62 protein-coding genes (1 of these 62 only partly in view) are annotated in these 57514 nt (G+C 38.8%); 9 read left to right on the top strand and 53 right to left on the bottom strand.

Annotated elements, in window-relative coordinates:
* Positions 1 to 225: 225 nt before the first annotated feature.
* Positions 226 to 987: a class I SAM-dependent methyltransferase gene (locus tag MM214_RS11345; protein WP_241295511.1), complete on the top strand. Its 762-nt coding sequence runs from the start codon at positions 226 to 228 to the stop codon at positions 985 to 987.
* Between the two features lies 1 nt (position 988).
* Here MM214_RS11345 and MM214_RS11340 read toward each other — a convergent pair whose 3' ends face one another.
* The 7 genes from MM214_RS11340 to MM214_RS11310 form a co-directional block, all read right to left on the bottom strand.
* Complete coding sequence (locus MM214_RS11340) at positions 989 to 1957, bottom strand: glycosyltransferase (RefSeq protein WP_241295509.1); 969 nt, start codon at positions 1955 to 1957, stop codon at positions 989 to 991.
* Positions 1957 to 2919, bottom strand: coding sequence for a glycosyltransferase family 2 protein (locus MM214_RS11335; protein ID WP_241295507.1), 963 nt, complete (start codon positions 2917 to 2919; stop codon positions 1957 to 1959). Before MM214_RS11335 ends, MM214_RS11340 begins: the two co-directional genes overlap by 1 nt.
* A gap of 9 nt (positions 2920 to 2928) precedes the next feature.
* Positions 2929 to 3474: a DUF4199 domain-containing protein gene (locus MM214_RS11330; RefSeq protein WP_241295506.1), complete on the bottom strand. Its 546-nt coding sequence runs from the start codon at positions 3472 to 3474 to the stop codon at positions 2929 to 2931.
* Positions 3475 to 3482: 8 nt separating this feature from the next.
* Positions 3483 to 3998: a DUF4199 domain-containing protein gene (locus tag MM214_RS11325; protein WP_241295505.1), complete on the bottom strand. Its 516-nt coding sequence runs from the start codon at positions 3996 to 3998 to the stop codon at positions 3483 to 3485.
* Positions 3998 to 5239: a dihydroorotase gene (locus MM214_RS11320; RefSeq protein WP_241295504.1), complete on the bottom strand. Its 1242-nt coding sequence runs from the start codon at positions 5237 to 5239 to the stop codon at positions 3998 to 4000. Before MM214_RS11320 ends, MM214_RS11325 begins: the two co-directional genes overlap by 1 nt.
* 570 nt (positions 5240 to 5809) lie before the next feature.
* Entirely contained in the window at positions 5810 to 6211 is a 402-nt protein-coding gene (locus tag MM214_RS11315; RefSeq protein ID WP_241295503.1) for a group III truncated hemoglobin, read from the bottom strand.
* Positions 6211 to 7464 carry an alkaline phosphatase family protein gene (locus MM214_RS11310; protein ID WP_241295501.1) on the bottom strand — a complete coding sequence of 418 codons (1254 nt, stop codon included), beginning with the start codon at positions 7462 to 7464 and terminating at the stop codon, positions 6211 to 6213. Before MM214_RS11310 ends, MM214_RS11315 begins: the two co-directional genes overlap by 1 nt.
* Before the next feature lie 157 nt (positions 7465 to 7621).
* On the opposite strand from MM214_RS11310, the gene MM214_RS11305 reads away from it, so the two are divergent.
* Complete coding sequence (locus MM214_RS11305; protein ID WP_241295499.1) at positions 7622 to 9757, top strand: M3 family metallopeptidase; 2136 nt, start codon at positions 7622 to 7624, stop codon at positions 9755 to 9757.
* A 294-nt stretch (positions 9758 to 10051) separates the two neighbouring features.
* Here the strand turns inward: MM214_RS11305 and MM214_RS11300 are convergent, their stop codons facing one another.
* The 6 genes from MM214_RS11300 to trxA form a co-directional block, all read right to left on the bottom strand.
* Positions 10052 to 11200 (bottom strand): MFS transporter, encoded by a 1149-nt coding sequence (locus MM214_RS11300; protein ID WP_241295497.1) that lies wholly within the window; start codon positions 11198 to 11200, stop codon positions 10052 to 10054.
* Positions 11201 to 11483: 283 nt separating this feature from the next.
* The gene (locus MM214_RS11295; RefSeq protein WP_241295495.1) at positions 11484 to 11966 is read right to left on the bottom strand and encodes a DUF6691 family protein; all 483 of its coding nucleotides are present in this window, start codon (positions 11964 to 11966) and stop codon (positions 11484 to 11486) included.
* 13 nt (positions 11967 to 11979) lie between these two features.
* Positions 11980 to 12561: a YeeE/YedE family protein gene (locus tag MM214_RS11290; protein ID WP_241295493.1), complete on the bottom strand. Its 582-nt coding sequence runs from the start codon at positions 12559 to 12561 to the stop codon at positions 11980 to 11982.
* A gap of 86 nt (positions 12562 to 12647) precedes the next feature.
* Positions 12648 to 14030, bottom strand: coding sequence for an OprD family outer membrane porin (locus MM214_RS11285; protein ID WP_241295492.1), 1383 nt, complete (start codon positions 14028 to 14030; stop codon positions 12648 to 12650).
* Positions 14031 to 14193: 163 nt separating this feature from the next.
* Positions 14194 to 15615, bottom strand: coding sequence for an MBL fold metallo-hydrolase (locus MM214_RS11280; protein ID WP_241295486.1), 1422 nt, complete (start codon positions 15613 to 15615; stop codon positions 14194 to 14196).
* An 81-nt stretch (positions 15616 to 15696) separates the two neighbouring features.
* Positions 15697 to 16017 (bottom strand): thioredoxin, encoded by a 321-nt coding sequence (trxA, locus tag MM214_RS11275; protein WP_241295485.1) that lies wholly within the window; start codon positions 16015 to 16017, stop codon positions 15697 to 15699.
* Positions 16018 to 16164: 147 nt separating this feature from the next.
* On the opposite strand from trxA, the gene MM214_RS11270 reads away from it, so the two are divergent.
* The 4 genes from MM214_RS11270 to MM214_RS11255 all read left to right on the top strand — a co-directional run bounded on the left by MM214_RS11270 (position 16165) and on the right by MM214_RS11255 (position 21640).
* Positions 16165 to 19149: a glycosyltransferase family 117 protein gene (locus MM214_RS11270; protein WP_241295484.1), complete on the top strand. Its 2985-nt coding sequence runs from the start codon at positions 16165 to 16167 to the stop codon at positions 19147 to 19149.
* Between the two features lie 140 nt (positions 19150 to 19289).
* Positions 19290 to 19715 (top strand): hypothetical protein, encoded by a 426-nt coding sequence (locus tag MM214_RS11265; protein WP_241295483.1) that lies wholly within the window; start codon positions 19290 to 19292, stop codon positions 19713 to 19715.
* 6 nt (positions 19716 to 19721) lie between these two features.
* A complete protein-coding gene (locus tag MM214_RS19100; RefSeq protein WP_241295482.1) occupies positions 19722 to 20984 on the top strand; it encodes a PQQ-binding-like beta-propeller repeat protein in 1263 nt (420 codons plus the stop codon).
* A gap of 26 nt (positions 20985 to 21010) precedes the next feature.
* Positions 21011 to 21640, top strand: coding sequence for an outer membrane beta-barrel protein (locus MM214_RS11255; RefSeq protein WP_241295481.1), 630 nt, complete (start codon positions 21011 to 21013; stop codon positions 21638 to 21640).
* Positions 21641 to 21821: 181 nt separating this feature from the next.
* Here the strand turns inward: MM214_RS11255 and MM214_RS11250 are convergent, their stop codons facing one another.
* A complete protein-coding gene (locus MM214_RS11250; RefSeq protein WP_241295480.1) occupies positions 21822 to 22601 on the bottom strand; it encodes a class I SAM-dependent methyltransferase in 780 nt (259 codons plus the stop codon).
* 48 nt (positions 22602 to 22649) lie between these two features.
* Between MM214_RS11250 and MM214_RS11245 the strand changes: the two genes are divergently transcribed.
* Entirely contained in the window at positions 22650 to 23897 is a 1248-nt protein-coding gene (locus tag MM214_RS11245; protein WP_241295479.1) for a GWxTD domain-containing protein, read from the top strand.
* The gene (gene rlmB / locus MM214_RS11240; protein ID WP_241295477.1) at positions 23870 to 24643 is read left to right on the top strand and encodes a 23S rRNA (guanosine(2251)-2'-O)-methyltransferase RlmB; all 774 of its coding nucleotides are present in this window, start codon (positions 23870 to 23872) and stop codon (positions 24641 to 24643) included. Before MM214_RS11245 ends, rlmB begins: the two co-directional genes overlap by 28 nt.
* Here rlmB and MM214_RS11235 read toward each other — a convergent pair whose 3' ends face one another.
* The gene (locus MM214_RS11235) at positions 24644 to 27133 is read right to left on the bottom strand and encodes a mechanosensitive ion channel family protein (protein ID WP_241295475.1); all 2490 of its coding nucleotides are present in this window, start codon (positions 27131 to 27133) and stop codon (positions 24644 to 24646) included.
* Positions 27134 to 27433: 300 nt separating this feature from the next.
* Between MM214_RS11235 and MM214_RS11230 the strand changes: the two genes are divergently transcribed.
* Positions 27434 to 28933: a trypsin-like peptidase domain-containing protein gene (locus MM214_RS11230; protein ID WP_241295474.1), complete on the top strand. Its 1500-nt coding sequence runs from the start codon at positions 27434 to 27436 to the stop codon at positions 28931 to 28933.
* Between the two features lie 209 nt (positions 28934 to 29142).
* Here the strand turns inward: MM214_RS11230 and eno are convergent, their stop codons facing one another.
* The 38 genes from eno to rpoB form a co-directional block, all read right to left on the bottom strand.
* Positions 29143 to 30420 (bottom strand): phosphopyruvate hydratase, encoded by a 1278-nt coding sequence (gene eno / locus MM214_RS11225; RefSeq protein ID WP_241295472.1) that lies wholly within the window; start codon positions 30418 to 30420, stop codon positions 29143 to 29145.
* A gap of 30 nt (positions 30421 to 30450) precedes the next feature.
* A complete protein-coding gene (gene carA / locus MM214_RS11220) occupies positions 30451 to 31542 on the bottom strand; it encodes a glutamine-hydrolyzing carbamoyl-phosphate synthase small subunit (protein WP_241295470.1) in 1092 nt (363 codons plus the stop codon).
* Between the two features lie 123 nt (positions 31543 to 31665).
* A complete protein-coding gene (gene rplQ / locus MM214_RS11215; RefSeq protein WP_241295468.1) occupies positions 31666 to 32184 on the bottom strand; it encodes a 50S ribosomal protein L17 in 519 nt (172 codons plus the stop codon).
* 5 nt (positions 32185 to 32189) lie between these two features.
* Entirely contained in the window at positions 32190 to 33179 is a 990-nt protein-coding gene (locus tag MM214_RS11210; protein WP_241295465.1) for a DNA-directed RNA polymerase subunit alpha, read from the bottom strand.
* A 31-nt stretch (positions 33180 to 33210) separates the two neighbouring features.
* Positions 33211 to 33816 carry a 30S ribosomal protein S4 gene (gene rpsD / locus MM214_RS11205; protein WP_241295463.1) on the bottom strand — a complete coding sequence of 202 codons (606 nt, stop codon included), beginning with the start codon at positions 33814 to 33816 and terminating at the stop codon, positions 33211 to 33213.
* Between the two features lie 20 nt (positions 33817 to 33836).
* Positions 33837 to 34235: a 30S ribosomal protein S11 gene (rpsK, locus tag MM214_RS11200; RefSeq protein ID WP_009034192.1), complete on the bottom strand. Its 399-nt coding sequence runs from the start codon at positions 34233 to 34235 to the stop codon at positions 33837 to 33839.
* 15 nt (positions 34236 to 34250) lie between these two features.
* Positions 34251 to 34628, bottom strand: a complete 378-nt coding sequence (rpsM, locus tag MM214_RS11195) for a 30S ribosomal protein S13 (protein WP_241295461.1) — start codon at positions 34626 to 34628, stop codon at positions 34251 to 34253.
* A gap of 5 nt (positions 34629 to 34633) precedes the next feature.
* The gene (gene rpmJ, locus MM214_RS11190; RefSeq protein WP_009034194.1) at positions 34634 to 34750 is read right to left on the bottom strand and encodes a 50S ribosomal protein L36; all 117 of its coding nucleotides are present in this window, start codon (positions 34748 to 34750) and stop codon (positions 34634 to 34636) included.
* Between the two features lie 6 nt (positions 34751 to 34756).
* The gene (gene infA / locus MM214_RS11185) at positions 34757 to 34975 is read right to left on the bottom strand and encodes a translation initiation factor IF-1 (RefSeq protein WP_040480068.1); all 219 of its coding nucleotides are present in this window, start codon (positions 34973 to 34975) and stop codon (positions 34757 to 34759) included.
* A 2-nt stretch (positions 34976 to 34977) separates the two neighbouring features.
* Positions 34978 to 35751 carry a type I methionyl aminopeptidase gene (gene map, locus MM214_RS11180; RefSeq protein WP_241295459.1) on the bottom strand — a complete coding sequence of 258 codons (774 nt, stop codon included), beginning with the start codon at positions 35749 to 35751 and terminating at the stop codon, positions 34978 to 34980.
* A complete protein-coding gene (gene secY, locus MM214_RS11175) occupies positions 35748 to 37070 on the bottom strand; it encodes a preprotein translocase subunit SecY (RefSeq protein WP_241295457.1) in 1323 nt (440 codons plus the stop codon). Before secY ends, map begins: the two co-directional genes overlap by 4 nt.
* Positions 37071 to 37073: 3 nt before the next feature.
* A complete protein-coding gene (gene rplO / locus MM214_RS11170) occupies positions 37074 to 37520 on the bottom strand; it encodes a 50S ribosomal protein L15 (protein WP_241295455.1) in 447 nt (148 codons plus the stop codon).
* A 2-nt stretch (positions 37521 to 37522) separates the two neighbouring features.
* Positions 37523 to 37702 (bottom strand): 50S ribosomal protein L30, encoded by a 180-nt coding sequence (rpmD, locus tag MM214_RS11165; RefSeq protein ID WP_241295453.1) that lies wholly within the window; start codon positions 37700 to 37702, stop codon positions 37523 to 37525.
* Positions 37703 to 37706: 4 nt separating this feature from the next.
* Positions 37707 to 38225 (bottom strand): 30S ribosomal protein S5, encoded by a 519-nt coding sequence (gene rpsE / locus MM214_RS11160; protein ID WP_241295451.1) that lies wholly within the window; start codon positions 38223 to 38225, stop codon positions 37707 to 37709.
* 8 nt (positions 38226 to 38233) lie between these two features.
* On the bottom strand, positions 38234 to 38581 hold the full coding sequence (gene rplR, locus MM214_RS11155; protein WP_262916624.1) for a 50S ribosomal protein L18: 348 nt from the start codon (positions 38579 to 38581) through the stop codon (positions 38234 to 38236).
* A 5-nt stretch (positions 38582 to 38586) separates the two neighbouring features.
* Complete coding sequence (rplF, locus tag MM214_RS11150; RefSeq protein WP_241295449.1) at positions 38587 to 39144, bottom strand: 50S ribosomal protein L6; 558 nt, start codon at positions 39142 to 39144, stop codon at positions 38587 to 38589.
* Between the two features lie 9 nt (positions 39145 to 39153).
* Positions 39154 to 39549 (bottom strand): 30S ribosomal protein S8, encoded by a 396-nt coding sequence (gene rpsH / locus MM214_RS11145; protein WP_241295447.1) that lies wholly within the window; start codon positions 39547 to 39549, stop codon positions 39154 to 39156.
* 83 nt (positions 39550 to 39632) lie between these two features.
* The gene (gene rpsN, locus MM214_RS11140; RefSeq protein WP_076501213.1) at positions 39633 to 39902 is read right to left on the bottom strand and encodes a 30S ribosomal protein S14; all 270 of its coding nucleotides are present in this window, start codon (positions 39900 to 39902) and stop codon (positions 39633 to 39635) included.
* Between the two features lie 2 nt (positions 39903 to 39904).
* Complete coding sequence (rplE, locus tag MM214_RS11135; RefSeq protein WP_241295445.1) at positions 39905 to 40465, bottom strand: 50S ribosomal protein L5; 561 nt, start codon at positions 40463 to 40465, stop codon at positions 39905 to 39907.
* A complete protein-coding gene (gene rplX / locus MM214_RS11130) occupies positions 40458 to 40802 on the bottom strand; it encodes a 50S ribosomal protein L24 (RefSeq protein WP_241295444.1) in 345 nt (114 codons plus the stop codon). The genes rplE and rplX overlap by 8 nt, the downstream gene beginning before the upstream one ends.
* A 2-nt stretch (positions 40803 to 40804) precedes the next feature.
* Positions 40805 to 41173 (bottom strand): 50S ribosomal protein L14, encoded by a 369-nt coding sequence (gene rplN / locus MM214_RS11125; RefSeq protein ID WP_076501217.1) that lies wholly within the window; start codon positions 41171 to 41173, stop codon positions 40805 to 40807.
* A gap of 1 nt (position 41174) precedes the next feature.
* Complete coding sequence (gene rpsQ / locus MM214_RS11120) at positions 41175 to 41438, bottom strand: 30S ribosomal protein S17 (protein WP_241295443.1); 264 nt, start codon at positions 41436 to 41438, stop codon at positions 41175 to 41177.
* Positions 41439 to 41446: 8 nt separating this feature from the next.
* Positions 41447 to 41641 (bottom strand): 50S ribosomal protein L29, encoded by a 195-nt coding sequence (gene rpmC / locus MM214_RS11115; protein ID WP_241295442.1) that lies wholly within the window; start codon positions 41639 to 41641, stop codon positions 41447 to 41449.
* A gap of 8 nt (positions 41642 to 41649) precedes the next feature.
* The gene (gene rplP, locus MM214_RS11110) at positions 41650 to 42069 is read right to left on the bottom strand and encodes a 50S ribosomal protein L16 (protein ID WP_241295440.1); all 420 of its coding nucleotides are present in this window, start codon (positions 42067 to 42069) and stop codon (positions 41650 to 41652) included.
* 23 nt (positions 42070 to 42092) lie between these two features.
* Positions 42093 to 42824 carry a 30S ribosomal protein S3 gene (gene rpsC / locus MM214_RS11105; protein WP_241295435.1) on the bottom strand — a complete coding sequence of 244 codons (732 nt, stop codon included), beginning with the start codon at positions 42822 to 42824 and terminating at the stop codon, positions 42093 to 42095.
* A 9-nt stretch (positions 42825 to 42833) separates the two neighbouring features.
* A complete protein-coding gene (gene rplV, locus MM214_RS11100) occupies positions 42834 to 43223 on the bottom strand; it encodes a 50S ribosomal protein L22 (RefSeq protein WP_241295432.1) in 390 nt (129 codons plus the stop codon).
* A 2-nt stretch (positions 43224 to 43225) separates the two neighbouring features.
* Positions 43226 to 43504, bottom strand: a complete 279-nt coding sequence (rpsS, locus tag MM214_RS11095) for a 30S ribosomal protein S19 (RefSeq protein WP_106566639.1) — start codon at positions 43502 to 43504, stop codon at positions 43226 to 43228.
* A gap of 2 nt (positions 43505 to 43506) precedes the next feature.
* A complete protein-coding gene (gene rplB / locus MM214_RS11090) occupies positions 43507 to 44331 on the bottom strand; it encodes a 50S ribosomal protein L2 (RefSeq protein WP_241295429.1) in 825 nt (274 codons plus the stop codon).
* A 13-nt stretch (positions 44332 to 44344) separates the two neighbouring features.
* Positions 44345 to 44632, bottom strand: coding sequence for a 50S ribosomal protein L23 (gene rplW, locus MM214_RS11085; protein WP_241295426.1), 288 nt, complete (start codon positions 44630 to 44632; stop codon positions 44345 to 44347).
* 4 nt (positions 44633 to 44636) lie between these two features.
* Complete coding sequence (gene rplD / locus MM214_RS11080; RefSeq protein ID WP_241295424.1) at positions 44637 to 45266, bottom strand: 50S ribosomal protein L4; 630 nt, start codon at positions 45264 to 45266, stop codon at positions 44637 to 44639.
* A 4-nt stretch (positions 45267 to 45270) separates the two neighbouring features.
* Positions 45271 to 45903 carry a 50S ribosomal protein L3 gene (gene rplC, locus MM214_RS11075; protein ID WP_089240535.1) on the bottom strand — a complete coding sequence of 211 codons (633 nt, stop codon included), beginning with the start codon at positions 45901 to 45903 and terminating at the stop codon, positions 45271 to 45273.
* 252 nt (positions 45904 to 46155) lie between these two features.
* Positions 46156 to 46461 (bottom strand): 30S ribosomal protein S10, encoded by a 306-nt coding sequence (gene rpsJ / locus MM214_RS11070; protein WP_009183381.1) that lies wholly within the window; start codon positions 46459 to 46461, stop codon positions 46156 to 46158.
* A 13-nt stretch (positions 46462 to 46474) separates the two neighbouring features.
* Positions 46475 to 48598: an elongation factor G gene (gene fusA / locus MM214_RS11065; protein WP_241295422.1), complete on the bottom strand. Its 2124-nt coding sequence runs from the start codon at positions 48596 to 48598 to the stop codon at positions 46475 to 46477.
* Between the two features lie 5 nt (positions 48599 to 48603).
* Positions 48604 to 49071 (bottom strand): 30S ribosomal protein S7, encoded by a 468-nt coding sequence (gene rpsG / locus MM214_RS11060; RefSeq protein ID WP_241295420.1) that lies wholly within the window; start codon positions 49069 to 49071, stop codon positions 48604 to 48606.
* Positions 49072 to 49093: 22 nt separating this feature from the next.
* Entirely contained in the window at positions 49094 to 49477 is a 384-nt protein-coding gene (rpsL, locus tag MM214_RS11055) for a 30S ribosomal protein S12 (protein ID WP_241295418.1), read from the bottom strand.
* Between the two features lie 100 nt (positions 49478 to 49577).
* On the bottom strand, positions 49578 to 49901 hold the full coding sequence (locus MM214_RS11050; RefSeq protein WP_241295415.1) for a DUF3467 domain-containing protein: 324 nt from the start codon (positions 49899 to 49901) through the stop codon (positions 49578 to 49580).
* 63 nt (positions 49902 to 49964) lie between these two features.
* The gene (gene rpoC, locus MM214_RS11045; protein WP_241295414.1) at positions 49965 to 54269 is read right to left on the bottom strand and encodes a DNA-directed RNA polymerase subunit beta'; all 4305 of its coding nucleotides are present in this window, start codon (positions 54267 to 54269) and stop codon (positions 49965 to 49967) included.
* 47 nt (positions 54270 to 54316) lie between these two features.
* Positions 54317 to 57514: the 3' portion of a DNA-directed RNA polymerase subunit beta gene (gene rpoB, locus MM214_RS11040; protein ID WP_241295413.1), read on the bottom strand. It continues 678 nt past the right edge of the window; only the last 3198 of its 3876 coding nucleotides appear in the window; its start codon lies beyond the right edge, outside the window; it ends in the stop codon at positions 54317 to 54319.

Raw genomic sequence — 57514 nt, 5'->3', positions numbered from 1 at the left:
AGGGTCAACCTCTATCAGATCAAAACTAAAACTCAATTCTTTGACCTTCCTCCACTCAAAACAGTTGATTATCAATAACTAATCACACAAAACAACATTAAATTTCGCAACTCAAAAAATGTGGATAGTCTCGAAATTCCCAATATCCACAAATTCTTTTCAACCATTGACACATCTTTGACTATCTTGCGAAAAATAAAAGTGAACAATATCAAAAATGTATAAATGAAGTCAATCATCAGCTTCGTCATCCGCTACATTCCTAGGAAGTACCTACAATTGGTATCCCACTTTTTTTTAAGAGTGCTAGCCATTTTTTATAAAGGCAATGCAGTCACCTGCAACGTGTGTGGAAGTCATTTTAGGAAATTCCTACCTTATGGAAGAAAAGTTAGAGAAAATGCCCTTTGTCCAAATTGCCTTGCTCTTGAGAGACACAGGTTAATGTGGCATTTTCTACAAAAAGAAACTCCATTTTTCAACAAGCCTCTCAAAGTGCTTCATATCGCGCCTGAGCTCTGCTTTATCGATAGGATGAACAAGTTACCGAATCTGGATTACATTACTGGAGACATCGAGTCGCCACTTGCAAAAGTAAAAATGGACGTTCATCAGATTCCTTTTGAAGCAAATACCTTTGATGTGGTATTCTGTAATCATGTCATGGAGCATGTAGAAGACGATATCTTAGCCTGTCAAGAAATCAATCGTGTACTCAAAGACACAGGCTGGGGAATCATCCAATCACCAGTGTATGATATCCCTTCAACGCAAGAAGACAAATTAATCACTGATCCAGCTATGCGCGAAAAACTTTTTGGGCAGAGAGATCATGTTCGCAAATATGGCAAAGATTACGCAAGCAGATTGAGCTTATCTGGACTAAAAGTGAGTGAGAATCACTTCGTAAAATCTCTAAGCAAGGAAGTTGTTTCCAAATATGCCTTACCAAAAGATGAGATAATCTTCTACTGCGAAAAAGGATAAATCAACCTTTCGTTTTTTTCACAAACCATTCGTATAGCAAACCTAATCCATAGGCACTTAGCTGACCGAAAGAGGTAATAACAGCCAAAAAACCAACGAATAAAGATTGATTAGCCACAGTAGCACTGATCAAAACCCCAATCAGCCAAAGTACCAAAATAAAGTTGGCGATATTCACTATCGAACCTGTAGGAAGCAGAATATTAAAAAGCAATGTAACACTCCAAAAAAGCAAAAATAACATTGGCAAAAGATGAACTAGCTTTACTGCGTCAGAGTGATATCGACTGATATTGATTCTATTCCTCCCAAATGAAAAACTTTGTCTGAAAAATGAAGTAAAGGTACTCTTTCTGTTGTGATATACATAAGCCTCTTCAACCAATTCAAGCCTATATCCCATTTTTTTAAGCCGTATACTCAATTCTATATCTTCCCCACTATTGGGGTCTACAAATCCGCCTGATGCTGTGAAGGCATTTTTGGACAAGCCCATATTGTATCCTCTTGCTTGGTATTTGCCAGGATTTTTTAATTTCCCTCTAATACCTCCAGTGGTCAAAAATGACGTCATACTGTAGTTCATAGCTTTTTGAAGTATCGAAAACTCACTCGAGGCTGCATCAGGACCACCAAATGCATCAAGTCCTCTACTTTCAATAGCAAGCGCTATAATATTGAAATAGCCCTTTGGTATAACACAATCTGAATCGAACATCACAAAAAAATCCCCTGTTGACTTTTCCATGCCAAAGTTTCTTGCAAAGCCCTGGCCACTATTCTCTATAAAAAAGTATTTTACGTTCAACCTATTCAAATAGGAATTCACGATTTGCTCACACCTTACCGAAGAACCATCTTCTACGACAATGACCTCATAAGGCAATGGATCTTGAGTCACCAAACTCCTTAGTAGAGCATCAATTTCTTCAGGTCTATTGTATACTGGTATGATTACAGTGAATTGCATCAATCTTCTAAGTTCACTTGATCACTGATATTGTAATCTGCTTTGCGTGAATTGTTGGAAGTCATCATCTCCGATATGAATCCAGTCAAAAACAACTGAACTCCTACGATCAATGCTACTAAGGCTAAGAAAAACAGCGGCTGATCTGTGATCTCCCTTACTTTACTTCCTTGATAGAGCCCATATACTTTTTGAAAAATAAGCCAAATAGTGATCAAAAAGCCGGTTAAAAATGATACTGTCCCAAGTGTCCCGAAGAAATGCATAGGTTTCTTCTTATAGCGATTTACAAATGATACAGAGATCAAATCTAAAAACCCGTTGAGAAACCTTTCAAGTCCAAACTTGGTCACCCCGTATTTGCGTGCTCTGTGTTCGACCACTTTCTCACCGATCTTAGTATATCCATTCCACTTGGCTATAAGTGGAATATAGCGATGCATTTCTCCATAGATATGGATGTTTTTGACCACTTTGAGCTTATAGGCTTTCAAACCACAGTTAAAGTCGTGCAATTTGATTCCAGATATCCACCTAGTCACTCCATTGAAAAACTTGGAAGGTATTGTTTTGGAGATTGGATCATAGCGCTTTTTCTTCCATCCTGACACCACATCATATCCTTCCTCCATGATCATGTGATATAGCCCAGGGATTTCATCTGGACTATCTTGGAGATCTGCATCCATAGTGATCACAACTTCACCTGAGGATTTGCTGAATGCCATATCCAGTGCTGCTGATTTACCATAATTCCGAGTGAAATTCACTCCTTTTATAGCTGGATTCAAAGAAGCTAGCCGCTGAATCTCCGCCCAAGAACCATCCGTACTTCCATCATTGACAAAGATTATTTCATAAGAAAAGCCGTGGTCATTGACGACCCGGCTGATCCAATTACTCAATTCTGGCAAAGACTCCTGTTCATTGAAAACAGGTACAACAATGGAAATTTGAGTCATTTTTTTTGGTTAATAATCTAATGATTTATCTCTTCTCTTTAAAATAGCTCCAATAATCAAAGCTATTATTGCATAGCCTATGAGCATAAATAGCTGACCTTTCAGCATACCCAAAGGCGTGAAGCCATCCGCAACAGACTTTCTCATTTCATCAATTTGATCACTAGTCATGGAATCTGCCACACCAAAACTTTCCATCATGCCCATAGTTTTCTCTAATGTAGCATCAGCCATCACTCCTGGCAAAGCTGGATCCACCACATAGTACAAAACCATCAAACCAGCTACGCTTATCAAAGCTCCCACCACCAAAGTGATAAAGGAAAAGTTAAACGCCGCACCGAATTCCATATATCCTCCAATGGACTTACGGTATTGAATCCCGAAATAAATTACCAAACCTAAAGTAACTACAAGGGAAACAACTTGAAACAAAGTACTTACCAATTGCTCGGCTCCTAGAAAATAAAATACAAAAGTTAAGATAATAGATACAATACCAAGGATCAACCCTGCATTGATTCCTGCTTTAAAAGGTGTTTGTTTTGGTTCCATATGATTTGTCAGTTTAAATTTCTTCTCAAAATAATGGAAATAATGATTGTAAAAAATAGTCCAAAGACAATTTTCCAAATAAAATCGTTCAAAGCTATATTCACAACAGTAAGTTCACTTATACTTTGATAAGTTCTATCGAATACTTCTTGACCATATTGCTGTATGGTGAAGTCCTTTTTATCTGCCGTAATCAGTAATTTATTCTCCTTGATGATCTCAAATAATGAAGGTGCCAAATACAAGCCTATAGTAATACCTACAAAAGACACCAGGGCATTTGTAAAATAAACCACGAAACCTACTGTCATTCCCTCTGCAAAGCTCAGATGATTGTCATTGAGCTTCCACCTGATAAAGTAAAGTGCTGCACCTACAAATAAGGGCACTGTCACAAAACTAAACAACTGACTCGACAAAGTAGGGTCTTGACCAAGAATAAGACCAATACCAAAAAAGGCTATTATCGAAAATGCTGCACCTAGTAGTCCTATTTGTATGGCGTAAGAGAAATATTTAGACATTATAGTTTGATAAGTTCACCTTGACTGATTACATACTTTACTTTCCCTGCCAAAGCAGTGTTCATCCATGGATGATTTGAGGACAATGAAAAGTTAGAATTCACATCATATTCCCAAGATGCTTTAGGGTCAAAAATAGTAAACTTGGTAGATTTACTTCCATGAGATCTCAAAACTGCATCAGCACTTTTTGTAACCTTGGAAATAAGTAAAGGCCAAGACATTTCTTCTGAAAGCTTAACCAAAGCAGGTAAGAAAGTCTGTAAACCAATCATTCCCGATGAAGCTAAATCAAACTCCATATGCTTTGCATCAAAATCCTGAGGCTGATGATTGGACACCAAGGCATCAATCGTGCCATCTTTCAGACCAGCTATAAGTGCCTCCCTATCTTCCTTACTTCTAAATGGGGGATTTACTTTCAGATGAGTATCAAAACTTTGAAGATCATCATCAGTAAAGATCAATTGATATACAGAGACATCACATGTTACATTCAATCCCTCTTGTTTAGCTTTCCTTATCTCCGTCACAGCACCAGCTGTACTGATCGTCTGGAAATGCAAGTTGCCACCAGCATATCTTAGGATATCTATATTTCTTTTGACGGCGACTTCCTCCGCAAGATTTGGAATCCCTTTCATTCCTATTCGAGTAGACACCACTCCCTCGTGCATCTGACCAAATAAAGCCAATAAGGGTTCATAACTGTGGTCAAAAAGCACTCCATCAAACTTCTGAAGGTATTGCAGTACTTTCATGAACCTATCTGGATTACTCAAAGGTTGCAAACCATCTCCAAAAATATACCCTCCATGAGCATTCAAGTCCAATATATCTGTAAAATCCTCCCCTTTGTTGTCTTTGGTAACCGAAACTTGAAATAACGCTTCCGTAAACCACTCACTAGTCCTTTGCTTCAAGGATAAAAGATCACTTTTGAATTGTAAAGCAGGCTTAGTGTTAGGCATCAGCACTGCCTTGGCAAATCCAGATTGCTTAAGCAATTCCCCAAGACTTTCTAGTGTCTCTTTATACTCCTCTCCCGGTTCTCCTGCAAGACACCTCAAATCCACCCACCCCTCTGAACAAAATAATCCTTGGCAGTCAATAGTTTCAGTAATATTCACAGAAGAGTCAGCATCATACTCCCTTAAGCCATCACTATCAACGACATAATCATTCAATTCATGAACAGTATCACAATCAATAAACCTAAGCGATTTTAGCAGAATAGACATAGAAAATTGAGTTTGTGCAAAACTGCAATTTTATTCCCTAATTATGAAATAACAGCTAAACTAGGTTGAAAAAAATATACTAATGTATTTTGGCAATATGGATATACGGAACTTTGCCAATAACATTACAAAATTCCGATTTATCTAACTTCCGATAAAAATTGATATTAGATATTTATGGATATTGACCATTAACAATCTGTTGAGCCAATGAATTGAAGTTACTGGCAAAAAAGCGTATTATCAGATTTGGCAAATTAATATTTGAAAATGTTTTCATCTTCTATTCTAAAAATCCAATAGGTGAATAAGTGATAAAGCTAATGCTGATATTTTAAATACCGCATTGAGGAAATTAATTATTGTGTGTTTACGCAAAGACACCAGTAACCAAGTCATATTTGGGATTTTCAAGATCCAGCTATTCCTTGAAGCTCATCGAAACTAACCCCGAAGTAATCTATTGTTTGGATAAAATACTTGTTATTGCAAAAAAACGGATATACATATTAAGTAATACTTTGCCACTCTATTTTCAATTGTTAGCTTAAAGCAAAAACTTCTAACGAGCTACTGATGACCTAAAGCGCTTCTACCTTCCATGATTTTAAAAAATAAGATATGTGCCATTTTGTGCGCATGTGCTCTAGCAAATTCAGCTACTTCTCCTTCGAAATGTTCCTGCAAAGTGACCTCCCATAGAGAAAGCCAATGCTCAAAATGGTTTTGATCAATCTCACTCCCTGTATGCCTATCTACCTCCTTGTGCACTGGCACTGGATTGAACTTTCCTGCACCTGGCCCAGAGTGCAATAAAACCATCTCCCAAAAATCTGTCAATCTCTCCAGATGCATTTCCCAATCCTCCACAATCCCATTAAATATTGGCCCTAACAGCTCATCTCGTCTTACTTTTTCATAAAAAGACCTAACCAATATTGACACTTCTTTTCTACCCTCTATTTCCTTCATTATTCTTCACTTTTCAATATCTTTTTCAACACCTTCAAATCCCCATCTATACCTTCTGGAATCGGTAAACCTAAGAGATGTGCAATCAAGGGATAGACATGAATATTTTGAAAAGAATCTATGGTCAATCCCTCCTTGATGCTTTCTCCCGCTGCATAAAATATGGCATGCATCTCTTTATACGCTGGACTGAAGCCGTGCTCGCCAAAGACTTCTGTTTTCAACGTCCCTGACTTCTGCTGATACTTGACCATGTCAGGAGTGGTGGCCAAATAAAACCCCAAATCAGGCATGATAAGTAAATCTCCAAGTCGATCTGCATAAGATGTTATATTCTTGTAATATCGCTTATCCTTTACTTTCACCACTTGAAAAGGTTCTGAAGAATCAGACAGCTTAAGAAAAACATCCTCTAATTCAAGTGGATTATTTAAGTAAAGATGTGCCAGAGCACCATTATTAACTACCCTTGCGTCTATATCTTTGGTGAGGTGATCAAGGTTGATCAAATTCTCTTTAGGCACATCGACCATCCCATGATCAGACACTACAAATAGATTTACCTCGAGGTCGAGACTTTTCACTCCTTCAAATAACACCCCTAGTTCATGATCTAGCTTTTCAATTCTTCTTTTTAGCTGCTCATCATTATTAGGTCCATAAGCGTGTCCTACATCATCTATATCTGAAAAATACAAGGTGATCAACCTGGGCCTTTCCTCTTCAGGTAGCTCAAGCCATGTCAAAGCTTGCGTGACCCGAGTCAGATTAGAGACAGAAGCATCATAGTTTCTATAGTAGGAAGGCCTTACCCCTTGAACATCTGCTTCAGAGCCGACAAAGAAAAAACTCGCAGCCTTGAGGCCATGCTCCTCTGCCAACACCCAAAGTGGCTTCCCTCCATACCAATAGCCATCTTCTACAATATTTCTATTGCGAATACTATAGACTTCATCCTTTCTCGAATCATAAAATGCATTATTGACTAGGCCATGATTCTCAGGCTTCATCCCAGTTGCAATGCTGTAGTGATTCGGGAAGGTTTTGGTCGGAAATGAGGGGATCATAGACTTGGCAGCTGTGCCTTCAGCTATCATCCCTAATAGATTCTTTGGCTGAAATCGCGCTGTATAATCATACCTATATCCATCCAAAGAAATCAAAATCACATATGAATCACCTGACTGTGCAAGACTTTGCTGTAGCATGCCAAAAATACAACTCACAACTATCAACCCCTTTATAATGCTCATTTTCTAATTTTTCCATTTGATCACGGCAAAGGTAAGTCAAGCCAGCATAGTACCCAATACCACAGAAAAAATAATATCAACAGCTGATTTGAGTGACATTTTCAACAACTTGATAATATAGCTATATTTGTACCACCAACCCAAATATGAATTGGATATGAAAAAAACAATTTTAGCCCTGGCCACCACAGCTACTATGCTGTATGCATGTGAGCCAAGTGAACAAAAAACAGACGCTATGAACCCTTTCTTTGAGGCTTATGATACGCCTTTTGAAGTCCCTCCATTTGACAAAATCAAAAATGAGCATTTTGCTCCTGCCATCCGAGAAGGCATCAAGCAGCATCAGGCAGAAATCGATCAAATCGTCAACAACTCGGAAGAACCGACGTTTGAAAACACAATAGAGGCAATGGAGTATGCTGGAGAACTATTGAGCAAAGCCTCCACTGTATTTTATAACTTGAACTCCGCTAATACCAATGATGAGATTCAAGCAATAGCTAAGGAATTAGCTCCAGAAATCTCTGCGCATAGCGACAACATTTCTTTGAATGCTGAACTTTTCAAAAGAGTAAAAGCAGTATGGGACAGCAAAGAATCTCTTAACCTTAACCCTGAGCAAGAAAAGCTTTTGGAAAAAACTTACAAGTCTTTTGTAAGAAATGGAGCTAACCTAAGTGAGGCTGACAAAGAAAAGTTGAGAGAAATCAATACCAAGCTATCATCGCTTACGCTTCAATTTGGTCAAAACCTACTTGCTGAAACCAATGCATTCAAGCTTGTGGTAGACAAAGAAGAAGACCTTGCAGGATTACCTAAAGGGCTAATAGAAAGCGCAGCGGATGATGCAAAAGCTGCTGGTGAAGAAGGCAAATGGGTTTTTACACTTCAGAATCCTAGCATCATGCCATTTCTTCAATATGCAGAAAACAGAGAATTGCGAAAAAAAATCTGGGAAGCCTACAAAAACAGAGCCGACCAAGGCAATGAATACGACAACAAAGCAGGCTTGATCGAGACTGCTAACCTGAGAAGACAGAAGGCTCAGCTACTTGGCTACAAGACCCATGCAGACTATGTCTTGGAAGAGTCCATGGCAAAAAATGCTGACAATGTGTATACGCTATTGAATCAGCTTTGGGCTCCTGCCCTAGCAAAAGCAAAAGTAGAAAGGGATGAAATGCAAGCTTTGGTGAAAGCTGAGGGTAAAGATTTCCAAATTGAACCATGGGACTGGAGATTCTATGAAGAAAAATTGCGCCAGCAAAAATTTGATCTTGACGAACAGGAGATCAAGCCTTATTTTTCATTGGCAAAAGTTCAAGACGGTGTTTTCATGGTAGTCAAGAACCTATGGGGACTTACATTTGAAGAAATCGAAAACATACCTACTTACCATCCTGACGCTAAAGCTTATGAAGTCAAAGAAGCCGACGGAAGCCATGTAGGAGTATTATACATGGATTTTCACCCAAGAGCATCCAAAAGAGGAGGAGCATGGATGACTTCATACAGAGCACAAAAGACAGAAGACGGAGAAAGAAAAGCCCCTATAATCTCTATTGTGTGTAACTTCTCTAGACCTACTGCAAATGCGCCAGCTTTATTAACTTTTGACGAAGTGACTACCTTCTTCCATGAGTTTGGACATGCCCTTCATGGCTTGCTTTCAAATGTACAATACAGAAGCTTGGCAGGAACTTCAGTTCCTAGAGACTTTGTAGAGCTACCATCACAAGTAATGGAAAATTGGGCTACAGAGCCAAGCGTGATGAAAGAATATGCTTTTCATTATGAAACTGGCGAAGTGATTCCTGATGAATTGATCGCTAAGCTTACTAAAAGCGGTACTTTCGGACAGGGCTTTGGAACTACAGAATACCTTGCAGCTTCACTCATGGACTTGGATTACCACACCCAGTCAGAGGACATCACTATGGATGCTGAGAAATTTGAGAAAGCCTCTATGGAGAAAATTGGTTTGATAGATGAAATCATCCCAAGGTACAGAAGTCCATACTTCCAGCATATTTTCGCAGGTGGCTACTCTTCTGGGTACTATAGCTACATATGGTCAGGGGTACTCGACACAGATGCTTTCCAAGCTTTCAAAGAAACCGAGCTTTTCAACCAAGAAAAAGCACAAGCCTTCAGAAAAGAAATCCTAGAAAAAGGAGGCACTGACGAGCCAATGAAAATGTATGTGAATTTCAGAGGTGCAGAACCAAAAATTGATGCACTTCTGAAGAAGAGAGGCTTGGATCAAGTTTCTGTGAACAGAAGTAAATAAGAAGTACTCACATAACTCATTCAATAAACTTCGGGGTCTTGTGGCTTTAACTGTTTAAGGTCACAATTCCTCGAAGTTTTTTAGACTAACTTTTATCCGCTTCAATATTTTTGGCTAAAAATTCAGCTCACTTTGGGGTAGAGCCATTCTATCCTCCACTTTTTTCTCAAAAAATCAACAAACGCTTCACTTTATATTTCTTCAAAGAAGTGAATCAAAACAATTTCCAATTCACGCTATTGAAAATCCACTTTACGACCTTTGGATAAAAACTTGGCTCACTTCGCGGCAAAATCAAACCGCGTCATCAAACACATCCATTCGGATACTTGTCAATAAAGTAATCCCAAGTCCCGCAACGGCGATTAGCACAAATGAAGCTTTTAGACTCGAAACCTCTGCGATAAACCCAATCAAAGGAGGGCCTACCAAAAACCCGAAAAATGAAATGGTAGAGACCATCGCCAAAGCTACACCTGCCGAATACTGCTTTGACCGACCTGCAATACTATAAGAAACAGGAATAATCGCCGCTACACCTAACCCAACCAGCAAAAAACCAAGAACTGCTGGTACTGCACTAGGAAAAACGACAGACAAGATCAATCCCGAAAAAATCAACACACCGCTTCCTCTCAGAATCATTAATCTTCCAAATCGATTGTTCAACCTGTCAGCAACGAACCTTCCTGAAGCCATTGCCCCCATAAAGGCTACATATCCCAAAGAAGCTAGGTTGGCATCGATAGTAACTACTTTTTTGAAATAAACACCACTCCAATCAAACATACACCCTTCTGATAACATACCCAAAAATGCAATACCTCCAATCCTTAAAAGTAAATTGTCAGGCTTCTTCAGTACTAAACCTCCACTTCCTTTTGCCCCTTGCTCCTTGACCAGAAACCGTGGGGAAACAATTAAAATCAACAATACAATACCTGCTATAAAGAGATAGTGAATCCTAGGCAATACATCTAAGTAAATCATGATCCCGCCCACTCCAGCTCCTGCAAATCCAGCGAGACTCCACAGTCCATGAAAAGATGCCAAAATACTCCTTCCATACATATCCTCAATGGCCAATGCCTGGGTATTCAATGATATATTCATCAAATTGCCAATCATCCCAAATGTCACTATCACAGGAACAAGCATCCAAAGGCTAAAGCTAAAACCAATCAAAGGTAAAAACATCATGTACCCCAAGCCGCTAATCATAATCACTAGCTTACTTCCAAACTTATGAACTAGCCATCCAGCTAGGGGCAGGGCGATGAGTGAGCCTATGGGTAAACCCAAAAGTAAAGTACCCAATTGAGATTCAGAAAGCTCAAACTTTGCCTGAATATCGGGAATTCTGGATGCCCAAGAAGCGAAGCAAATACCTGCCAAAAAAAATAAACTTCCGAGAGCCGCTCTCCTTTTTTGCAATAGTGTCATAGGTATCAATAGGTGAAATCAGACTGCAAGTTACACCTATTTCCACCCAGCCAAAAGCCAAAAATCACAATTTGAAAGCTGAAAAAATTTCAATCGATTGAACTCCAAAAATACGCAGTTATTTTTTTTACCATAAACAATTCCTCAGCTACAGCAGTTTCGAACATATGGAATTTGTAATCGCTGGCAGTGTGGTTCTTGCTGCCATATTGATGATCAGGCTTGTGATCAAAAAGGTATTTAACGAATAATGGCCATCTCTATTGAGACAGCCATTGATTTCTTAGTTTGGAAGCTTATCAGAAAACTTGCCATATACCCAGGTCCCCGCTATGGCACTAAGTAATGTCACCAAGACTACGGTAAACCCACTTCCTATCTGAGCAAAAAGTGGTCCTGGACAAGCTCCAGTCACCGCCCATCCTAAGCCAAATATCAATCCACCGATAACTTGGCCTTTTCTGAATTCTTTTTTGGGGATTTTGATTTCGTCACCCTTTAGAGATTTTATTTTGAATCGCTTGATCAACTGAATCGACAATGCCCCTACAGCTATAGCAGAACCTATCACCCCATACATGAAAAAGGACTGTAGTCTGAACATCTCCTGAATCCTAAACCAAGAGATGATTTCTGCTTTGACAAATACTGTCCCAAACAATATCCCTATAATTAAATATTTCAATAAGCCTTCTTTGCTTTCTTGCATGTTTGGCGCTTCACACGCTTCAGGCTGTAAATTTTTCACTTGTTCTTTCACTTTCATAATTTACCTTTTCTTAAAAACCAACCAATTTCATCAATGGACCTAGAAGCACATGGGTCATCAAAAATCCACCAATCATAAAAAATATCGTAGCCACTAGCGAAGGCCATTGCAAAGAGGATATTCCCATGATCGCATGCCCAGAGGTACAGCCTCCTGCATACCTAGTCCCAAAACCAACCATAAACCCTCCGATCACGAAGAAAAGTAGACCTTTAGCCGTAAATAGATTTTCCCAATTGAAAATCTCTGCTGGCATCAGTTTAGAATAATCAGTGATACCTAAGGCTGCCAAATCCGCTTGAGTAGATTCAGCTACTACTATGGTGTCTGGATTGGAAAGAAAGGTTGTGGCTAAAAAGCCCCCTACCAATACCCCCAATACAAATATTATATTCCACATCTCTTTTTTCCAATTATATGTGAAAAAGGGGATATTCGCAGGTACGCACATTGCGCACACGTGCCTCAAAGAAGATGATATCCCGAAAGATTTGTTCCCTACCAAAAGCAATACAGGTACAGTCAAACCTATCAGCGGACCGGCGACATACCATGGCCAAGGTTGAGAGATCCATGCAATTAATTGTTCCATTTTACTATAATTTATGTTTGTTGTTTTATTCCAAATCAAGAAGTTCATCTACTACTTTCTGAATTTACTTCTTCCATGCTAATAAGCTAAAATCTATAATCAATAATAAAGTTCAAATTCCACATACCTACCCTATTGATACGCATTTCGTCTGTTAGATTCTCCCCATTTTTAGGAGCTTTATTCACAGCGAGAAGTTGTAGGTTTAAGCCCTCATAGTAGTCCTTGAACTTATACTCCAATTGACCTACAAAATGATAATATGAAGGGATTCCATATTTATTGGTTGTGTATGCATTCATCCCCGAGTGATTGACCAAACCTGCACCAAGTTCTACAATGAGACCATCTATCCCTGTTATCGTGTCGTATTTGAAGGTATAAGCCTGCATATCACCAGCTCCTTCAAAACGCTCTCTTGGCAGGCTTGCAAAGAATCGTTCCCTGCCCCATTCTCTTGGAAATAGAAATCTACCCTTATCATCTATTGCTAGGTAATTGAATGAGAAATTATGATTGCCTTTGAACACCCCCACTTTTGCCCCAACACCTGAAGTTCGCTCACTTGGAAGCATATAGGCCAGTTGTGGATCAGCATTTCCCCCATCTCGAATAGGTAATTGATGAAAACCTTGAAGTCCAAAATATAGCCTTGTGCTTTTAGTCAAACTGCTTATATATTCGACTTGCCCAAAGCTCATATTGAATACATTATCAGCTGTATAATTCCACAATTGTCCTGTCAAGCCCTCATCATGGAATTGGACACCGATAATCCCAAGTCCTTTTGATTTTATATTGTCGCGGTAGTTTGAAGGCTCCCCGAAAGGGTTCCTTCCAAAACTATATACACCAAAGGAATCATCAATCTTATACCAATCCACAGTACCTCTTATGTTCACTTGGTTGACCCACATCATAGTAGTCTTGATTTTCAATCCAGAATATGTTGCAGATAAGCCCTGAAAGATATTTGGCCTCATCCTATTGTCTTGATCATTGACCAGAGGGCTATTCACTTTCTGTCTACCTATAACAAACTTCAGCCTATTCCTTCTATACGCAATATACAACTCCTCTAGCCTATCCAGTCTATTGGTATTTTCGATATCATTCATATCGTAGAGCAAAATTTCATACCTATTCCCTGCATTAGTAATGGGATCTGCTATTCGGACATTTTGCTCATAAACCTGATAAGTGAAAAAGCCATTGAACCTAAAATGAAATCCACCCCACTCTGGGCTGGTATATCCAATTCCAGCACCAGCGGCTAAAGTTGCATAATCTATTATAGGGCCAGTATTAATCGTAGACATGAAATACGATCTGAAGTGAAAATCAAATTCTCCACGCTTAAGATCACTTTTCAGAGAAGGCCCCTTCACTACTGCTGTGTCTAGACTTTGAGATGAAAACACAAAGCCGGGAATCAAGAGAAGCATCCATAAGACTAAAATCCGAATCATTCCCAAAAGTCTAAAAAACAAAACCCGTAAAAAGTGACAAAAATCACTTAATAGCCAAATGCTTGACCAAAACCTTTTAAAAACGAATTTGAAAAAGAAAAAAGCGACTTGGTTAATTCATTCCCAAGTCGCTTTTTCAATTCATTTAACCTTTATTAAGTGCTTAAAGTAATGTAGAAGGGCACACATAATCACTCACTGGAAATTTCTCCGAAGCTTTGATTGCCCCAAAACCTCCTTTGACATCGATTAGGTTATCATACCCCCTAGCTTTTAGGATAGATACAAAAATCATAGACCTATACCCTCCAGCACAATGAACATATTGCGTCTTGTTTTTATCTACCTTGAGCATACTTTCGTTGATATAATCCAAAGGAGCATTTTCAGCACCTAGGACATGCTCACTTTGAAACTCACTTTGCTTTCTTACATCTACGATTTGTCCATCTATTCCTTGCTTTAGTATATCTGCCAATTCCTCTGGCGTAATTGAAGTCACTGAATCAACTTCCCTGCCTTCAGCTTGCCAAGCTTGGAATCCTCCTTCGAGATAGCCTATAGCATAATCATACCCTACCCTAGCTAGCCGAGTAATCACTTCCTCCTCTCTTCCTTGTTCTGCAACTATCAGAATCTCTTGCTTCAAATCAGGTATCAGTGCTCCCACCCAAACAGCGAAACTTCCATCTATTCCGATATTTATGGAATTTGGGACAAAGCCCTTTGCAAATTCCTGAGGTGCTCTGGTATCGAGGATCACCGCGCCAGTCTCATTGGCAGCGGCTTCGAATGCTTGAGGTGAAAGTGGATTTACACCACGCTGGAGTACTTCATCTATACTATCATATCCTTGGATATTCATCATGACATTCTGTGGGAAGTATGCTGGTGGAGGTGTGAGTCCAGTGGTGACCTCTTTGACAAACTCCTCCTTGGTCATCTCCTGCAGTGCATAGTTCGTTTTCTTCTGATTGCCCAATGAATCGGACGTCTCTTTGCTCATGTTTTTACCACAAGCCGAACCCGCACCGTGCGCAGGATAGACGATCAAATCGTCAGGCAAAGGCATAATCTTGTTTCTCAATGATTCATACAAATGCCCTGCAAGCTTGTCTTGTGTCAAGTCTGCAATCACTTTCTGAGCCAAATCTGGTCTTCCTACATCTCCAATGAACAACGTATCACCTGTGAAAATTGCCTCCTCTTTTCCTTCTTCATTATATAGCAAATAGCAAGAACTCTCCATCGTATGCCCAGGAGTGTGGATCAATTTGATTCTCAAATCTCCCACCTTAAATTCCTGATTATCTTCTGCTATAATAGCATCAAATCCAAGCTTCATACTTGTAGGCCCGTAAACGATCTGAGCTCCAGTCTTTGTTGCTAAGTCTTTGTGACCTGACACAAAGTCCGCATGAAAATGCGTTTCAAAGACATATTTGATCTTGGCATTATTTTTCTCCGCCTTATCCAAGTATGGCTGGACTTCCCTCAATGGGTCAATGATCGCTGCCTCACCAGCTGATTCAATATAATATGCCCCTTGAGCCAGGCAACCTGTATATATTTGTTCTATTTTCATAGTATGCTTGTTTATTTTTTATTCTTAACCTTTGACAAACTTAAACAATCTCGTAATAATACTTTGTGACATTTGTCATAATCAGACCTTTGTACTGATGTTATTTTTGATAGATTGAATCAATTGGTGCTGAGGCACTACACCAGATTGTCTCCAGCGGATTTCGCCTTGTTGAAACAAAATTAATGTAGGCACACCTCTTACTTGGTACTTGCTAGCAGCCAAAGGATTCTTGTCCACATCTACCTTGATGATCTTCACTTGATCTCCAATCTGACTTGCAACCTCTTGGAGAATAGAGCTTAGCTGCTGACATGGTCCGCACCATGTGGCATAAAAATCAACCAAAACTGGGATCTCTCCAGAGATTAAATCGTTGAAACTCTTTGCTTGTCCACTCATGTTTACCATTGTTTATTAATATGTCAAAATTAACCTCGAAGCATATATAGATCAGTAATTTTTATCACAAAGGCTTAAAACCTGTTAAAATCCCAAAATTTACTGAATTATTCATTATTTTCGCCCGATACATCTATTTCAATAACCATGCTTGATTACAAAAAGGTCAATAACCTGACAGGTTGGCTTGTTGCAGCAGTAGCAACTTTGGTATACATACTCACTGTGGAACAAACAGCCAGCTTTTGGGATCCAGGAGAATTTATTGCTGTTTCTTACAAACTACAAGTACCCCACCCTCCAGGAGCCCCATTTTTCCTACTCGTATACAGGATGTTTGGATTCTTGGCTTTGGGTGATGGACTACAGGTAGCTTATTGGATGAATGTAGGTAGTGCCATATTTTCTGGTCTCACTATCCTGTTTTTATTCTGGTCGATCACACTACTAGGTAGAAAACTATACCGTATCAAAGCTGGTCAAGAAAGTGTCGGACAGACTATTTCATTGATGGGTGCAGGAATAGTAGGTGCTTTAGTATACACATTTTCCGATAGCTTTTGGTTCTCAGCCGTAGAAGCAGAAGTGTATGCCATGTCTTCATTTTTCACCGCGATCGTTATTTGGGCATTTTTGAAATGGGATGTGATTGAAGACCCAGTTTTAGAAAATAAGTGGATGATCTTTATCGCCTACCTGGTAGGCCTTTCCATCGGAGTCCATTTGCTGAATTTGGTTACTTTACCAGCTTTGGCACTAATCTATTACTTCAAGAAATACCCAAATCCCAACATCAAGGGTGGCGCTATTGCATTACTTTGCGGAGGTGTTGCTTTGATAGTTATCAATAACTTGATCATCCCAGGTCTCCCAAGCATGGCGGGGTCTATTGAAATCTTCTTTGTCAATAGCCTTGGTCTACCTTTCGGATCTGGTATCGTTTTCTTTACAGCAGTTTTCTTAGGATCCTTGATATATGCTATTCTTTATAGCATCAAAAAAGAAAAGGTAATCCTCAACACGATCTTACTTTCATTGACATTTGTACTGATAGGATACAGCTCTTATGCACTTATCGTAATCCGGGCCAACCAAGATCCTATCATCAATGAAAATAATCCTAAAGATATCATCAGCTATGTATCTTATCTAAAAAGGGAGCAATATGGGTACAGACCATTACTTCATGGGCAATACTTTGACGCTAAAGTAGTCTCCCAAGAGGATGGATCTGCTGTCTATGCAAAGGGCAAGGACAAGTACGAAATCGTTGACTACAATACCGTAACAAAATACGACCCAAGCAGGACTACAATTCTTCCAAGGGTCTACTCCACCCAGGAAAGACACAAGCAGATTTACAGATCCAAGTTAGGACTGAGTCAAGGGCAGGAGCCAAGCTTTGGAGACAACTTATACTTCATGTTCACCCATCAGCTTGGCCACATGTACTGGAGGTACTTTATGTGGAACTTCTCCGGAAGAGAAAGTGACTATTCAGATGCCCCTTGGCTAGGGATCACTGATGCTTTTAGTGACAAGTTTCCAGATTATATCAAAGAAAACAAAGCGCACAACAATTACCTGATGCTTCCCTTGATACTTGGATTGATTGGTATTTTCTTTCAGGCAAAAAAAGATCCCAATTCATTCTATGTGACATTAGGGCTCTTCTTGATGATGGGAGTGGTACTTGTGCTTTACCTGAACTCACCACCTGTAGAGCCTAGAGAGCGAGATTACATTTATGTTGGTTCATTCTATGCATTTGCCATATGGGCAGGTTTTGGAGTATTGGCACTTTCTCATTGGATTGGGAAAATCAATAAGAACCTAGCCATAGCTGGTGTGGTAGCTACTTTGATAACCTTCCCTGTGCCTGTGATCATGGCTATCCAAAACTGGGACGATCATAACAGGCAAGGTAGATACTTCTCTGTGGATTCTGCGAGAAACTTCCTAGCATCATGTGAACCAAATGCCATCTTGTTTACTGGTGGAGACAATGACACTTTCCCACTTTGGTATGTACAAGCTGTAGAAAACTTCCGTACGGACGTCAGGGTGGTCGTTTTGAGCTACTTCGATACGGATTGGTATGTAGATCAAATGACTCGCAAAGCTTATGAGTCAGAACCACTTCCTTTTAGCCTGAGCTATGAAAACTACAAAAAAGGAACCAATGATTACTTATACCTCATGGAGCGTGAGGGACTTGATGCGATTTCTGCCAAAGAGTATCTGAAGCTTATCAAGAACAATTCGGATCTTCTCAAGCTAAGCGCTGGATCGAGCAAAATGACCATCAACATGGTGCCAGCCAGAAACATCATCTTGGATGTCGATATAGAAAAAGTTTATAACAATGGCTTGATCCCTGAAGGTATGGAGGCATTGATGGTAGACCAAATGAACCTAAGGATAAAGGGAGAGTATGTATCTAGAGGCAACTTGATGCTGATAGACCTAATCACCAGCAACAACTGGGAAAGACCTATCTACTTCAACAACACTTCACTGGCGACGATAGGAATCGACATCGAGGATTATGTAGTCATGGAAGGCATGACTTACAGATTGCTTCCAGTAAGAAAACCTCAAAACTTCAGGGCCGAATTGGTGAATACTGAAAAATCTTACAAACACATCATGGAAGACTTTGCTTTTAGAGGAATGGATAATCCTGACAATTATTTCGATGATGAGTTTAGAAGATTCACTTCAAATCATAGAAGCGCAATCAATAGCATCGCCATAGCACTTCTAGATGAAGATGAAATGGATAAAGCTGCCGATATCTTGAAACACAGCATAGAAAAAATGCCACATGAAGCTATACCATACGATTTGGCAAGTGGGCAATCCGTCCCTCTCCTTTTCGAAGTAGGAGAAGATGATATGGCGCTAGATATTGTCGACAAAATGTCTGTCAAATCCATACAATTACTTGACTTCTATGCTCAAAACAATAGAGAATATGATAGGGAGGCTATGATTTCTCTAGAAATGCTGAGGTATTTTGTACCATTGCTAGAAGAAAGAGGGTATGAAGAGCTAGCCGCAGAACTTAAGAAAAACCTGGAAAGATACATCGGTAATACTGGTGTCGGAAGAAGTCTGGACAGGAGGTAGAATATTTTACCATTTCGAACTAACACAAACTAAAAGCACCTTACAGCTAGGGTGCTTTTATTTTTTTAGGTCACCTAATTATTTTCTCAATTAAAGAGTTATATTCAAGGAGTTTTTAAACATTTTAAACTCTTTTAATTATGAAAATATTTTTTGACAATAGTGAAACTATCTGGAATGGCTTGACCCGAACAAGTAGACTTGAAGAACAGACATATTATCAACAAATATGGATTCCATGTGTAAGAAGTCAAGGAAGACTTCTTGAGCTTGAACATAGCTATAGTCCAAACGACAGGGATGGTGCATGTGGCGAATGGGGATTTATACAGAGAACTAGGAATGTAATGGTGAATTACCCCTCCGATGGTTTTATCCCTTCATACAGTCAAGATCTTTCTTTTATCCCAAGCTCAAATCGGTACTATATCAATGGCGCAAATCATATAGAATTGCTAAACATGTCCAACAGCAGACTCAATGGATCTCCTAATGATGCCACCAAAGCTGAGTTTGAAAGAGCTTTTGGACTAAGAGATGATTTATTCTTTATACCAAGAAGATAAAAAAAAGTGAAAATTTATTTTATCTTCATCCTAATAATCCTCTTTGGAGCTTCATGCTCCAAAGAGGATACTCCCACGCTTAAGCGTAATGATAAAGGGGAGCTGATATCCATTCCTTACTTATGGAAAAAACGTCTGCACAAATCCAATCCTCAAGTCAATGGAAGAATGGATACTCCGATTTATTTGGAGAAAAACATAGTGATTCCTATGACAGATGGCCCTTTGGGAAGATTGCTATCTATGATAAATACTGAAAGTGGTAATACAATTTGGGAATGGGATGAAAGGTTTGTTCCTGAAACAGAAGAGATAGTTATATACATGTTTCATTTGTATCAAAACATCCTTTTTTACAATATAGGAAGCCGGCTATATGCAGTTAATATTAAAACTGGAGAAACCCATTGGAGAAAGCGAGAAGATAGATCTTTTTGGTCTCATACTTATGGTAAAGGTGCTGAATTTTACATTTTTGGTCGATCCGATGCCTTTCCTGACTCTATTGATCAGTCTATAGTATTTAAGGGAGATATGTATACTGGGAAGATTGAAGAATATTTAATTCCAAATTTTACTGGCAATCATCTTTATGGAGGAAATCGTATAGGCTCGGTACCCGCCGCAGTCCCTATTGATTTTGATGGGAAAGAACACTTGATTGTGGTTTGGCAGGAGGGTATCTCAGGATATAACTTACAGTCATATCTTGGACTATGGGACAAAACAAACGGCGAATGGATTTACGAGAAGTCGGTCATAGTCGAGCCTAGTCTAAATGGAACACTACTAAACCCTCCTGTAATATACAATGACCGGGTCTATTTGGCTGTAGGCTTTGAACTTGCCTGCCATGACATCCGATCTGGAAAACAGCTCTGGAAGCGAAGGTTTGATGGGGAAACATTCTTTTCCAATTTCCTGATCGAGGAAGGAAAGCTGGTGGTCAATAATGAAGATCAATTTGTCTATTGTCTTGACCCAATATCAGGAACTCAACTTTGGAAAACAAGAGGATCTGGCACCAGTAGCTACATGAGTTACCTCAATGGAGTAGTTTACTTTGTAGGAGGTGCTACAGGTAATCTTCATGCCATAGACATTGGAAGTGGAAAAACAGTGTGGAAAATTGACATCAACTATTTAGGAGAAAGTGGGGATAGGTTCAGGACATCCGCAGTCTATGTTATCCCAGGAGAAAACAACAAAAAAGGTAAAGTCATTGCTTTAGGAGGACTTAACGCTTATTGCTTTGAAGCTTATAGATGATTTAAATGTTTAATCTTATAAATTTTATGAAAAAAGGACTTTTGGTATTCGTTTTATTATGCTGTGGATTTACAATCAAAGCCCAAACAGAAAAGGGAAGGTTTTTATTGGGGGCAGGAACTACCGTTGGACTTGGTGAAGTCAGCGGTCCAATGACGATAGGGTTTAGCTCTTCCAAATTTGAACTTGCTGACGGAAGCACTGGCGAAATAAAGAGTTCAAACATTTATCTATCTCCAAAAGTCGGGTATTTTGTTCTAGACAATCTAGCTCTTGGATTAGATTTGGCACTCTCTTTTGGTAATGGTAAAACTACCCAAGCTGCCATTGAAACAGAAAGCAAATCTAACTTATTTGCCGCAGGTCCCTTCGCCAGATACTATTTTCCTGGTGAAAAAATCAGGCCTTATGCAGAAGCAAATTCTCTTTTTGGAGCAAGAAATCAAGAAAACAAAATTGGCTCCGTGAATATCGAGAACAAATACTCCCTATCAAACATCGCAGGAGGACTGGGTATAGCCATACTCTTAGGGGCAAAAAGTTCGATTGATCTAATGGCCAGCTACAATTCTATGAAACTAAGTGAAAATGAAAGTTCATTTTCAAACAAGCTAAACACCATTGGGTTTAAATTCGGATTTACAGTTTTCATTTGATAAGCGAATGGTTACCCTGCGTTTTTGAAAAGCACAAAAACAGGAATAAAGTCAACCAAGGCGTTTGGAAAAAGTACTTGCTTAAGCATTTCATAGACAAAAAAGCACCCATAGTTTCGGGTGTTTTTTTTATGTAATACTAACAAGTGCAACCCTCTTCCAGGTTGATCTGTAATTCATTTCAGCTTTTTTTCCCCAACACATAAAACAAATCCAAGCCCTGATCAGGATTATCAACCAATAGATAATCATCATGCTTGATGTCCGTGACTGTGCTACCTTGCTTTTTGTGAAGTTTATTTCTATTCATACGATTAAGAATCTCATAGGGTAACCTTAAAACTGCTGCAGGAAGCCTATGTTGCAGGTCAAAGATATCAAAGCGCATGATTTTATTTACTGACTTTCTGTTTTCCTCATGATAGCTCCATACTTTATCATTTCCACCAATCCCCATTGCTTCTACCTTGTCAAAAATCTTGTCACAAAGCCCTTCTAGCTCCTTAGCGGTATATTCTCTGATATGCCAAGGGTTTCTAGAAAGTGTGTGTCTAATGTTTGGGGTGGAAATAATTGCTTTTCCTCCAGGCTTCAATACCCGATAGATCTCTTCCAAAAAAAGTCGATCATCTTGAATGTGTTCGATCACCTGAAAACTGACTACAGTATCAAAACTATTGGACACTAAACCTTCAAATGGTGGAATAACTGCTTGCTGAAAATCAACTTCCGGGAACCTCTTTTTCAAATCAACAATGACTGACTCAATCTTATCAATACCAAGATAACTATCTACTTGATCAAGCAATTCCTCAACCCCCCTTCCTTCACCGCAGCCAACTTCAAGCAGATTCCCAGAGACCAGAGATTTGGCCGCAATATAGGCTTTGAGTAATCGTTGATGAATTGGGTTGTCACTGACCAACTTATCTGATGCAATTTCCGTTGTATAGGTAGCCATTTAAAATTTTATTAATTTGAGCAAAATTAAGGTTAATTTTTGAACCAAATGATAAGAAACAAGATCTCTTCGAAATTCACTGCAATAATCCTGGCTTTATTACTAGGATTAACTTCTACCACGGCATCTTTCGGCCAACAAAGTCTGGAAAACACCAACCAATCCCTAAGGTACTCACGGTACTCAAGGCTTTCACCCAAAATCATCCCTATCCAATCAAGTGAAAGAAATTTCATCTTGCAAATCCCCATAGAGAAACTTGAGGATGATGCCAGATTTGATGATTATGAATTTTATTACACCATTTTGAATTCCTATCAACAGACTTTCACACAGGAAAATCTCACTAGGTTACAAGAGAGTGATTTGAAAAAAGATACACCAAGCCATTTTTATTTTGAAGAGCGAATCGTAATTCCAGAAGAACAATCAGAAGCTATTGCTTTGGTCAAAATTGTCGATTCTCGGCAGGGGGATGAATACTATTACCACATGGATTTGGTTGGTCCGTTTATTCTAGGGCATCCGAATTTTGGTGCTTATTTCGGGAATAGTATTCCATTTGATCAGACTTTCTTGACCAAAGAGCAAGCACTTCTGTTTCAGGGAACAGCTATGAATTTACACAGGTTTCATTACCCCGCAGCATTTGGCGCTCCATTCCCTCCTATGGAAACAAAACCAGCCCCTGTGCCTAGAGAAGTAAAAGTGGAATATCAAGGTGATTTTTTGATCAATACTCCCAGAAGTTTTGATGATGACGGCTATTACTTTATACAATCTGACACCAACTCTACGGCTGGATTAATGATAAAAACAGCCCCTGAAGCATTTCCAAGAGTAAACACATGGGAAGACATGATTGACATGGTAGTTTATATTTCTACCAGAAAAGAACATGAGCAGTTATTGGAAGCTACCGATAAAAAGAAGGCTCTGGATCAGTATTGGATTGGAATCACCAAAGATGAAGAAGCAGCCAAAACATTGATCAGAGAATATTTCAGACAAATCGAATTTGCTAACATTCTTTTTACAGACTTCAAAGAAGGCTGGAAAACAGATCGAGGCATGGTCTACACGGTGATGGGGCCACCGAATGGTGTGGTGTTCCGCCAGAATGCAGAGATATGGACTTATGGAGATCTTAACTCAAATTCAAAAATAAACTTTACCTTTGCACGCGTCAAAAATATTTTGACTCCAAATTATTACACACTCAATCGCTCCAGAGCACTACAGCCGGAGTGGTTTCAAAGCATTACACTATGGAGAAGCGGAAGGATGGATTTCTAATCAACAAAGGAGAGCAAGATAAAGATTTCTTATTCGGTACCAGAGCAGTCATGGAAGCTATCCATGCTGAAAAAGACATTGATAAAATTCTGATCAATAAAGAGCTGAACAACGACTTGATCAAGGAATTGCTCAAGCTTGCCAAGGAAGAAAGAATACCAGTCGTAAGAGTGCCTGATGCCAAGCTGAACAGAATCACTCGAAAAAATCACCAAGGTGTAATTGCCCATATTTCATCCATTCAGTATGCATCTTTGGACAATGTGATAGATGAATGCTTCTCTAAAGGTATTGCACCTATGGTGCTTGTGCTTGACAGAATCACCGACGTCAGGAACTTCGGAGCTATCGCAAGGACAGCCGATTGTGCAGGTGTACATGCTATAGTGATCCCAGAAAAAGGAAGCGCACAGATCAATTCAGATGCTGTAAAGACGTCTGCAGGTGCACTAAACTTCATCCCCGTGTGTAGGGTAAAAAACCTCTACTACACTGTAAAAGATCTGAAGAAAATGGGGCTTAATGTAGTCAGTGTGACAGAGAAAACTGAAAGAGCCATGTACGACGCAGATTTCAAAGCTCCCACAGCCTTGATCATGGGATCAGAAGAAGATGGGATTTCTCAAGAACTCATGGGTATCAGCGATGAGTTTGTCAAAATCCCATTGTCAGGCAATATCGAAAGCTTAAACGTATCAGTAGCAGCAGGCGTAGTGATCTACGAAGCTATCAGGCAGCGAAATTAATCAAGCTTCATTTCCTTGAATATCCGAATTATCTTGAGGCTCTGATTCCTCTCTCACTTCTGGAATTGACTTGATGGACTCTCCTTTCAGCCAAGGAAAGTTTTTGATATTCAAATCTCGTTGTGGGAAAGGTATCTCGACACCATTGGTATTGAAGTCACTGAATATACCTCTCATGACTTCATCTCTCAAGATAACCCATATATCAAAGTTTTCTACCCAAAACAGCACCCTGAATTCTATAGCGCTATCTGCAAAGTTTTGCAAATAGACTCTAGGTTCAGGAGCTTTCATAATATCATCCCTTTCCAGTCTCTTTTTGATCAAGCTTGTCACCAAATCTACATCTGACCTATAGCTGACCCCAATAAGAAGCTCTACCCTTCTACGCTTATCAGAAAGTGTCCAATTGATCAGGTGTTGAGATAGCAAATCACCATTGGGGATGATGATTTCTGAACCGTCATAGGATTGTATTTTACTTGATCTGATCCCAACATCTTTTACCGTACCCGATCTCCCTCCTACTTCTATAGCATCTCCTATTTGGATTGGCTTTTCGAAAGCTAGAATCACACCAGACACCAAGTTGTTCACAATGGTCTGCAAACCAAAGCTTATCCCCAGTGTCAAGGCTCCTAACACTATAGCGATTTTGTCAAAACCTATCCCTGAAGCCCCAATAGCAAGTATAAAACCAGCTGCCAATACACCAAGTCTTATCAATAATATAGAGGACCCGAGCCGTTTCTCTCGAAGGCTACCCTGTTGCTGATCCTTGATAGTCGCAAAGTAAGCTATGTTATTGGCCAAAATACTTGCCACATATACAATCACAAAGAAAACCAAGATGTTACCATAGGTAAACTTGGTATTGAAAAGATTCCTTTCTGTAGCTAAAAAACTAAAACCCTCATCCATAAATAAGTCCAGCAAGGACAAATTATCCAAAAAGTAGTAAATCCAAATTAAGCTTACAAAACCATAAAGGGTTCGCTTCACCCTCGTCTGAATCCCGTGAAAATCTATGTATGAGGTAAAATCATTCTCATTGGTTTTCCGAACTTCAATTTGCAAATAGATGATTTCCATTACAATTTGTACAAACAAGTATAATCCAATTGCTTGTGAAAAACTAAGCGCTGCTGCTACTCCCAAAAGCTTGGACAAATTAAACCTTCCAAAAATATTCGCCAAAATTGAAAATGATTGAAGACCTATAAAAAGCTTGACCAAGATGGTGATGAGATATGGAAGCATCTCCGGATTATTCCTTTTAAATTTTAGTATTCTAAATGCTAAAAAAATACCAGCTACACTTAAAACCAATAGATACCATCTCTCTGAATAATTCACATCTCGATACAAGTTGCTCACTGTATACACAAAAAATATAAAAACGAACCCCAACCAAGTTTGGAAAAGTCCCTTCGGGAAACCTGACCAAAGCAACAAAGTGACTACCACTACATCGATCCATAACAATAAAGTAGTAAAAGAAATAGTGGGATTGGTGAAAAAGAAAGGTACAAAAGGAAGAATCATCACCACAACACTTAGCACAGGATACTTTGGTATATAATGAGCTCTGTCGATAATGATTTTTGCAAACTCCTTCTCCGCTTTAATTTTCAAAACCATGTTTCTAACCCAAATTGCAACCACAACAAAAACAATAAAAATCAACACGATAACACCTAAATGGCTTTTTAAATACCGCTTTAAAATAACCTCATTGAGACGTAAAGAATCCATAAATACTTCTGACAAATTCGAGGCAGACTCATAACTCTTAGGTTGCCACAAAAAATTAATATCCCTAGACAAGAGAGCTCTCTCCGCTCTTCGCCTTTCATTATCCAATGCTGATGAAATCTCCGTTACCCTAATCATCATATTAGAGACTCGTGTTTGATACCCAGCTGTCAGCACCCTTTGGGCATTTAAAATACTGTCCGCTCGACTGATTCTATTTCGCAATTGCGCTAAGGCTGTTTGGTATTCAGGAAGTATATCAGGGTCTTTGAGATTGAGTTTCATCAATCCGTCTTGCCTCATAGAATCTAGCCCAGTTCTCACGCTTATAAGTTCTTCTGTACGGGCAGTAATCCTACGCTCTGACACCGCAACTTGAGACCTGATATTATTCAAAAGATTATCTAGTTCACTCAAATACCGAATATTGATCCCTTGATCTCTGTTTTCCAAACGGCCTTCCACTACTTCAATAAGTCTTTCAGCAATGGGTAGATCCTCTAAAATAGTTAAAGTATCTAATTCATTACCAAGCTTAACACTAAGCTTTCCCAATAAAATGGTGTAATCTTGAGCTCGCTTAATGCTTCCTTCCAAAGTAGGTTTTGAAACCTTTTCTTCTACATTCTCGCTATTATTCAAAAGTGTATCAATGGCCTCCAGATTAGTTTGAAACCCCATACTTTCGGAAGAAAAAACCACTAATAAACATATCAATAAGATGTATCTCATCATGTCAGATAAATTAATTGGAGAATAAAGATACTTCATAAAATTGAACTATATCAATCAAAACATAACTTCAATTTATTAAACCACCAATATGAACCATAGAGGATAAAATCTGTTATATTAGTTGTGAACAGAATGAATTTTGTAAGCAGAATAAATCACTTTAAAAAAGTTTAAAATAAACATGGGCCATGTTAAACCATGTTAAAAACAGCTTGTTTTAGCATGAAAAGACTTGATTTGAAATAACAGATGGCACTAAATTTCGTGTATCTTATGTTAATGAACAAAACCAAATAAAATATGAATAAAAAGCAATTTTTCTTGAGCATTGTATTAGCTTCTCTAATTGGAGGGATAGTTGCTTTGGCTGGAGCCAGCTACTTATCAAAGCAAAATACGGCCAGCAATTTCGCTGAAAAACAAGATACAAGTTTCGTCAATTGGCTATCAGATGACAAGTTCACGGTCCCTGATGGGATCAATTTCGTAGCATCTGCACAGCAAGTCACGCCCGCTGTGGTTCACGTGAAAAGTACGCTTTCCATTACACAGAGACAAAGAGGTGGTGGTGACCCATTCGAAGAGTTCTTCGGATTTCGATCTCCTAATAGGGATCAAATGCCACAGGAAGCTAGGAGCTCTGGCTCTGGGGTGATTATTTCAGAGGATGGTTATATTGTTACCAATAACCATGTGATTGAAAATGCTACTAAAGTAGATATCTCCTTAGAAAATAATGCGAGGTATACCGCTAGAGTAATAGGTACTGATCCTACTACAGATTTAGCATTATTAAAAATAGAGGAAAAAGGGTTGCCTTTTGTTAAATTTGGTGATTCTGATATGACTAAAATAGGTGAATGGGTTCTTGCTGTAGGTAATCCATTTGATCTAACCTCAACTGTTACGGCAGGAATCATCAGCGCAAAAGCTAGAAATATCGGGATTTTAAGATCTGCCGAAAACAACCTATCTATTGAATCATTCCTTCAGACTGACGCCGTGGTGAATCAAGGAAACTCAGGAGGAGCCTTGGTCAACTTAGCTGGAGAACTCATTGGAATCAATACTGCTATCGCTTCTCGTACAGGTACTTTCAATGGTTATGCTTTTGCAATCCCAAGCTCAATCGTTAAGAAAGTGATGGATGATTTACTTGAATTCGGCACAGTTCAGAGAGGACTACTTGGAGTCACCATCAGAGATGTCACCCCTGATTTAGAAGAAGAGCTTGATAAAAAACTTGGAGTATCTCAAGGTGTGTATGTTTTTGGAGTCAATGAAGGCAGTGGAGGAAAAGAAGCTGGCCTACAAGAGGGTGATATTATCATTGGAGTAGATGGAAGCAGAACAAACTCAGTGGCTAAACTTCAAGAGATGGTAGCCCGAAAAAGACCAGGAGATAAAGTTGATATTAAATATTTGAGAAATGGCAAAGAGATCACTGCTTCCGCCACGCTAAAAAATATATCAGGAGATACAAAAGTAGTTAGGAAAGAAGTTCCTGTAGTAGCATCATTTGGTGGTGTCAAGTTCGAAGATATCAAACCTAATATCAAGGATAGGTTAAAGATTAGAGGCGGTGCATCGATTATCAGTATAGAAAATGATACTTGGAAAAAATCTGGTGCAAAAGTAGGATTTATTATTACCTCTGTAATTGGCCCTGAGGGAAGGTATAGAATTTCTGGAGCAAACGATCTAATTGCACTTTTAGAAGATAGCAAAGGAGAAGAAATCGTTATCCTAGGAGTATATCCTAATGGTCAAGAATACTACTTTGAAATTCAAGTGGAATAAAAATAATTAGTGTTTGAGTTGTTTGGAGTACGAAAAGGCCGATCAATAGATCGGCCTTTTCTTTTCCCTAAAATGTAACTGTTAAATAGGACCATTCAACAATACAATACAAAGGTAAACAATTGTCATCCAAATCTATAGACATATTTCGAAACAAAAAAGGGTAGCTTTTGAGCTACCCCTTTGTCGAATTCAATAAATAAGATTTCTTACTTCTTAGGAAAGATAGCTGAGTCACCTAATTGCTCCTCAATTCTTAGCAACTGATTATACTTAGCCATTCTATCAGATCTGGATGCAGATCCAGTCTTTATTTGACCACAATTCACAGCCACTGCAAGATCCGCAATCGTAGAATCTTCAGTCTCTCCAGATCTATGAGACATTACTGCTGTAAATCCAGCCTTATGCGCCATAGAAATAGCATTCAATGTTTCAGTCAGCGTGCCTATTTGATTTACTTTAATCAAAATGGAGTTAGCTGATTTTTCTTTGATTCCTCTTGCCAAGAAGTTAACATTTGTCACAAATAGGTCATCACCCACCAATTGAACCTTATCACCGATCTTTTCAGTCAACATAGCCCAACCTGCCCAATCTTCTTCAGCAAAACCATCTTCAATAGAATCGATAGGATACTTCTCAACCAATTCCGCAAGGTAAGCAACTTGCTCTTCTCTTGTACGTGTCTGACCACCTTCACCTTCAAACTTCTTGTAATCATATTTTCCTTCTACATAGAACTCAGATGCTGCACAATCAAGTGCAATGGTGATGTCAGATCCGGCTTTGTAGCCAGCTTTTTCTATAGCTTCCAAAATACAAGCTAAAGCCTCTTCTGTACCTCCGGAGAAATTAGGAGCAAAACCTCCCTCGTCACCTACTGCTGTACTAAGGTTTTTATCATGTAAAATTTTCTTCAAATGATGGAATATCTCAGCTCCCATACGTATGGCTTCAGAAAAATTCTCAGCACCCACTGGTCTGATCATAAATTCTTGAAAAGCAATAGGTGCATCTGAGTGAGAGCCTCCATTGATAATGTTCATCATCGGAACAGGCAATGTGTTAGCATTAACACCACCAATGTATCTGTACAAAGGCTGACCAGCTTCCATAGCGGCTGCTTTTGCTACTGCCAAAGACACTCCCAAGATCGCATTGGCACCCAGCTTGCTTTTATTTGCAGTACCATCAAGATCTATCATAATCTGATCAATCAGATTTTGCTCAAAGACATCTAGGCCTAAAAGTTCAGGAGCGATGACATCATTAACATTCGATACTGCTTTCAAAACACCTTTCCCAAGATATTTAGATTTGTCTCCATCTCTTAATTCCACAGCTTCATTGACTCCTGTAGAAGCACCACTAGGAACAGCAGCACGACCAAAAGCTCCATTTTCAGTAACTACATCTACCTCGATTGTAGGATTTCCTCTAGAGTCCAAAATTTGTCTAGCGTGAATTGATTGAATTAACGTCATAATTTTAAATGGTTTAATTAGGTATTATTTTTATTGCATTAAAGATACAAATTCGTCGAATAAATATCGAGAGTCATGAGGACCTGGAGCTGATTCTGGGTGATATTGTACTGAAAAAGCGGGCTTACTCTTTAGCTTTATACCCGCCACAGTACCATCATTCAAGTGCACGTGAGTTATCTCAAGGTCAGAGTTACTTTCTACATCTTCTTTTTTTACAACAAACCCATGATTTTGAGAAGTAATTTCACTTTTACCAGTGGTCAAATTCTTGATTGGATGATTAATACCTCTGTGACCATGATGCATCTTGTATGTAGAGACACCACAAGCCTCTGCCAAAAGTTGATGTCCTAGACAAATCCCAAAAACGGGTTTACCAGTATCTAAAATAGCCTTTGTAGTCTCAACAGCATAATCCATCACTGCGGGATCACCTGGGCCATTAGATAAAAAATATCCTGATGGATTCCAATCTTGCATTTCTTCCAACTTGGTTTTCGCTGGAAAAACTTTGCAATAAACTCCTCTATCAGCTAGATTTCGAAGAATATTCATCTTGATACCAAAATCAAGACAAGCTACTTTAATAGCTGCATTTTCGTCTCCATAGAAAAATGGCTCTTTGGTGCAAACTTTGGAAGAAAGCTCTAAACCATTCATGTCAGGGACTAAGTTAAGTTCTGCTTTTAGACCTGCAAGGTCATTTTCAAATTCAGAACTAATGATAGCATTCATAGCACCTTTAGATCTGATATGACGCACGAGTTTTCGCGTATCTATATCAGCTATACCTGTGATTCCATGCTTCACCAAGTAATCCTGCAAAGAACTATCTGCATCTAGTCTACTGAAGACCTCTGAAAATGAATTGACAACAATACCTGCGATGGTAGGTGCACCAGATTCGGATTCAGCCTCAATTACGCCATAGTTTCCAATATGAGAAGTTGTAGTGACGATAATTTGTCCCGTATATGAAGGATCAGTATAGATCTCCTGATAACCAGTCATACCAGTGTTGAAGCATATTTCACCACCATTAGTTCCAGGATTACCGATGAGTGTTCCGCGGAAAATCGTTCCGTCAGCTAAGAGAAGGGTTGCTTTTTGTTTGTTCATTTTATTCTAAGACTGGTCAAATTTAAGAAATTTCTAAAGATTAAGCCTTGTAAATTTGAAAGGATATAAAAAAAGGGATTGAACCAAAGTTCAATCCCTTTATATGAAGAGTTCTACAACATATTATTCTGCTGAATTATCTTCTTTTTTGTCAGCTTCTGGAGCATCTGCTTCTGGAGCATCTGCAACAGCTGTATTAGTTTCTGCATTAGATGCAGCAGCAGAACCTCTTCTACTTCTTCTAGTAGTTTTCTTGGCTGGTTTCGCTTCTTTCAACATCAATTCGTTGAAATCAACCAATTCAATAATACACATTTCAGCATTATCACCGAGTCTAAAGCCAGTTTTGATAATTCTAGTGTATCCTCCTGGTCTGGAAGCTACCTTCTCGACTACTTCACCGAAAAGTTCTTTGATGGCTTCTTTACTTTGAAGGTAAGAGAATGCAATTCTCCTATTGTGTGTAGTATCTTCTTTAGCCCTTGTGATCAAAGGCTCTACAAATTTTCTCAATTCCTTGGCCTTAGCAAGCGTAGTAGATATACGCTTGTGAAGGATCAAAGAAGCTGCCATGTTTGAAAGCATAGCCTTTCTATGGCTGGCAGTTCTTCCAAGATGGTTAAATTTCTTACCGTGTCTCATTTTTATTACTCTTCATCAAGTTTATACTTAGACAAATCCATACCGAAGGTCAACCCCTTCTCTTGGATAAGTTGTTCTAATTCAGCAAGAGATTTCTTTCCAAAGTTTCTAAATTTCATCATATCTGAAATTTCTAACCTGGCCAAATCACCTAATGTTTTCACATCTGCTGCTTTCAAACAGTTGAAGGCTCTTACAGACAAATCTAGATCACCAAGATTGGTTTTCAATAGTTTTCTCATATGCAAGAATTCTTCATCAATCGGCTCTGGTTCAGAAACTCCAGTAGAGTCCAAGACCATAGTCTGATCAGAAAACAACATAAAATGCTGAATAAGAATCTTTGCTGATTCTTGAAGTGCCTTCTCAGGATGGATAGAGCCATCTGTAGTTACCTCTAGGATCAATTTTTCGAAGTCAGTCTTTTGTTCTACCCTAGTATTTTCAACACTGTATTTCACATTCTTAATCGGAGTGAAAATAGCGTCAATAGGAATAACTCCAAAAACTTGCTCCTTTGGTTTAGACTCTTCAGCTGGAAGGTATCCTCTTCCTTTTTCTACTGTAAGTTCTACTTCAAGACTTTTTGATTCATCCAAGTGGCATATAACCAATTCAGGATTCAAAACCTCAAATGAAGAGGTATACTTCGCAATGTCACCAGCAGTAAAAACCGATTGGTTCTTAACTTCAACGGTAATTTTACCGTCAATAGCTTCATGAGATTTTTTAAACCTTACCTGCTTCAGGTTTAGGATGATGTCTGTAACATCTTCCACAACACCTTCGATGGTAGAAAATTCATGAACAACACCTGGTAGTTTTACGGAAGTGATGGCATAACCTTCTAGAGATGAAAGTAGTATTCTTCTCAAGGCATTACCAATTGTAACCCCATAGCCTTTTTCGAGTGGCTTGAATGTGAATAGACCGTGAAAATCATCAGCCTTCTCCATCACCACTTTCTCAGGCATTTGAAATGCTAGTATGGACATATCAATAGTTCTTTTTAAGTCTGAATTAATATTACTTAGAGTAAAGTTCGACGATCAATTGTTCCTTGATGTTTTCAGGAATATCTTCCCTTACTGGAACACTCACGAACTTACCTGCATATGAGGCGTTATCCCACTCTAACCAAGAATAACGAGAAGCACCTTTTCCAGCCAAACTTGATGTGATCGCTTCAAGAGACTTTGAACGTTCTCTTACGGATACTACATCACCTGCTTTCAAAGAGTATGAAGGAATATTAACCAATTCTCCGTTTACTAAGATGTGCTTGTGAGATACAAGCTGTCTTGCACCTCTTCTTGTAGGTGAAATACCTAATCTATAAACCACATTGTCTAATCTTGACTCAAGAGACTGAAGGAGATTTTCACCTGTAATACCTTGCTTTCTTGATGCAATATCAAACATTTTGGAGAACTGTCTTTCCAATACACCATAGATATATTTAGCTTTTTGCTTTTCAGCAAGCTGTATAGCGTATTCTGACTGTTTTTTTCTTCTACCTCTACCATGTTGTCCTGGAGGGTAGTTCTTTTTTTGAAGTGCCTTGCTTTGTCCTTCTATCGGTTCACCGAATTTTCTAGCAATTTTCGCCTTTGGACCTCTATATCTAGCCATTTTCTATTCTTCTTAAATGATTAAACTCTTCTACGTTTTGGCGGACGACATCCATTGTGCGGAAGTGGAGTCACGTCTATAATCGTAGTCACATCAAGACCTACATTTTGTAAAGTTCTGATAGCAGATTCTCTACCTGCACCTGGACCTTTTACAAAAACCTCAATTTTTCTCAATCCTAAATCATATGCAACCTGACCACAGTTCTGTGCTGCCATTTGTGCTGCATAAGGAGTGTTTTTCTTAGAACCTCTGAATCCCATCTTACCGGCAGAAGCCCAAGAGATCACCTGTCCAGAATTATTGGTAATAGAGATGATAATATTGTTAAAAGAAGCTTTAATATGCGCTTGGCCTACTGCTTCTACTTTAACTACTCTTTTTTTACCTTTAGCTTTATCGTTTCTTTTCTGAGCCATAATCTAAATCAAGATTTATTTAGTTGCTTTCTTTTTGTTAGCAACAGTCTTTCTCTTTCCTTTTCTTGTTCTGGCGTTATTTTTAGTTTTTTGACCTCTCAAAGGAAGACCTTTTCTATGTCTCAAACCTCTATAACAACCAATATCCATTAATCGCTTGATATTAAGCTGGATTTCAGATTTAAGAACACCTTCAGTTCTATATTCTTCAGCTATAATATTTCTAATAGCGGTAGATTCTTCATCATTCCACTCACCAGCTTTCTTATCATAAGAAATGCCTGCTTTCTCTAAGATCGCTCTGGCTGAGCTTCTTCCTATACCGAAAATATAGGTTAAGCCGATTTCACCTCGTTTGTTGTCTGGGATGTCAACACCTGCAATTCTTGCCATAATTATTAACCTTGTCTTTGTTTAAACTTCGGATTTTTTTTGTTGATCACATAAAGTTTTCCTTTTCTTCTGATCACTTTACAATCAACACTTCTCTTCTTGATTGATGCCTTTACTTTCATGACAGTTTATTTGTATCTATAAACAATTCTACCTTTGGAAAGATCATATGGAGAAAGCTCTAATTTAACCTTGTCTCCAGGTAAGATCTTAATATAATTCATTCTCATTTTACCAGAGATATGAGCAATCAGTTGATGTCCATTCTCCAATTCCACTTTAAACATTGCGTTTGACAATGCTTCTATTATCGTACCATCCTGTTCAATAGATGTCTGCTTAGCCATATTTAGAAATTAAAATTTTCCTCTATATATTGATGTGTGGTCAGTATCTCTGTTCTATCCTTAAATATCGCCACAGTGTGCTCATAATGCGCGGAGGCTTTCCTATCTGCAGTGCGAATAGTCCATCCATCCCGCTCTTGTACAATATTACGTGTACCTAGATTCACCATGGGTTCTATCGCAATGACCAGACCTTCATTCAACAAAGGACCACTTCCTCTTTTTCCATAGTTTGGAACTTCAGGACCCTCATGAAGGCTTTTACCTAAACCATGTCCCACAAGCTCTCTAACTATAGTATAACCTTTGGATTCTACAAATTTTTGAATCGCATGACCAATATCACCTACACGATTTCCAAAAACAGCCTTCTCGATTCCAAGGTATAAGGATTCCTTTGTAGTCTTGAGTAAAGACAATATATGTGGGGGAACTTCACCGACAGGGTAAGTATAAGCGCTATCGCTATGAAAACCTTGGTGAAAGACTCCACAATCTATTGAGATTATATCGCCATCTTTCAAAACATAATCACTCGGAAACCCGTGCACTACGACTTCATTCACTGAAATACATAATGAAGCAGGAAATCCACCGTAACCTTTGAAGGAGGGAACACCACCATGATCCCTTATAAACTCCTCCGCAATTTTATCTAAGTAAGATGTCTTAACACCTTCTTTTACATTCTTGGCAACCTCTCCGTGAGCCTTACCTAATATTTGAGCACTTTCTTTGATTAACTGAACCTCATCAGAGGTCTTGTAATGGATCATATAGCAGGAGCGTAATTAGAAGGATTATTCTTGATATTCCCACTTTTCATCATTCCTTCATAATGTCTCATTAACAAGTAGCTTTCTATTTGTCTCAAGGTATCCATGATAACGCCCACCATGATCAATAATGAGGTACCACCATAGAACTGAGCAAATTCTCCACCAACACCAGCAATGATTGCAAAGGCTGGCAATATAGCAACAAGTGCCAACAAGAAAGAACCTGGTAAAGTAATTCGTGAAATGATATTGTCAATAAACTCAGCAGTTGGTGCCCCAGGTTTAATACCAGGTACAAAACCACCGTTCCTTTTCAGATCTTCTGCAATTTGTTCAGGATTGACAGTGATGGCAGTGTAGAAGAAAGTAAATAGTATAATCATAATACCAAATACTAAGTTATATTGCCATGAAGTAAAATCTGAGAATGTAGAACCAATATAATTTGCTATGTCATTGTCACTCGACCAAATTTGAGCAATCAAAGCTGGTAAAAACATCAATGACTGAGCAAAGATAATTGGCATAACACCAGAAGCGTTGACTTTGATCGGGATGTATTGTCTCTGTCCACCATAGACTTTACCTCCCACAACTTGCTTTGCATATTGAACAGGAATTCTTCTTGTTGCCTCAGTAAGAGCTACTACTCCTACTACTACAAAGAACAACACAGCTGCTTCAATTAATAACAAAAGCATACCAGATGTACCTTTAGACAATCCCTCAGCTATTATGGCTCCTGGAAATCTAGAGATAATACCAATCATGATAAGCATGGAAATACCGTTACCAATACCCTTCTCGGTGATTTTTTCACCTAACCACATACAGAACATGGTTCCCGCAGATAACAATACCAATGAGCTAAACATAAACAAAGAAGTACTTACCATAACCGCTCCTGTAGGAAGAATAGTGGCAGTAATATAGCCAATACCTTGAGCAACTGTAATAGCAATCGTCAAAACACGCGTGATTTGATTAATCCTTTTGCGTCCTGATTCTCCTTCTTTTTGTAACTTTTGAAAATAAGGTACTCCAACAGTCAACAACTGCAACACAATAGATGCAGAGATATATGGCATGATTCCCAATCCGAAAATAGAAGCATTACTAAAAGCTCCTCCTAAGAATGTATCGATCAAGCCGAAAATACCTTCAGGTGCATCGCCTAATTTGGAGGGATCCACACCTGGTAAAACGATAAAAGAACCCAATCTGAATACAATCAGGAAACCAATTGTATTCAAAATTCGGACTCTTAAATCTTCAATAGCAAAGATATTCTTAACTGTTGAGATAAACTTTTTCATTGATTAAATCTTGTTAACTGTTCCGCCTACCTTTTCAATAGCTTCAACAGCGGAAGCAGAGAAATAGTGAGCACTTACATTCAATTTCGCTGTAAGTTCGCCTCTACCTAGGACTTTTACAACATCTTTTTGAGAAACTAGTCCATTCTCTACCAAAACATCAAATGTTATTGCATCAGAATTAATTTTTGAAGCTAATTCTTGCAAAGCATCCAAATTGATAGGCTTGCACTCAATTCTATTAAGACTTTTGAAACCGAATTTAGGAACTCTTCTTTGAAGAGGCATTTGACCACCTTCAAATCCTAGTTTACTTTTATATCCAGATCTAGATTTGGCACCTTTATGTCCTCTCGTAGAAGTACCACCTCTACCAGAACCAGTACCACGACCTATTCTTTTCCTGTTTTTTACAGAACCTTCAGCAGGTTTTAATGTATGTAATTTCATAATTAAGCTTCCTCCACTTTTACAAGGTGACTTACTTTTCTTACCATACCAGCAATCTGTGGAGTATTTTCTACTTCAACAGATTTGTTGATCTTGCCAAGACCTAAAGCTACGATAGTAGCCTTTTGATCTTTCGGTCTTTTGATTGTGCTTCTTACTTGCGTTACTTTAACTTTTGCCATCTTCTTAACCGTTAAAAACTTTAGACATTTTAACACTTCTTTGCTGGGATACAGCGATAGCATCTCTCAATTGAACCAAGGCATCAATTGTAGCCTTTACAACGTTGTGAGGATTAGAAGATCCTTTAGATTTAGCAAGTACATCAGTAACACCAGCACTCTCAAGGACAGCACGCATTGCACCACCTGCAATTACACCAGTACCAGCAGCAGCAGGCTTGATCAAAACAAATCCGCCACCAAATTTACCTAACTGCTCATGAGGGATAGTTCCTTTTAGAACAGGTACCCTTACTAGGTTTTTCTTAGCATCCTCAATTCCCTTAGTAATAGCATCAGTCACCTCGTTGGCTTTACCAAGACCATAACCTACTACACCATTACCATCTCCAACCACTACGATTGCAGAGAAAGAAAATCTTCTACCACCTTTAACTACTTTAGCAACACGGTTGATAGCAACAACTTTTTCTTTCAGTTCCGTATCTGTTGCCCTTATGGGTTTTCTTTTAACTTGAGACATAATATCTATTAAAATTTAAGGCCGCCTTCCCTTGCACCGTCAGCAAGAGCTTTAACATTACCATGATAAATGTAACCGCTTCTGTCAAAAACAACAGCAGATACACCTTTAGCAACAGCTCTTTCCGCTAACTTCATACCTACCTCTTTAGAAACAGAGATTGTTGAATTTTTGGCACCAAGTTCTTTAGAAGAGGCTTGAGCAAGTGTATGACCCTTAAGGTCATCTACCAATTGAGCGTATATACCAGTATTGCTTTTAAATACTGACAAACGAGGTCTAGAATCAGTTCCGGAGATCTTTCTACGGATACTTTTCTTGATTCTAAGTCTTCTTGAATTCTTATTAAAAGCCATCTTAATTATTTTTTACCAGCAGTTTTACCAGCTTTACGTCTTACAATTTCACCTACGAAACGAACACCTTTTCCTTTGTAAGGTTCCACTTTACGTAGAGACTTAATCTTTGCAGCTATTTGTCCTATAAGTTCTTTATCAATTCCTTCTAAAGAAACTATTGGGTTTTTACCCTTAGGAGTCTCCGTCTTCAATGCAATTGAATCTGGAAGTGCAAAAAAGATGCTGTGCGAATACCCTAAAGATAACTCAAGTACTTGACCTTGATTGGAGGCTTTGTAACCTACACCGACCAATTCCAAGTCTTTCTTGTATCCTTCAGAGACACCGATAACCATATTATTCAACAAAGATCTATAAAGGCCGTGAAGAGACTTGTGTCTCTTAGACTCTGTAGGTCTTGCAACAACAATTTGATTATCTTCAACCGCAACGGTAATATCGGGATTCACATCCTGAGTTAGCGTACCTTTGGGACCTTTAACAGTGACAGTATTGTGTGCTGACACGTCTACAGTAACACCCGCTGGTAGATTTATTGGTTTTTTACCTATTCTAGACATAACGGTTAATTAATAAACGTAACAAAGTACTTCTCCACCTATTCCTTCAGTACGTGCCTCTTTATCAGACATTACTCCTTTGGAAGTAGATAGAATGGCGATTCCTAGACCGTTTATAACTCTAGGCAATTCGTCATGTTTAACATATTTTCTTAGACCTGGCTTACTCACTCGAGCAAGGCTTACGATTGCATTCTGCTTAGTTGCAGGATTATATTTCAAAGCAATTTTGATAGTCCCTTGAGGACCATTCTCTTCAAACTTGTAATTTTGTATATATCCTTTATCAAAAAGAACTTTTGTCAATTCTTTTTTGATATTAGAAGCAGGAATCTCTACGATTCTATGAGATGCCTTGATGGCATTTCTCAATCTGGTCAAATAATCAGCTATTGGATCAGTCATATTTATATAAGTCTAACTGCACACCCTTAACGGGCGTGCAAAGTTACACAATGATTTTAAGAATAAAAACTTTTGTCCGATTTTTACCAGCTTGACTTAGTCACACCAGGAATCTTTCCAGCAGAAGCCATTTCTCTGAAAGTTACCCTGTTGATACCAAATTTTCTCATGTAACCTTTTGGACGTCCTGTCAACTTACATCTGTTGTGAAGTCTTACAGGAGAGGCGTTTCTAGGCAGTTTGTCCAAGGCTTCGTAATCACCGGCAGCTTTCAATTCTGCTCTTTTCTTAGCATACTTGGCTACAAGACGTTCTCTTTTTCTCTCACGAGCTTTTAATGATTCTCTTGCCATAATTATTCTTGATTATTTTTATTGATAAAAGGCATTCCGAAGGCTTTCAACAAAGCAAAGCTTTCTTCATCTGTCTGTGCAGTAGTCACGAAGGTGATATCCATTCCAGAGATTCTGTTTACTTTTTCGATACTGATTTCAGGAAAGATGATTTGTTCAGTTACACCTAAAGTATAATTCCCTCTTCCATCGAAGCCTTTATCACTAATACCTTTGAAGTCTCTTACACGAGGAAGAGCTACAGTTGTCAATCTATCCAAGAATTCATACATCTTGTCACCTCTCAAAGTTACTTTAGCTCCGATTGGCATTTCTTCTCTCAACTTAAAGTTAGAGATAGAATTTTTAGCCTTTGTCGCTACAGCTTTCTGACCAGTGATAAGAGATAGTTCTTCAACACCTTGATCTACCAATTTCTTGTCAGCTACTGCTGCACCAATACCTTTGTTAAGAACAATCTTAGTAAGTTTTGGTACTTGCATTACTGATTTATACTGAAATTTTTCCTTCAATTCAGGAGCTACCTCAGATAGGTACTTATCTTTCATTCTAGGATTAGCCATTGATCACCTCCCCAGTTTTCTTAGAATATCTAACTAATTTTCCATTTTCACCTTTTTTCCTTCCGATCCTAGTGGCATCGCCAGTTTTTGGATCTACAAGCTTAAGGTTACTTACATGTAAAGATGCTTCTTTCTTTTCAATTCCACCTTGAGGATTAGTAGCGGTAGGTTTCACGTGTTTGGTTACGATATTAATTCCTTCTACTATTGCTCTTCTTTTTTCAAGGTTTACAGAAAGCACTTTGCCTGTTTTACCCTTATCATCACCTGTCAATACCTTTACAGTATCACCAGTTTTGATGTGTAGTTTGGGTTGTTTATTGAATTTTCTTTCCATGATTACAATACTTCTGGGGCTAAAGATACAATCTTCATAAACTGCTTCTCTCTCAACTCTCTAGCAACAGGACCGAATATACGGCTACCTCTTGGTTCGTCATTGTTGTTGAGAAGGACTGCTGCATTATCTTCAAATCGGATATATGAACCGTCTTTTCTTCTAATTTCTTTCTTCGTTCTCACGATAACCGCTTTAGAAACGGTACCTTTTTTCATGTTGCTGGAAGAAAGTGCGGACTTAACAGTTACTACAACTTTATCCCCAATAGAAGCATATCTTTTCTTGGTTCCTCCCAATACACGGATTACAAGCACTTCTTTAGCACCTGAATTATCCGCTACGCTTAGTCTGGATTCTTGTTGTATCATGTTATTTAGCCTTTTCTATAATTTCTACTAATCTCCAACGCTTGTTCTTACTCAGCGGACGAGTTTCGCTTATCTTAACAAGATCGCCTTGCTGGCACTCATTTTTCTCGTCATGAACCATAAACTTTGTAGTCTTGGCAACAAACTTACCATAGATTGGGTGCTTTACCCTTCTCTCTACGGCAACTGTAATGGACTTATCCATTTTGTTGCTGACTACCTTTCCTATTCTTTCTTTACGTAGATTTCTCTCAGTAGTAGCCATCTCTGTTCTTATTTAGCTAATTGTAATGCGGTCAAAGCTGTCTTCAATCTCGCGATTGTACGCTTCACCTCTTTAATTTGATTAGGATTTTCGATCGGAGAAATAGCATGGGCAAAACGTAATTTTGTTAAATTTGTCTGCTCAGCGGCGATTTTCTCGATAATTTCACTTTTAGAAAGTGATTTGATTTCTGAATTTTTCATAGCTTTTCTTATCCTACGTAATCTCTACGTACCACGAAATTTGTACTTACAGGTAGTTTTTGCTGTGCAAGTCTCAAAGCTTCTCTAGCTACTTCAACACTCACTCCTGTTGCTTCAAAAAGGATTGTTCCTGGCTTGATTACTGCAACCCAGTATTCAGGCGCACCTTTACCTTTACCCATACGAACCTCTGCAGGTTTCTTAGTGATAGGTTTGTCAGGGAATATCCTAATCCAAACCTGACCTTCTCTTTTCATTGCTCTTGTCATTGCGATACGAGCCGCTTCAATCTGACGAGAGGTTATCCATCCAGCTTCAAGGGATTTGATGCCAAAGTTGCCAAAAGAAAGCGTGTGCCCTCTTTGTGCAATGCCTTTGACTCTGCCCTTGTGCATTTTTCTATATTTAGTTCTTTTTGGCTGTAACATGATTTCTCACTTAGGGGTGAAAATTAGTTATTTCTCTTTCTTCTTTTTGGGCCGCCTTCTCTTCTCTTACCTCTAGTGTTTCCACCTTTTGGCTCGTTTGCAGCTCCTACGTTTGGAGAAAGATCTCTCTTTCCATAAACTTCTCCTTTGAATATCCAAACTTTGATACCTATGATACCATAGACGGTATTGGCTTCAGAGATTGCATAGTCAATATCAGCTCTCAATGTATGCAAAGGAATTCTTCCTTCTTTATACATTTCAGATCTTGCCATTTCAGCACCACCCAAACGACCAGAAAGCTTTACTTTGATACCTTCAGCACCTACTCTGATTGCTGCTGCGATAGATTGCTTCATAGCTCTTCTGAATGAGATACGAGCTTGTAGCTGTTGAGCTATTGATTCACCGACCAATTTAGCATCCAATTCTGGACGTTTGATTTCAAAAATGTTTATCTGAACATCTTTGCTGGTCAATTTTTTCAACTCCTCTTTAAGTTTATCAACTTCAGCACCACCTTTTCCTATCACTACACCTGGTCTAGCAGTATGGATAGTAAGGGTGATTCTTTTCAAAGTTCTTTCAATGATAACTTTAGAGATACCACCTTTTGGAATTCTTGCATTGACGTACTTACGGATTTGCTGATCTTCGTATAATTTGTCAGCAAAGTCCTTTCCACCATACCAGTTAGAATCCCAACCTTTGACTACACCAAGTCTAAAACCAATAGGGTTTATTTTTTGTCCCATAGTCTAATCTTAATTAGAGTTTTCTTTTGTTTCTACTTCATCAGCGGTAACAGTTGAGTTGAAAGCATCAACTACTAAAGTCACATGATTTGATCTTTTACGAATTCTGTGTGCCCTTCCTTGAGGTGCAGGTCTTAGTCTTTTCAACATACGACCACCATCTACCTGAATAGTTTTGATATAAAGATCAGCTTCTTCAAGTTTTTCATCTGGATTCTTTGCCTGCCAGTTAGCCACTGCAGAAAGAAGAAGTTTTTCTAATTTAATAGAACCATGATTTGGTGTAAACTTCAATATACTTAGTGCGTGTCCTACCCTTTTACCTCTCACGAGGTCAGCTACCAATCTCATTTTGCGAGTAGAAGTAGGAACGTTATTTAATCTTGCTATTGCTTCCATGATTATCTCTTCCCTTTGTCTTTTTTGGCAATGTGACCTCTAAAGTTTCTTGTTGGAGCAAATTCTCCCAACTTATGGCCTACCATATTGTCTGTTACAAATACAGGAATAAATTTATTTCCATTATGCACAGCAAAGGTATGACCTACGAAATCCGGGGAAATCATTGACCTTCTTGACCAGGTCTTGATTACTGACTTTTTTCCGGACTCGTTCATAGCATCCACTTTTTTGGCCAAGTGATGTTCTATATAAGGACCTTTCTTTAATGAACGTGCCATAGTTATTTAGATCTTTTACTGATAATGAATTTATTTGAATACTTTTTAGGAGACCTAGTTTTCTTACCTTTCGCAAGCAAACCTGTTCTAGATCTTGGATGTCCACCTGATGAACGTCCTTCACCACCACCCATAGGGTGATCTACAGGGTTCATAGCTACACCTCTTGTTCTAGGTCTTCTTCCTAACCAGCGCTTTCTACCAGCCTTACCTAATACCACGTTCATGTGATCCCCGTTGGAAACTACACCGATAGTCGCCATACAAACACCAAGAACTAGTCTCATTTCTCCTGAAGGAAGCTTTACGGTAACGTATTTACCATCTCTAGCTACTACTTGAGCATATCCACCAGCACTTCTTGCCATAGCACCACCTTTACCAGGCTTCAACTCTATGTTGTGTACTACAGTACCCAAAGGGATATTTACCAATTGCATAGCGTTGCCCACTTCTGGAGCTACACTCTCACCGGAAATCACTGTTTGTCCTACTTGCAAACCTTCCGGGGCAATAATGTAAGCTTTTGCTCCATCTACATAATAAAGTAATGCAAGACGAGCAGTTCTATTTGGATCATACTCGATAGATTTCACTACCGCTGGTACTCCAAATTTAGTCCTCTTAAAATCTACGATTCTAAGTCTTCTTTTATGGCCACCTCCGATATATCGAGAGGTCATTTTACCTACATTATTTCTACCACCTGATTTCTTCAACGGAGCCAATAGAGACTTTTCTGGCTTTGATGCTGTAATCTCATCAAATGCCGGTGCTACTCTAAATCTGGTTCCTGGAGTTACAGGCTTTAATTTTTTAACTGCCATGATTTTGATTCAATTAAATTTCTCCGTAAAAATCGATTACCTCTCCTTCAGCCACCTTTACGATTGCTTTTTTGAAGGCATTGGTGAATCCACTTACAACTTTTGACTTCGTGTATCTTGTCTTAGACTTACCTGCATAGCGCATAGTTCTTACGTCTACTACTTTTACACCGTACATTTTTTCAACAGCTCTCTTGATCTCTGGCTTCTTTGCAGTTTTTTCAACTACAAATCCATATACACCACTTTCATTCATGGCTGAGATCTTTTCTGTGATCAAAGGTTTTTTTAGTATCTCCATTGTCTTACTTCGATAATAAGTTTTCCAAAATACTTACTGAACCTTCGCACAACATCAAGTTGTCTGCATTAAGCAATTCGTAAGTGTTTACATCGTTCACTGAAACAACCTTAGCTTTTGGTAGATTTCTGCTTGATAAGAATACATTCTTCTCATTTGCAGGTACTACAAGAAGTGTTTTCTTGTCTACCAAAGAAAGTCCACTTAAAAAAGCTAAATAATCCTTGGTCTTTGGTGCATCAAAAGATACATTTTCAACTACCATTAGGCTATTCTCTTTAACTTTATAAGAAAGTGCTGATTTTCTCGCTACTTGCTTCAATTTTTTGTTCAATTTGAAAGAGTAATTTCTTGGTCTTGGACCGAATACTCTACCCCCACCTCTGAACACAGGAGATTTTATAGAACCAGCTCTAGCTCCGCCAGTGCCTTTTTGCTTTTTGATCTTCTTAGTAGATCCAGCAATTTCATTTCTCTCTTTTGACTTATGTGTTCCTTGTCTTTGGTTCGCCAAAAACTGTTTAACATCAAGGTAGATTGCGTGATCATTTGGTTCGATACCAAAAATATCATCGGAAAGCGTTACGTTTCTACCTGTCTCTTCGCCGTTATGTTTTAATACTGCTAATTCCATTGTCTTACTTCTCTAGAATAACGAAAGAATTTTTTGGTCCAGGGACAGATCCACTTACTAAAAGCAAGTTCTTTTCTGGATAGATTTTCAACACTTTCAAGTTGATCACCTTTACTCTATCTCCTCCCATTCTACCTGCCATTCTCATGCCTTTGAATACTCTTGAAGGCCAAGAACAAGCACCAATGGAACCAGGGTGTCTCTGTCTGTTGTGCTGACCGTGAGTTTGACCACCCACACCACCAAAACCATGACGCTTAACTACACCTTGGAAACCTTTTCCTTTGGAAGTACCAATAGCATCGACGAAGTCACCTTCTACGAATACTTGACCGGCTTCTACAGTTTTTCCAAGATCAACCTGACCTTCGAATTCGACCCTAAAGTCCCTGAATTCAACAACTTTCTGCTTTGGCGTAGTACCGGCTTTTTTGAAATGCCCGATAAGTGGCTTTGGAGTGTTTTTCTCCTTACGCTCACCATATGCCAATTGAACAGCGTTGTACCCGTCTGTTTCAACATTTTTTACTTGCGTCACTACGCAAGGACCAGCTTCTATTAGCGTGCATGCGACATTACGTCCATCGGCACTAAAAATGCTAGTCATTCCTACTTTTTTACCTATTATTCCAGACATCTTCTGATATATAATATAATTATACACAAGGTCTTACGCACTTGTGCCCTTTTTAAGGACTGCAAAGTTAGAAATTAAATTCCACCTTACAAACTCCAACTTTAATATTTTCAATTATTTACGAAAAAAAATTTGGTAAATTCCAGAAACTTATTCAATAATATCAACTATGTATATAGCTATACTGCTTTAAATACATAAAAAACCCTCCCAAAACATTGAGAGGGTTCCAAAACTTTGATCTCTTATCCGTCAGACTTTGATTTCAACATCAACTCCACTAGGAAGTTCGATTTTCATCAAAGCATCAACAGTCTTTGAGCTGTTGCTGTAGATATCTACCAATCTTTTGTATGTACAAAGTTGATATTGATCTCTAGCTTTCTTATTCACGTGTGGTGATTTCAATACAGTAAACTTTTCCTTCTTAGTAGGCAAAGGAATCGGTCCAACTACGATTGCACCTGTAGCTTTTACAGCTTTAACGATTTTCTCTGATGACTTATCCACCAGGCTATGATCGTATGATTTTAATTTTATTCTGATTTTCTGATTCATTTTCAATTAGAATTTAGGCTTTTTCACCTTTTACTTTCGCAATAACCGCCTCAGCGATATTGTTTGGTACAGGCTCATAATGTGAGAAGGTAAGTGAAGCGGTTGCTCTACCGGAAGTGATTGTTCTCAAATCCGTAACGTAACCGAACAATTCTGATAGAGGAACGCTAGCTTTAACTACAGTGGAGGATCCTTTTGTATCCATACCTTTCATCAAACCTCTCCTTCTATTCAAATCACCCGTAATTGGACCAGTATACTCATCAGGAGTAACTACGTCTACAGCCATGATTGGCTCAAGTAACTGAGGCTTAGCCTTTCTTGCAGCTTCTTTGAAACCAATTCGTGCTGCCAATTCAAATGACAATGCATCAGAATCGACATCGTGGAATGAACCATGGAATAATCTTACTTTCATAGCCTCAACAGGGTAACCTGCCAATGGACCATTTTTCATCGCCTCTGCGAATCCTTTCTGGATAGCAGGGATGAATTCTTTAGGAATAACACCACCTACGATACCATTCACAAAGTCAAGTCCTGGCTTGATTTCATTTGTCTCTGGATCTGGATCCTTTGGACCTAATTCAAATACAATGTCAGCGAATTTACCTTTACCACCAGACTGCTTTTTATATACTTCTTTATGCTCCACATTAGAGAACAAAGCTTCTTTGTAAGCAACTTGAGGAGCTCCTTGGTTGATCTCAACCTTGAATTCTCTCTTTAATCTATCAATGATAATATCGAGGTGAAGCTCACCCATACCTCTAAGAATCGTCTGACCAGTTTCATGATCAGTATTTACTACTAGAGTAGGATCTTCTTCTACCAATTTAGCAATCGCCATACCTAGTTTATCCGCATCCGCTTGAGTTTTAGGCTCAATAGCATATCCGATAACTGGTTCTGGGAAAATCATTGACTCAAGAACAACCTTACGCTTTTCATCACAAAGCGTATCACCTGTTTTGATGTCTTTGAAACCTACAACAGCTCCAATATCACCAGCTACCAATCTAGGAATTTGATTTTGCTTATTAGCATGCATTTGGAAGACCCTAGATATACGTTCTTTGTTACCAGAACGGCTATTGAATACGTAAGATCCAGATTCTAGAACACCTGAGTATGCTCTTACAAAGCACAACCTACCCACGAATGGATCAGTTGCGATTTTGAAAGCAAGTCCAGTAAACGGCTCGTTTTCATCTGGAGCAATTTTGATTTCTTTTTCTTCATCTTCTAACGAATGACCAATGATATCATCCTTATCTAGAGGAGAAGGTAATAATTCCATTACTAAATCAAGCATTGTTTGAACACCTTTGTTTTTGAAAGATGATCCACAAACCATAGGAACCACTTTCATAGCAATGGTAGCTTGTCTAAGCGCACTAAGAATTTCTGCTTCAGTAATTGAATTGGAATCTTCGAAGAATTTTTCCATCAAAGATTCGTCAAATTCAGCAACAGATTCCAGTAAATATTCTCTGTATTCTGCCACTTCATCAAGCATATCTTCAGGAATTGGAACTTCTTCGAAAGTCATTCCGAAATCATCCTCATTCCACACGATTGCTCTATTGTTGATCAAATCAACAACCCCTCTAAATTTATCTTCAGCACCGATAGGAAGCTGCAAAGGAACCGCATGGCTTCCAAGCATCTCTTTCACTTGCTTACAAACATCGAGGAAGTTAGCTCCTGAACGATCCATCTTGTTGACGAATCCGATACGAGCAACTTTATAATTATCAGCTAATCTCCAGTTGGTTTCAGACTGCGGCTCTACACCATCTACAGCACTGAAAAGGAACACCAACCCATCCAAAATTCTAAGGGAACGGTTTACTTCAACTGTAAAGTCAACGTGACCTGGAGTGTCGATGATATTGATTTGGTACTTATTGTCTCTGTAATTCCAAAAAACAGTGGTAGCAGCAGAAGTAATAGTAATACCTCTCTCCTGCTCTTGAGCCATCCAGTCCATGGTAGCTGCACCGTCGTGAACTTCACCGATTTTGTGGCTGACACCAGAATAAAAAAGGATACGTTCCGTTGTGGTAGTCTTACCAGCATCAATGTGCGCAGCAATACCGATGTTTCTTGTATATTTTAAGTCTCTTGTTGCCATTTCAATTAAAATCTAAAGTGTGAGAATGCTTTATTAGCTTCAGCCATTCTATGTGTATCGTCTTTCTTCTTGACAGCCGCACCTTCTCCTTTTGACGCGGAGATGATTTCACCTGCAAGTCTATCCATCATAGTTTTCTCACCCCTTCTTCTGGCATAAGTGATCATCCACTTGATTCCTAGGGACAACTTTCTTTCAGGTCTAACTTCCATTGGGACCTGGAAAGTAGCACCACCAACTCTACGACTCTTCACTTCTACAGCTGGAGTTATATTGTTAAGCGCTTTTTTCCAAACCTCAAGACCGTTCTCACCTACTTTTTCTTCAACTTTCTCGACTGCATCGTAGAAAATCTTGTAAGCAATACTCTTCTTACCATCCACCATTAGACAGTTTACAAACTTTGTCACCAAAGTATCATTAAACTTCGGATCAGGAAGAATATATCTCTTTTTTGGTTTCGCTTTTCTCATTTTTTCTAAATGTTATAATGTCTTATTTTTTAGCATCCTTTGGACGCTTAGCACCATACTTGGAACGACCTTGCTTACGGTCTTTTACTCCTGCTGTATCTAGTGCACCTCGGATGATGTGATATCTTACACCTGGTAGATCTTTCACACGACCTCCTCTGATCAATACGATAGAGTGCTCTTGCAAATTGTGACCTTCACCTGGAATGTAGGCATTCACCTCTTTTCCGTTCGTCAATCTTACCCTAGCCACTTTTCTCATCGCTGAGTTTGGCTTCTTAGGCGTGGTAGTGTACACCCTGGTACAAACCCCTCTTCTTTGAGGACAAGCATCCAAAGCTCTAGACTTGGACTTAGTCTCAAGGGTAACTCTACCTTTTCTTACTAACTGTTGTATAGTAGGCATTAATTGATAAAATTTATTTTGTTCCTTTAAACTTATGAATTTTGGACTGCAAAGGTAAACAAATAGGTAAAACAAACAAAATTAAGATGTTATATTTTTGTCAAGCCTCACCAGCTGTACCTCCAAAATTCAAGGGGAATGATACGCCCTCGCCTCCTCCTTGAATTTTTCCAAACGTACTTTCGTACTTGTTAATATTATCTTTCAAAGCTGCAAGTAGTCTCTTTGCATGATCTGGTGTCATAATAATTCGAGATTTCACTTTGGCTTTTGGTACTCCTGGCATCATTCTGATGAAATCAATTACAAACTCAGAATGTGAATGTGCAATCATGGCCAAATTGGCATATGTCCCTTCTGCTATATCTTCAGAAAGTTCTACATTGATTTGCTGTTCCTGTGGGTTGTTGTTATTTTGATCCATAATTTTTTGATTAAAAAAGGCCTGTATCAAACAGGCCTTTTAGTAAAATGATTTTCTAATACATTATCTAGCTAGTTCTCTAGACTTTGAACTCACTTTTTCTTTTTCTCCAGATAGCCTTTCGTATTCATCAAGTGAACCTACTATGATATCATTGAATGCTCTCTGACCAGTACCAGCTGGAATAAGATGTCCAACGATAACATTTTCTTTCAGCCCAAGTAGCTCATCACGTTTACCTCTGATTGCTGCCTCACTCAAGACTTTTGTAGTCTCTTGGAATGATGCTGCTGAGATAAAGCTTTCAGTCCCTAGGGATGCAGCTGTGATTCCTTGAAGGGTTGGTCGTGATACAGCAGTCTCTGCATCTCTCACTTGTACTAATTTCAAGTCTTTACGCTTCAAGCTTGAGTTCTCATCTCTTAGTCTTCTTGCTGTAATGATCATACCAGCTTTCAAAGTACTAGACTCGCCTGCATCCATGACTACTTTCTTGTCAAGAATATTGTCATTTTCTTCTCTGAAAGCCCATTTGTCTACAATCTGTCCTTGTAAGAATCCAGTATCTCCTGCATCTAGTATTTCTACTTTCTGCATCATTTGACTCACGATTACTTCAATGTGTTTGTCATTGATCTTCACACCCTGAAGTCTGTAAACCTCTTGAATTTCATTTACCAGATATTCTTGTACTGCCGTTGGGCCTTTGATTGACAATATGTCATTTGGCGTGATAGCACCATCTGATAATGGTTCACCTGCTCTAATAAAGTCATTTTCTTGAACAAGAATGTGCTTAGAAAGGGATACCATGTATCTCTTTTTTACCCCATCTTTAGATTCAATGAAGATTTCTCTGTTACCTCTCTTAATACCACCATAAGTTACTACTCCATCAATTTCAGATACAACTGCTGGATTTGAAGGGTTTCTTGCTTCAAACAATTCCGTAACTCTTGGTAGACCTCCGGTAATATCTCTAGTCTTACCTACAGATCTTGGGATTTTTACAAGGATTTGACCTGCACGAACTTTGTCGCCCGCTTCTACTGCCAAGTGAGCTCCTACTGGAATGTTGTATGCTTTGCTTTCCTCTCCGTAGTTTACAACTACAGCAGGGTTTTTAGTCTTATCTTTAGTATCGATGATAACCTTCTCTCTGTATCCTGTCTGATCATCAGCTACTTCTTTGAAAGTAATACCTTCAATGATTGCTTCAAATTCGATTTCACCATCAAATTCAGATAAAATTACAGCATTGTATGGATCCCAAGTACAAAGAGAATCACCTTTTGCAATCTTTTGACCATCCTTCACATTCAAAACAGCTCCATAAGGCACGTGATTGGAAACCAACAACTTACCTTTTGAATCATTGATCTTGATTTCTCCAGATCTTCCCATCACAATTGATACTGGCTCACCATCTTTATTGGTAGTCTCAATCCATCTTAATTCTTCCTCAAACTCAACAACACCATCAAATTTGGCATTGATGCTTGCTTCAACGGAAATGTTTGATGCAGTACCCCCAACGTGGAAAGTTCTTAGCGTAAGCTGTGTACCAGGCTCACCGATTGACTGAGCAGCGATAACACCTACTGACTCACCATTCTGAACCAAATTACCAGTGGTCAAGTTTCTACCATAACATTTGGCACATACACCACGACGCGTTTCACATGTCAATACTGACCTGATTTCAACTTCGTCAATAGCAGACTCATCTATTCTTCTAGCAATATCATCAGAAATTGTTTCACCAGAGCTTACTAATAGTTCTTCAGTAATAGGATCCACTACATCATGAACAGAAACTCTACCCACAATTCTTTCAGAAAGAGGTTCCACAATCTCATCGTTATCTCTTAATGGCTGAACGATTAGACCTCTAAGCGTTCCACAGTCCTCTTCCGATATAATCATATCTTGGGCTACATCTACGAGTCTTCTAGTCAAGTAACCCGCATCGGCAGTTTTCAAGGCAGTATCTGCAAGACCTTTTCGAGCACCGTGAGTAGAGATAAAGTACTCCAATACATCCAAGCCTTCTTTAAAGTTGGACAAGATTGGATTTTCGATAATCTCACCTACAGAACCTTGAAGGTTTTTCTGTGGCTTGGCCATCAATCCTCTCATACCACCCAGCTGACGTATCTGCTCTCTAGAACCTCTAGCTCCTGAGTGCATCATCATGTAGATTGCATTGAACCCTTGCTTATCTTCCTCCATTTGACGCATCAAAATGTTGGTCAAATTTGAGTTGGTTCTAGTCCAGATATCAATTACTTGGTTGTACCTTTCATTGTCTGTTATAAGACCCATCAAGTAATTATTCCAAACTTGATCTACTTCTTCTTTAGCTTTATTGATCAAAGGATCTTTTTCATCAGGGATGATGACATCATTAAGGCCCATTGACAATCCACCTGAGTAGGCCATTTGGAATCCTAAGTGCTTGATATCATCTAAGAATTGAGCTGTTCTGGCTATACCACAGATTTTAACAACTTCTGCAATGATCTGCTGAAGTTTTTTCTTGGTAAGCAACTCATTCACATAACCAACCTCTTCAGGAACATATTGATTGAAAATCAATCTACCTGCTACTGTATCGATAACTTTCTCAACAAGATCATTGCCTTCTCTTACTGTGACTTTACATTTGATAAGCGCATGTTGTGAAATTCTACCTTCATTCAATGCAATGATAACTTCTTCCTCGCCGTAGAAGGTCAGACCCTCACCAAGAACTGGCTCTTCAGGGGTTGATTTTTTACCTTTGGTCACATAGTAAAGTCCCAAAACCATATCTTGAGATGGAACAGTGATAGGTGCCCCATTTGCAGGGTTTAGGATATTGTGTGAAGAAAGCATCAAAGTAGAAGCTTCCAAGATCGCTTCATGACCAAGTGGAACGTGAACCGCCATCTGGTCACCATCAAAGTCAGCGTTGAATGCTGTACAAACCAATGGATGCAACTGAATGGCTTTTCCTTCAATCAATTTTGGCTGAAACGCTTGAATACCCAATCTGTGAAGTGTAGGAGCACGGTTAAGCAACACTGGGTGTCCTTTAAGCACATTTTCCAAAATATCCCAAACAACTGGATCTTTTCTATCTACAATTTTTTTAGCAGATTTTACAGTTTTAACAATACCTCTTTCAATCAGCTTTCTGATAATAAAAGGCTTGAAAAGTTCTGCTGCCATATTCTTTGGCAATCCGCATTCATGAAGCTTCAACTCAGGTCCAACGACAATAACCGAACGTCCAGAGTAATCTACCCTCTTACCTAGTAGGTTTTGACGGAATCTACCCTGCTTACCTTTCAGCATGTCGGAAAGAGACTTAAGTGCTCTGTTACCATCAGATCTTACAGCATTCACTTTTCTTGAGTTGTCAAAAAGGGAATCTACAGCTTCCTGTAACATTCGCTTCTCATTTCTCAAGATTACTTCTGGTGCTTTTATATCAATTAATCTCTTCAGACGGTTGTTTCTGATGATCACCCTTCTATAAAGATCATTCAAATCTGAGGTAGCAAATCTACCACCATCCAAAGGAACCAAAGGTCTCAATTCAGGTGGAATTACAGGAACCATTCTTACTACCATCCATTCAGGACGATTTTCGATTCTTGTTCTTGCATCTCTAAATGCTTCTACTACTTTTAGCCTTTTAAGTGCCTCAGCTTTTCTCTGCTGAGAAGTATCTGTGGCAGCTTGGTGTCTTAAGCTGTAAGAAAGGTCATCAAGATCAAGTCTTGCTAATAACATTTCAATTGCCTCAGCACCCATTTTTGCTATGAATTTGCTAGGATCGTCATCATCAAGCATTTGGTTTTCTTTTGGAAGCTTGTCCATGATATCCAAATACTCATCTTCTGTCAAAAAGTCTAGGTACTGAATACCTTCTTCGGCCTTCACACCAGCTTGAACGACAGCGTATCGCTCATAATAAACAATTTGATCCAGCTTCTTCGTTGGTAAACCCAACAAGTATCCTATTTTGTTTGGAAGGGATTTGAAGTACCAAATGTGTGCTACAGGAACGACCAATTCAATGTGGCCCATTCTTTCTCTTCGCACTTTTTTCTCAGTCACTTCAACACCACATCTGTCACAAATGATACCTTTATATCTTATGCGCTTGTATTTACCACAATGACACTCCCAGTCTTTGACAGGCCCGAAGATTCTCTCACAGAATAATCCACCCATTTCAGGCTTATAGGTTCTGTAGTTGATTGTTTCAGGTTGCGTCACTTCACCATGAGAGCTATCCAGGATTGACTCTGGAGAAGCCAAACTAATAGTGACTCTGGAAAAGTCGTTGTTTAGTTTTTTGTTTTTTCTGAACGCCATAATATTTGAAGAGTATGTTAAGGGCCTTGCGGCCCGTATTTTTTCTATTAGTCTAAGGTAATTTCTAAAGCCAAACCTCTAAGCTCATGCACCAAAACATTGAATGATTCTGGAATGTTTGGCTTAGGAAGATTTTCCCCTTTTACGATAGCTTCGTAAGCTTTTGCTCTACCTACTACATCATCAGACTTCACTGTTAGGATTTCTTGAAGAACGTGAGAAGCACCGAATGCCTCTAACGCCCAAACTTCCATCTCACCGAATCTCTGACCACCAAATTGAGCTTTACCTCCAAGTGGCTGCTGCGTAATCAAGGAGTATGGACCAATAGATCTTGCGTGCATCTTATCATCTACTAAGTGACCTAACTTCAACATGTAAGCTATACCCACAGTAACAGGCTGATCAAATTTCTTACCTGTAAGACCATCGTAAAGGTAAGTTCTACCATATGCTGGTAACCCTGCCTTTTCAAGTTCTTCAGCCACTTCTTCCATGGTAGCACCATCAAAGATTGGTGTAGCATATTTCTTACCCATTTTGTGACCTGCCCAAGCCAGTACAGTTTCGAAGATCTGTCCGATGTTCATCCTAGAAGGTACACCAAGTGGGTTCAATACGATATCCATTGGGGTTCCATCCTCTAAGAAAGGCATGTCTTCCTCTCTTACGATCCTTGCCACGATACCTTTGTTACCGTGTCTACCTGCCATTTTATCCCCAACTTTAAGCTTACGCTTTTTGGCTACATATACTTTAGCAAGTTGAACTATACCTGCTGGAAGCTCATCTCCTACCTCAAGAGTGAACTTATCGCGCTTGAAGATACCAGAGATTTCATTTCTTGCATTGATATAGTTTTTAACCAAATACTGTATCAACTTATTGGTATGAGCATCATCTGTCCAATCATCTAATATAATGTCAGAGATAAGGTTTGCTTCTTCTTGAACATTATAGTTGGATTCGTCCCTGTAAGGGTTTTTGCTAGGGAATAAATTCTGCTCAATATTCTTAGCATTGAATTTCACTCCTTTGCTGATAATTTCATCACCAAATTTATGCTTGACACCTTGAGAAGTCTTACCATCCAAAAGTGTAATCAACTTGTTGATCATTTTAGCTCTGATTCCAAGGAGATCCTTAGAATATTTAGCTTTCAATTTTTCAACTTCTGATTTTGCTTTTGCTCTTAGATCCTTATCCTTTTTCGGTCTTGAGAAGAGTTTGGTTTCGATAACTACTCCATTCAATGAAGGTGAAGCTTTCAATGAAGCATCTTTTACATCACCTGCCTTGTCACCAAAGATTGCTCTAAGAAGCTTTTCTTCTGGTGTTGGATCAGTTTCACCTTTTGGTGTGATTTTACCTATAATAATATCACCTTCCTTAAGTTCAGCTCCAACCCTGATGATACCATTTTCATCCAGATTTTTTACAGCCTCTTCAGAAACGTTAGGGATCTCAGATGTCAATTCTTCCTCACCTCTCTTGGTATCACGAACTTCAAGCTGGAATTCTTCAATGTGAATTGAAGTAAAGATATCTTCTCGTGCCACTCTCTCAGAGATAACAATAGCATCCTCAAAGTTATATCCTTGCCAAGGCATGTAAGCAACTCTAAGGTTTTTACCCAAAGCTAACTCACCATTATTAGTAGCATAACCTTCTACTAAAACTTGGCCCTTCTTCACTTTTTGTCCTTTAAGAACCAAAGGTGTGAGGTTGATTGTAGTGTCTTGGTTAGTTCTTCTGAACTTCACCAGGTTATATGTCTTATACTCATCGCTAAAGTTAACCAACAAGTCATCTTCAGTCAAATCGTACTTAATTGTAATCTTGGTAGCATCTACATAGTCTACTACACCATCTGTCTCAGCTATAATCAAAGCTCTAGAATCAATGGCAGCTTTTGCTTCCAAACCAGTCCCAACTATTGGAGACTCCGCTTTCAACAATGGAACTGCTTGACGCTGCATGTTAGATCCCATCAAGGCTCTGTTAGCATCATCATGCTCAAGGAAAGGAATCAAGGATGCAGCTACAGATACGATTTGGTTAGGTGCTACATCCATATAACTAATCTCTTTTGGATCAAGTACAGGGAAATCACCTTCAAATCTTGCTTTCACTCTATCATTAATAAAGTTTCCTTCTTCATCTAATGGGGCATTTGCTTGTGCAATATTGTTATCGTCCTCTTCTTCTGCAGTCAAGAAAACAATATCCTCTGTATCCATGGCTACTTTACCCTCTTTTACTTTTCTGTAAGGAGTTTCAAGGAATCCCATAGAATTCACTTTTGCGTGAACACAAAGTGATGAGATCAATCCAATGTTTGGACCTTCTGGAGTTTCAATAGTACAAAGACGACCATAATGCGTATAGTGAACATCACGTACCTCGAAACCAGCTCTCTCTCTAGATAGACCGCCTGGACCGAGGGCAGAAAGTCTTCTCTTGTGAGTAAGTTCAGCAAGTGGATTGGTTTGATCCATAAACTGAGACAACTGATTGGTTCCAAAGAAAGAGTTGATTACTGAAGATAAGGTTCTAGCGTTGATTAGATCAACTGGTTTGAAATCTTCATTGTCTCTTACGTTCATTCTTTCACGGATGGTTCTTGCCATTCTAGCAAGACCAACTCCAAATTGACTATAAAGCTGCTCACCAACAGTTCTTACCCTTCTATTAGAAAGGTGATCTATATCATCTACTACAGCTTTAGAGTTGATCAAACCGATTAAATACTTCACAATATTGATAATATCTTCAGTAGTCAACACGATTTTGTCAGCATCGATATTCAACCCAAGTTTTTTGTTGATTCGGTATCTACCAACTTCACCTAGGTCATATCTTTTATCAGAGAAGAAAAGTCCATGAATAACTTCCCTAGCCGTAGCCTCATCAGGAGCTTCAGTATTTCTCAATTGACGGTAAATAACTTCTACAGCCTCTTTCTCTGAATTGGAATTGTCTTTCTGAAGCGTATTATATATAATAGAATAATCTGCTACGTTGACATCTTCTCTATGGAGAATGATTGATTTTGCACCAGAATCAAGAATCATTTCAATATCTTCATCAGTAAGAATAGAATCTCTTTCAAGCAAAACTTCATTTCTATCAATAGATACAACTTCACCTGTATCCTCATCCACAAAATCCTCTACCCAAGTTCTCAATACCCGAGCGGCAAGTTTTCGTCCCGAAACCTTTTTCAAGGCTACTTTTGTAGCTGC

Origin of the sequence: Belliella kenyensis (genome assembly GCF_022549675.1) — a bacterium.
In the GTDB taxonomy this organism is placed as follows: domain Bacteria; phylum Bacteroidota; class Bacteroidia; order Cytophagales; family Cyclobacteriaceae; genus Belliella; species Belliella kenyensis.
Note: the sequence above shows the minus strand (reverse complement) of the source record. Positions and strands in the feature narration are given on the sequence as shown.

Excerpts from the sequence above, each read along its gene's own strand:
- rpmC (WP_241295442.1), bottom strand. The coding sequence starts at position 41,641 with ATGAAAAATTCAGAAATCAAATCACTTTCTAAAAGTGAAATTATCGAG.
- rpmJ (WP_009034194.1), bottom strand. The coding sequence starts at position 34,750 with ATGAAAGTAAAGGCATCAATCAAGAAGAGAAGTGTTGATTGTAAAGTG.
- carA (WP_241295470.1), bottom strand. The coding sequence starts at position 31,542 with ATGAACAAACAAAAAGCAACCCTTCTCTTAGCTGACGGAACGATTTTC.
- rplB (WP_241295429.1), bottom strand. The coding sequence starts at position 44,331 with ATGGCAGTTAAAAAATTAAAGCCTGTAACTCCAGGAACCAGATTTAGA.
- rplC (WP_089240535.1), bottom strand. The coding sequence starts at position 45,903 with ATGTCTGGAATAATAGGTAAAAAAGTAGGAATGACTAGCATTTTTAGT.
- rplE (WP_241295445.1), bottom strand. The coding sequence starts at position 40,465 with ATGGCTAATCCTAGAATGAAAGATAAGTACCTATCTGAGGTAGCTCCT.
- MM214_RS11300 (WP_241295497.1), bottom strand. The coding sequence starts at position 11,200 with ATGACACTATTGCAAAAAAGGAGAGCGGCTCTCGGAAGTTTATTTTTT.
- MM214_RS11210 (WP_241295465.1), bottom strand. The coding sequence starts at position 33,179 with ATGTCCATACTAGCATTTCAAATGCCTGAGAAAGTGGTGATGGAGAAG.
- rplP (WP_241295440.1), bottom strand. The coding sequence starts at position 42,069 with ATGTTACAGCCAAAAAGAACTAAATATAGAAAAATGCACAAGGGCAGA.
- rplO (WP_241295455.1), bottom strand. The coding sequence starts at position 37,520 with ATGAAATTACATACATTAAAACCTGCTGAAGGTTCTGTAAAAAACAGG.
- rpsM (WP_241295461.1), bottom strand. The coding sequence starts at position 34,628 with ATGGCAAGAATTGCAGGTGTTGACATCCCAGACAACAAACGAGGTGAA.
- MM214_RS11235 (WP_241295475.1), bottom strand. The coding sequence starts at position 27,133 with ATGATGAGATACATCTTATTGATATGTTTATTAGTGGTTTTTTCTTCC.
- MM214_RS11335 (WP_241295507.1), bottom strand. The coding sequence starts at position 2,919 with ATGACTCAAATTTCCATTGTTGTACCTGTTTTCAATGAACAGGAGTCT.
- rpmD (WP_241295453.1), bottom strand. The coding sequence starts at position 37,702 with ATGGCAAAAGTTAAAGTAACGCAAGTAAGAAGCACAATCAAAAGACCG.
- rplF (WP_241295449.1), bottom strand. The coding sequence starts at position 39,144 with ATGTCTAGAATAGGTAAAAAACCAATAAATCTACCAGCGGGTGTTACT.
- MM214_RS11230 (WP_241295474.1), top strand. The coding sequence starts at position 27,434 with ATGAATAAAAAGCAATTTTTCTTGAGCATTGTATTAGCTTCTCTAATT.
- rpsH (WP_241295447.1), bottom strand. The coding sequence starts at position 39,549 with ATGACTGATCCAATAGCTGATTATTTGACCAGATTGAGAAATGCCATC.
- rpsD (WP_241295463.1), bottom strand. The coding sequence starts at position 33,816 with ATGGCTAGATATAGAGGTCCAAAGGCGAAAATTGCTAGAAAATTCGGT.
- MM214_RS11280 (WP_241295486.1), bottom strand. The coding sequence starts at position 15,615 with ATGAAAATAGAACAAATATATACAGGTTGCCTGGCTCAAGGGGCATAT.
- rpsC (WP_241295435.1), bottom strand. The coding sequence starts at position 42,824 with ATGGGACAAAAAATAAACCCTATTGGTTTTAGACTTGGTGTAGTCAAA.
- MM214_RS11265 (WP_241295483.1), top strand. The coding sequence starts at position 19,290 with ATGAAAATATTTTTTGACAATAGTGAAACTATCTGGAATGGCTTGACC.
- MM214_RS11310 (WP_241295501.1), bottom strand. The coding sequence starts at position 7,464 with ATGAGCATTATAAAGGGGTTGATAGTTGTGAGTTGTATTTTTGGCATG.
- rpsL (WP_241295418.1), bottom strand. The coding sequence starts at position 49,477 with ATGCCTACTATACAACAGTTAGTAAGAAAAGGTAGAGTTACCCTTGAG.
- MM214_RS11340 (WP_241295509.1), bottom strand. The coding sequence starts at position 1,957 with ATGCAATTCACTGTAATCATACCAGTATACAATAGACCTGAAGAAATT.
- rpsN (WP_076501213.1), bottom strand. The coding sequence starts at position 39,902 with ATGGCAAGAGAATCATTAAAAGCTCGTGAGAGAAAAAGAGAACGTCTT.
- rlmB (WP_241295477.1), top strand. The coding sequence starts at position 23,870 with ATGGAGAAGCGGAAGGATGGATTTCTAATCAACAAAGGAGAGCAAGAT.
- rpsJ (WP_009183381.1), bottom strand. The coding sequence starts at position 46,461 with ATGAATCAGAAAATCAGAATAAAATTAAAATCATACGATCATAGCCTG.
- MM214_RS11305 (WP_241295499.1), top strand. The coding sequence starts at position 7,622 with ATGAAAAAAACAATTTTAGCCCTGGCCACCACAGCTACTATGCTGTAT.
- rplX (WP_241295444.1), bottom strand. The coding sequence starts at position 40,802 with ATGGAAAGAAAATTCAATAAACAACCCAAACTACACATCAAAACTGGT.
- MM214_RS11270 (WP_241295484.1), top strand. The coding sequence starts at position 16,165 with ATGCTTGATTACAAAAAGGTCAATAACCTGACAGGTTGGCTTGTTGCA.
- trxA (WP_241295485.1), bottom strand. The coding sequence starts at position 16,017 with ATGAGTGGACAAGCAAAGAGTTTCAACGATTTAATCTCTGGAGAGATC.
- rpsQ (WP_241295443.1), bottom strand. The coding sequence starts at position 41,438 with ATGGCTACTACTGAGAGAAATCTACGTAAAGAAAGAATAGGAAAGGTA.
- rplV (WP_241295432.1), bottom strand. The coding sequence starts at position 43,223 with ATGGAAGCAATAGCAAGATTAAATAACGTTCCTACTTCTACTCGCAAA.
- MM214_RS11290 (WP_241295493.1), bottom strand. The coding sequence starts at position 12,561 with ATGGAACAATTAATTGCATGGATCTCTCAACCTTGGCCATGGTATGTC.
- rpsK (WP_009034192.1), bottom strand. The coding sequence starts at position 34,235 with ATGGCTCAGAAAAGAAACGATAAAGCTAAAGGTAAAAAAAGAGTAGTT.
- rplQ (WP_241295468.1), bottom strand. The coding sequence starts at position 32,184 with ATGAGACACGGTAAGAAATTTAACCATCTTGGAAGAACTGCCAGCCAT.
- MM214_RS11250 (WP_241295480.1), bottom strand. The coding sequence starts at position 22,601 with ATGGCTACCTATACAACGGAAATTGCATCAGATAAGTTGGTCAGTGAC.
- MM214_RS11255 (WP_241295481.1), top strand. The coding sequence starts at position 21,011 with ATGAAAAAAGGACTTTTGGTATTCGTTTTATTATGCTGTGGATTTACA.
- MM214_RS11245 (WP_241295479.1), top strand. The coding sequence starts at position 22,650 with ATGATAAGAAACAAGATCTCTTCGAAATTCACTGCAATAATCCTGGCT.
- eno (WP_241295472.1), bottom strand. The coding sequence starts at position 30,420 with ATGACGTTAATTCAATCAATTCACGCTAGACAAATTTTGGACTCTAGA.
- MM214_RS11295 (WP_241295495.1), bottom strand. The coding sequence starts at position 11,966 with ATGAAAGTGAAAGAACAAGTGAAAAATTTACAGCCTGAAGCGTGTGAA.
- rpsG (WP_241295420.1), bottom strand. The coding sequence starts at position 49,071 with ATGAGAAAAGCGAAACCAAAAAAGAGATATATTCTTCCTGATCCGAAG.
- secY (WP_241295457.1), bottom strand. The coding sequence starts at position 37,070 with ATGAAAAAGTTTATCTCAACAGTTAAGAATATCTTTGCTATTGAAGAT.
- rpsE (WP_241295451.1), bottom strand. The coding sequence starts at position 38,225 with ATGTCTCAAGTTAAAAGAAAACCCATAAGGGCAACAGATACGGAACTG.
- MM214_RS11050 (WP_241295415.1), bottom strand. The coding sequence starts at position 49,901 with ATGGATCAAAATAACAACAACCCACAGGAACAGCAAATCAATGTAGAA.
- fusA (WP_241295422.1), bottom strand. The coding sequence starts at position 48,598 with ATGGCAACAAGAGACTTAAAATATACAAGAAACATCGGTATTGCTGCG.
- rplW (WP_241295426.1), bottom strand. The coding sequence starts at position 44,632 with ATGGAGATACTAAAAAAACCTTTGATCACAGAAAAGATCTCAGCCATG.
- rplD (WP_241295424.1), bottom strand. The coding sequence starts at position 45,266 with ATGGAATTAGCAGTATTAAAACATAACGGCGAAGAGACAGGTAGAAAC.
- rplR (WP_262916624.1), bottom strand. The coding sequence starts at position 38,581 with ATGGCTTTTAATAAGAATTCAAGAAGACTTAGAATCAAGAAAAGTATC.
- infA (WP_040480068.1), bottom strand. The coding sequence starts at position 34,975 with ATGGCTAAGCAGACATCTATTGAACAGGATGGTACGATAATAGAAGCA.
- MM214_RS11285 (WP_241295492.1), bottom strand. The coding sequence starts at position 14,030 with ATGATTCGGATTTTAGTCTTATGGATGCTTCTCTTGATTCCCGGCTTT.
- MM214_RS11320 (WP_241295504.1), bottom strand. The coding sequence starts at position 5,239 with ATGTCTATTCTGCTAAAATCGCTTAGGTTTATTGATTGTGATACTGTT.
- rplN (WP_076501217.1), bottom strand. The coding sequence starts at position 41,173 with ATGATACAACAAGAATCCAGACTAAGCGTAGCGGATAATTCAGGTGCT.
- rpoC (WP_241295414.1), bottom strand. The coding sequence starts at position 54,269 with ATGGCGTTCAGAAAAAACAAAAAACTAAACAACGACTTTTCCAGAGTC.
- MM214_RS11345 (WP_241295511.1), top strand. The coding sequence starts at position 226 with ATGAAGTCAATCATCAGCTTCGTCATCCGCTACATTCCTAGGAAGTAC.
- map (WP_241295459.1), bottom strand. The coding sequence starts at position 35,751 with ATGATCCATTACAAGACCTCTGATGAGGTTCAGTTAATCAAAGAAAGT.
- MM214_RS11330 (WP_241295506.1), bottom strand. The coding sequence starts at position 3,474 with ATGGAACCAAAACAAACACCTTTTAAAGCAGGAATCAATGCAGGGTTG.
- MM214_RS11315 (WP_241295503.1), bottom strand. The coding sequence starts at position 6,211 with ATGAAGGAAATAGAGGGTAGAAAAGAAGTGTCAATATTGGTTAGGTCT.
- rpsS (WP_106566639.1), bottom strand. The coding sequence starts at position 43,504 with ATGGCACGTTCATTAAAGAAAGGTCCTTATATAGAACATCACTTGGCC.
- MM214_RS11325 (WP_241295505.1), bottom strand. The coding sequence starts at position 3,998 with ATGTCTAAATATTTCTCTTACGCCATACAAATAGGACTACTAGGTGCA.